General features: G+C 63.6%; 50 protein-coding genes and 1 pseudogene (2 of these 51 cut by a window edge). 13 read left to right on the plus strand and 38 right to left on the minus strand.

From position 1 onward, the window contains the following. The 4 genes from AC19YX_RS22870 to AC19YX_RS22885 all read right to left on the minus strand — a co-directional run. Window positions 1-57: the start of a FecR family protein gene (locus tag AC19YX_RS22870; RefSeq protein ID WP_500607094.1), read on the minus strand. Its footprint begins 894 nt before the window's first position; only the first 57 of its 951 coding nucleotides appear in the window; its start codon is at window positions 55-57; the stop codon falls past the left edge of the window. Next, window positions 54-569: a sigma-70 family RNA polymerase sigma factor gene (locus tag AC19YX_RS22875; protein ID WP_078468946.1), complete on the minus strand. Its 516-nt coding sequence runs from the start codon at window positions 567-569 to the stop codon at window positions 54-56. Before AC19YX_RS22875 ends, AC19YX_RS22870 begins: the two co-directional genes overlap by 4 nt. Before the next feature lie 116 nt (window positions 570-685). After that, window positions 686-2,812, minus strand: coding sequence for a TonB-dependent receptor family protein (locus AC19YX_RS22880; RefSeq protein WP_500607095.1), 2,127 nt, complete (start codon window positions 2,810-2,812; stop codon window positions 686-688). Window positions 2,813-2,995: 183 nt separating this feature from the next. Next, window positions 2,996-3,946, minus strand: a complete 951-nt coding sequence (locus tag AC19YX_RS22885) for a LysR family transcriptional regulator (RefSeq protein WP_500607096.1) — start codon at window positions 3,944-3,946, stop codon at window positions 2,996-2,998. A gap of 137 nt (window positions 3,947-4,083) precedes the next feature. Between AC19YX_RS22885 and AC19YX_RS22890 the strand changes: the two genes are divergently transcribed. Next, on the plus strand, window positions 4,084-5,142 hold the full coding sequence (locus tag AC19YX_RS22890) for an SDR family oxidoreductase (protein WP_500607097.1): 1,059 nt from the start codon (window positions 4,084-4,086) through the stop codon (window positions 5,140-5,142). A 57-nt stretch (window positions 5,143-5,199) separates the two neighbouring features. On the opposite strand, the gene AC19YX_RS22895 is transcribed toward AC19YX_RS22890, so the two are convergent. After that, complete coding sequence (locus tag AC19YX_RS22895) at window positions 5,200-5,751, minus strand: hypothetical protein (protein ID WP_421546538.1); 552 nt, start codon at window positions 5,749-5,751, stop codon at window positions 5,200-5,202. Between the two features lie 141 nt (window positions 5,752-5,892). Here AC19YX_RS22895 and AC19YX_RS22900 point away from each other — a divergent pair, with 141 nt between their 5' ends. Then, entirely contained in the window at window positions 5,893-6,393 is a 501-nt protein-coding gene (locus tag AC19YX_RS22900; RefSeq protein WP_500607098.1) for a GNAT family N-acetyltransferase, read from the plus strand. Between the two features lie 34 nt (window positions 6,394-6,427). Here the strand turns inward: AC19YX_RS22900 and AC19YX_RS22905 are convergent, their stop codons facing one another. From AC19YX_RS22905 to AC19YX_RS22945, 9 genes are all read right to left on the minus strand, one after another. Then, window positions 6,428-7,354: an alpha/beta hydrolase gene (locus AC19YX_RS22905; protein WP_500607099.1), complete on the minus strand. Its 927-nt coding sequence runs from the start codon at window positions 7,352-7,354 to the stop codon at window positions 6,428-6,430. Between the two features lie 62 nt (window positions 7,355-7,416). Continuing rightward, complete coding sequence (tspO, locus tag AC19YX_RS22910) at window positions 7,417-7,857, minus strand: tryptophan-rich sensory protein TspO (RefSeq protein WP_500607100.1); 441 nt, start codon at window positions 7,855-7,857, stop codon at window positions 7,417-7,419. Window positions 7,858-8,070: 213 nt separating this feature from the next. After that, window positions 8,071-8,199, minus strand: a complete 129-nt coding sequence (locus tag AC19YX_RS22915) for a hypothetical protein (protein WP_500607101.1) — start codon at window positions 8,197-8,199, stop codon at window positions 8,071-8,073. A gap of 141 nt (window positions 8,200-8,340) precedes the next feature. Then, a complete protein-coding gene (locus AC19YX_RS22920; protein ID WP_500607175.1) occupies window positions 8,341-10,074 on the minus strand; it encodes an amidase in 1,734 nt (577 codons plus the stop codon). 419 nt (window positions 10,075-10,493) lie between these two features. Then, window positions 10,494-11,819: an amidohydrolase gene (locus AC19YX_RS22925; protein WP_500607102.1), complete on the minus strand. Its 1,326-nt coding sequence runs from the start codon at window positions 11,817-11,819 to the stop codon at window positions 10,494-10,496. A 9-nt stretch (window positions 11,820-11,828) separates the two neighbouring features. After that, the gene (locus tag AC19YX_RS22930; protein ID WP_500607103.1) at window positions 11,829-13,013 is read right to left on the minus strand and encodes an acyl-CoA dehydrogenase family protein; all 1,185 of its coding nucleotides are present in this window, start codon (window positions 13,011-13,013) and stop codon (window positions 11,829-11,831) included. Window positions 13,014-13,034: 21 nt separating this feature from the next. Next, window positions 13,035-14,381, minus strand: coding sequence for an MFS transporter (locus AC19YX_RS22935; RefSeq protein WP_078468956.1), 1,347 nt, complete (start codon window positions 14,379-14,381; stop codon window positions 13,035-13,037). Beyond that, the gene (locus AC19YX_RS22940; protein WP_078468957.1) at window positions 14,382-16,907 is read right to left on the minus strand and encodes a TonB-dependent receptor plug domain-containing protein; all 2,526 of its coding nucleotides are present in this window, start codon (window positions 16,905-16,907) and stop codon (window positions 14,382-14,384) included. Window positions 16,908-17,037: 130 nt separating this feature from the next. Further along, a complete protein-coding gene (locus tag AC19YX_RS22945; protein ID WP_500607104.1) occupies window positions 17,038-17,739 on the minus strand; it encodes an enoyl-CoA hydratase/isomerase family protein in 702 nt (233 codons plus the stop codon). A gap of 147 nt (window positions 17,740-17,886) precedes the next feature. On the opposite strand from AC19YX_RS22945, the gene AC19YX_RS22950 reads away from it, so the two are divergent. After that, window positions 17,887-18,909, plus strand: coding sequence for an alcohol dehydrogenase catalytic domain-containing protein (locus AC19YX_RS22950; RefSeq protein ID WP_500607105.1), 1,023 nt, complete (start codon window positions 17,887-17,889; stop codon window positions 18,907-18,909). 2 nt (window positions 18,910-18,911) lie between these two features. Continuing rightward, entirely contained in the window at window positions 18,912-20,405 is a 1,494-nt protein-coding gene (locus AC19YX_RS22955) for a class I adenylate-forming enzyme family protein (protein ID WP_500607106.1), read from the plus strand. Between the two features lie 9 nt (window positions 20,406-20,414). On the opposite strand, the gene AC19YX_RS22960 is transcribed toward AC19YX_RS22955, so the two are convergent. The 9 genes from AC19YX_RS22960 to AC19YX_RS23000 all read right to left on the minus strand — a co-directional run bounded on the left by AC19YX_RS22960 (window position 20,415) and on the right by AC19YX_RS23000 (window position 31,022). Then, window positions 20,415-21,197: an IclR family transcriptional regulator gene (locus AC19YX_RS22960; protein WP_043230036.1), complete on the minus strand. Its 783-nt coding sequence runs from the start codon at window positions 21,195-21,197 to the stop codon at window positions 20,415-20,417. A 199-nt stretch (window positions 21,198-21,396) separates the two neighbouring features. After that, window positions 21,397-21,747 (minus strand): hypothetical protein, encoded by a 351-nt coding sequence (locus tag AC19YX_RS22965; protein ID WP_500607107.1) that lies wholly within the window; start codon window positions 21,745-21,747, stop codon window positions 21,397-21,399. Window positions 21,748-22,067: 320 nt separating this feature from the next. Next, the gene (locus AC19YX_RS22970; protein WP_078468962.1) at window positions 22,068-22,325 is read right to left on the minus strand and encodes a PAAR domain-containing protein; all 258 of its coding nucleotides are present in this window, start codon (window positions 22,323-22,325) and stop codon (window positions 22,068-22,070) included. A gap of 202 nt (window positions 22,326-22,527) precedes the next feature. Then, window positions 22,528-23,505 carry a hypothetical protein gene (locus AC19YX_RS22975; RefSeq protein ID WP_421546542.1) on the minus strand — a complete coding sequence of 326 codons (978 nt, stop codon included), beginning with the start codon at window positions 23,503-23,505 and terminating at the stop codon, window positions 22,528-22,530. Next, a complete protein-coding gene (locus AC19YX_RS22980) occupies window positions 23,505-24,440 on the minus strand; it encodes a DUF6708 domain-containing protein (protein ID WP_500607108.1) in 936 nt (311 codons plus the stop codon). The genes AC19YX_RS22975 and AC19YX_RS22980 overlap by 1 nt, the downstream gene beginning before the upstream one ends. 44 nt (window positions 24,441-24,484) lie before the next feature. Continuing rightward, window positions 24,485-27,385 (minus strand): toxin VasX, encoded by a 2,901-nt coding sequence (locus tag AC19YX_RS22985; RefSeq protein ID WP_500607109.1) that lies wholly within the window; start codon window positions 27,383-27,385, stop codon window positions 24,485-24,487. Between the two features lie 2 nt (window positions 27,386-27,387). After that, window positions 27,388-28,275: a DUF4123 domain-containing protein gene (locus AC19YX_RS22990; RefSeq protein ID WP_421546548.1), complete on the minus strand. Its 888-nt coding sequence runs from the start codon at window positions 28,273-28,275 to the stop codon at window positions 27,388-27,390. Window positions 28,276-28,277: 2 nt separating this feature from the next. Then, a complete protein-coding gene (locus AC19YX_RS22995) occupies window positions 28,278-30,404 on the minus strand; it encodes a type VI secretion system Vgr family protein (protein ID WP_500607110.1) in 2,127 nt (708 codons plus the stop codon). A gap of 99 nt (window positions 30,405-30,503) precedes the next feature. Then, the gene (locus AC19YX_RS23000) at window positions 30,504-31,022 is read right to left on the minus strand and encodes an Hcp family type VI secretion system effector (protein WP_078468984.1); all 519 of its coding nucleotides are present in this window, start codon (window positions 31,020-31,022) and stop codon (window positions 30,504-30,506) included. Window positions 31,023-31,554: 532 nt separating this feature from the next. On the opposite strand from AC19YX_RS23000, the gene AC19YX_RS23005 reads away from it, so the two are divergent. Together AC19YX_RS23005 and AC19YX_RS23010 are read left to right on the plus strand one after the other, a co-directional pair. Next, window positions 31,555-32,058, plus strand: coding sequence for a GNAT family N-acetyltransferase (locus AC19YX_RS23005; RefSeq protein WP_500607111.1), 504 nt, complete (start codon window positions 31,555-31,557; stop codon window positions 32,056-32,058). A 35-nt stretch (window positions 32,059-32,093) separates the two neighbouring features. Continuing rightward, window positions 32,094-32,714: a hypothetical protein gene (locus AC19YX_RS23010; RefSeq protein WP_500607112.1), complete on the plus strand. Its 621-nt coding sequence runs from the start codon at window positions 32,094-32,096 to the stop codon at window positions 32,712-32,714. Window positions 32,715-32,737: 23 nt separating this feature from the next. Here the strand turns inward: AC19YX_RS23010 and AC19YX_RS23015 are convergent, their stop codons facing one another. After that, window positions 32,738-33,736, minus strand: a complete 999-nt coding sequence (locus AC19YX_RS23015) for an NAD(P)H-quinone oxidoreductase (RefSeq protein WP_421547565.1) — start codon at window positions 33,734-33,736, stop codon at window positions 32,738-32,740. Window positions 33,737-33,792: 56 nt separating this feature from the next. After that, window positions 33,793-35,013, minus strand: a complete 1,221-nt coding sequence (locus AC19YX_RS23020) for a YbfB/YjiJ family MFS transporter (RefSeq protein WP_421546566.1) — start codon at window positions 35,011-35,013, stop codon at window positions 33,793-33,795. A 126-nt stretch (window positions 35,014-35,139) separates the two neighbouring features. Between AC19YX_RS23020 and AC19YX_RS23025 the strand changes: the two genes are divergently transcribed. From AC19YX_RS23025 to AC19YX_RS23050, 6 genes are all read left to right on the plus strand, one after another. After that, window positions 35,140-36,015, plus strand: coding sequence for a LysR family transcriptional regulator (locus AC19YX_RS23025; protein ID WP_078468990.1), 876 nt, complete (start codon window positions 35,140-35,142; stop codon window positions 36,013-36,015). Window positions 36,016-36,130: 115 nt separating this feature from the next. Then, window positions 36,131-37,114, plus strand: a complete 984-nt coding sequence (locus tag AC19YX_RS23030) for an MBL fold metallo-hydrolase (RefSeq protein WP_500607113.1) — start codon at window positions 36,131-36,133, stop codon at window positions 37,112-37,114. Window positions 37,115-37,346: 232 nt separating this feature from the next. Then, entirely contained in the window at window positions 37,347-38,351 is a 1,005-nt protein-coding gene (locus tag AC19YX_RS23035; RefSeq protein WP_078468992.1) for a sugar ABC transporter substrate-binding protein, read from the plus strand. Beyond that, a complete protein-coding gene (locus AC19YX_RS23040) occupies window positions 38,348-39,901 on the plus strand; it encodes a sugar ABC transporter ATP-binding protein (protein ID WP_500607114.1) in 1,554 nt (517 codons plus the stop codon). Before AC19YX_RS23035 ends, AC19YX_RS23040 begins: the two co-directional genes overlap by 4 nt. Beyond that, a complete protein-coding gene (locus AC19YX_RS23045; protein ID WP_500607115.1) occupies window positions 39,888-40,892 on the plus strand; it encodes an ABC transporter permease in 1,005 nt (334 codons plus the stop codon). Before AC19YX_RS23040 ends, AC19YX_RS23045 begins: the two co-directional genes overlap by 14 nt. Next, window positions 40,889-41,863, plus strand: coding sequence for an ABC transporter permease (locus tag AC19YX_RS23050; protein ID WP_500607116.1), 975 nt, complete (start codon window positions 40,889-40,891; stop codon window positions 41,861-41,863). Before AC19YX_RS23045 ends, AC19YX_RS23050 begins: the two co-directional genes overlap by 4 nt. A gap of 102 nt (window positions 41,864-41,965) precedes the next feature. On the opposite strand, the gene yghX is transcribed toward AC19YX_RS23050, so the two are convergent. From yghX to AC19YX_RS23075, 5 genes are all read right to left on the minus strand, one after another. Beyond that, window positions 41,966-42,853, minus strand: a complete 888-nt coding sequence (yghX, locus tag AC19YX_RS23055; protein WP_500607117.1) for a YghX family hydrolase — start codon at window positions 42,851-42,853, stop codon at window positions 41,966-41,968. Between the two features lie 312 nt (window positions 42,854-43,165). Next, window positions 43,166-43,612: a response regulator gene (locus AC19YX_RS23060; RefSeq protein WP_020298949.1), complete on the minus strand. Its 447-nt coding sequence runs from the start codon at window positions 43,610-43,612 to the stop codon at window positions 43,166-43,168. Further along, window positions 43,609-45,927 carry an ATP-binding protein gene (locus AC19YX_RS23065; protein WP_078468998.1) on the minus strand — a complete coding sequence of 773 codons (2,319 nt, stop codon included), beginning with the start codon at window positions 45,925-45,927 and terminating at the stop codon, window positions 43,609-43,611. The genes AC19YX_RS23060 and AC19YX_RS23065 overlap by 4 nt, the downstream gene beginning before the upstream one ends. Then, complete coding sequence (locus AC19YX_RS23070; protein WP_500607118.1) at window positions 45,924-46,586, minus strand: response regulator; 663 nt, start codon at window positions 46,584-46,586, stop codon at window positions 45,924-45,926. The genes AC19YX_RS23065 and AC19YX_RS23070 overlap by 4 nt, the downstream gene beginning before the upstream one ends. After that, window positions 46,583-47,767, minus strand: coding sequence for a sensor histidine kinase (locus tag AC19YX_RS23075; protein WP_500607119.1), 1,185 nt, complete (start codon window positions 47,765-47,767; stop codon window positions 46,583-46,585). The genes AC19YX_RS23070 and AC19YX_RS23075 overlap by 4 nt, the downstream gene beginning before the upstream one ends. A gap of 173 nt (window positions 47,768-47,940) precedes the next feature. Between AC19YX_RS23075 and AC19YX_RS23080 the strand changes: the two genes are divergently transcribed. Next, on the plus strand, window positions 47,941-48,459 hold the full coding sequence (locus AC19YX_RS23080) for an SgcJ/EcaC family oxidoreductase (RefSeq protein WP_421546571.1): 519 nt from the start codon (window positions 47,941-47,943) through the stop codon (window positions 48,457-48,459). A gap of 92 nt (window positions 48,460-48,551) precedes the next feature. Here AC19YX_RS23080 and AC19YX_RS23085 read toward each other — a convergent pair whose 3' ends face one another. The 8 genes and pseudogenes from AC19YX_RS23085 to mdeB form a co-directional block, all read right to left on the minus strand. Continuing rightward, on the minus strand, window positions 48,552-50,984 hold the full coding sequence (locus AC19YX_RS23085) for an autotransporter domain-containing protein (RefSeq protein ID WP_500607176.1): 2,433 nt from the start codon (window positions 50,982-50,984) through the stop codon (window positions 48,552-48,554). Between the two features lie 74 nt (window positions 50,985-51,058). Further along, window positions 51,059-53,242 (minus strand): annotated as a pseudogene (locus AC19YX_RS23090) (beta strand repeat-containing protein); the annotation flags it as partial. Between the two features lie 182 nt (window positions 53,243-53,424). Beyond that, a complete protein-coding gene (locus AC19YX_RS23095) occupies window positions 53,425-53,952 on the minus strand; it encodes a GNAT family N-acetyltransferase (protein WP_500607120.1) in 528 nt (175 codons plus the stop codon). Continuing rightward, window positions 53,952-54,503 (minus strand): phage tail protein, encoded by a 552-nt coding sequence (locus AC19YX_RS23100; protein WP_500607121.1) that lies wholly within the window; start codon window positions 54,501-54,503, stop codon window positions 53,952-53,954. The genes AC19YX_RS23095 and AC19YX_RS23100 overlap by 1 nt, the downstream gene beginning before the upstream one ends. A gap of 27 nt (window positions 54,504-54,530) precedes the next feature. After that, window positions 54,531-55,103, minus strand: coding sequence for a phage tail protein (locus AC19YX_RS23105; protein ID WP_500607122.1), 573 nt, complete (start codon window positions 55,101-55,103; stop codon window positions 54,531-54,533). A gap of 37 nt (window positions 55,104-55,140) precedes the next feature. Continuing rightward, on the minus strand, window positions 55,141-55,695 hold the full coding sequence (locus AC19YX_RS23110; RefSeq protein WP_500607123.1) for a phage tail protein: 555 nt from the start codon (window positions 55,693-55,695) through the stop codon (window positions 55,141-55,143). A 728-nt stretch (window positions 55,696-56,423) separates the two neighbouring features. Further along, window positions 56,424-57,557, minus strand: a complete 1,134-nt coding sequence (locus AC19YX_RS23115; protein ID WP_078469007.1) for a branched-chain amino acid ABC transporter substrate-binding protein — start codon at window positions 57,555-57,557, stop codon at window positions 56,424-56,426. A gap of 50 nt (window positions 57,558-57,607) precedes the next feature. Continuing rightward, window positions 57,608-57,671, minus strand: the 3' end of a protein-coding gene (gene mdeB, locus AC19YX_RS23120; protein ID WP_500607124.1) for an alpha-ketoglutarate dehydrogenase. It continues 2,624 nt past the right edge of the window; the window shows 64 of its 2,688 coding nt (coding positions 2,625-2,688); its start codon lies beyond the right edge, outside the window; its stop codon occupies window positions 57,608-57,610.

A 57,671-nucleotide genomic window follows, 5' to 3' on the forward strand; every position in this document is an offset into this window, starting at 1 on the left:
GCGCACCAGCCATTCGGCGGCCTGCCGCAATACCTCGGGTGGCAGCGATGACTTCATGCCTGGGCGCACCGGTCGCAGGCCAGCAGGGCCTCCACCAGATCGTGCTGCACGGTGCGCACCGAGACCCCCAGGCGCTGGGCGATCTGCGTCTGGTCCAGGCCTTCGAGGTGCCGCAGGATAAAACTCTCGCGCACCCGGGGCTTCATCTGGGCCAAGGCCCGGTCGATGGCCTCCAGCACTTGCACCGCTTGCAGGATCTGCTCCGGCGAAGGCGCGTGGTCCATGCAGGCGGCGCAGAGTTTGAGCTCTTCCAGGTAGGCCTGCTCCAGGCGCTGGCGCCGGCCCTTGTCCATCAACAGGCGACGCGCCACGGTTGCGAGGTAGGCCTGGGGTTCGCACGGGGCCACATAGGGGCCGGTGGCGAGCAGACGGATAAAGGTGTCCTGCGCCACGTCCGCCGCGTAGTGAGAACACTGCACGCGGCGGCGCAGCCAACTCAGCAACCAGCCGTGGTAGCCGCGATACAGGGCTTCGAGCGTTGCGGCCTCGGCGGGTGGAGTGGGCTTCATGAGAAAAAGTCGTAAGTGGGAATGAATCCTATTCTAGTGTGTGGCGGCTCGGGCCTGCAATGGGCGCAAGTTCGCAGGTTATTTGTCGGCGTCGAGAGGCGAGGGCGGGGCGGCCCTCAGCGCAGGCTCCACGACACACCGAAATACACCCCCAACCCCTCGCCCGGCGTCGAACGCGCCGCGTCCAGCCCTTTGTCGTCGTAGCCCGGTGTCACGGTGGCGGCGTAGTGCTGGTTGGTCAGGTTGCGCATGTCGACCCAGGCCTGCCAGTCGTCCTTGGGTGCGTTGTAGCCCAGGGTGGCGCCGAACAGTGCGTAAGGGTCGGCGTAATGGCTGTTGGCGTAATCCACCGTAGCCTTGGACACCAGTTGCGTATTGAGCGCCGCGAAGAAACCCAGGGGCCAGTCGTAGCGCAGCTCGCCCTGGTAATAGTGCATCGGCAGGCCCGGCAGGCGGTTGTCGCCAAAGCGCTGATCGTCGCGGTAGTGGAAGTCGCTCAAGGTGTAGGCCTGGCGCAGGCTCAGTCGGCCGACGCCGTCCCGCGACCACAAGGTGCTCTGCAGGCTGGCTTCCAGCCCCTGGTGCACCGTGGGGCTGGCGTTGAGTTCATAGGGCGTGGTGGCGTTGGCGTCGGGCAGCACCGACAGCAGTTCATGCCGCACCTGGGCGTAGTACCAGGCCAGGCTCCACTGGCCCAGGGCGCTGTCGCCACGCCCGCCGAGTTCCAGGGTAGTAGCGGTCTGATTGCGCAACTCGATCGGCTCGCGCTGGGCGCCGGTGGCGACCCCGCTGCCGGGCCCGAACACCCGGTTGGAGCTGTAGATCAGCGACCAGGGGTGCGGCCCTTCCACTGAACGGCTGAGGTTGCCGAACAGTTGCACGTCCTTGTTCAACTGGTAGCGCAGGCCCAGGCGCGGCGCGTAATCCCAGTCGTGCAGGCTGGTCTTGCCGCCGCTGTCGGGGTAGGTCACCGCGCTTTCACGGCGGGTGTAGATGGCCGCCAGGCCCGTGGTCAGCCACAGGTCGTCGGCGATCTCCAGGTCGTTGCCCAGGTGCAGCACGCTGTCTGAACCCTGGTAGGTGAAATCACGGATCCGCGTGCCCGGTGCATAGCCGGCGGTGTTGCCGGTGGGAATGCGCACAAACTCGCTGGCGCCGGCATTGGGCAGGTGCTTGGTCACGCGCAGGCCCAGGGTGCTGTGGCTTTCCAGGCCCCACAGGGTGTCGCGGCGCTTGTAGTCGAAGGTGCCGCTGACGTCGGTATAGGCCACCCGCAGGCGGTTGGGGCCTTCGCGCAGGTCCATGGGGTAGTCGTGATAGACCAGCCCGGTCTGGAGGCTCGAATCGTCGTCGATGTAGTAGGTGGTCTTGTTGCCGATAAAGGTGCTGCCCGGCTGGTCGCGGTTGTAGTCGCGGGCGACGTAGGTGGGGTTGACCGCCCGTGGATCATGATCGATGGAGCGCTTGGTCACGCGCCCGGCCAGTTCGTTTTCGGTCTCGCGGTGGCGCAGGTAGAAGCGCGTCTCCAGGTTCGGGTTGAAGCGATAGCCGAAGTTGGCCACCACTCCCTGGCTGCTGCTGGAGGTGTGGTCCTGGTAACCGTCGGAGCGCGCATCGGTCAGGGACAGGTAGTAATCGAAGTCGCCCAGCACCTGGCCCGAACTGACCTGGCGCTGGCGGTAGCCGTGGCTGCCCATGCCATAGCGCACCTGCAACAGCGGCGCGTCGTAGCCGGTGTGGCTGACGTAATCGATGGCCCCGCCCAGGGCCAGAGCGCCACGGTCGAAGCCGTTGGCGCCGCGCAGCACTTCCACGTGATCGAGCCACAGCGGCTCCAGCAACTCATAGGGCGTGCCACCGGGGCCGGTCAGGGGCAGGCCGTCGAGCATCGTGTACAGCCCCGACGCATGGGCGCCGGGGGCGCGGTTGATACCCGAGCCGCGAATCGAAATCTTCACCCCTTCATTGCCCGCCGACTGCGCGTACACCCCCGGCTGATACGCCAGCACATCCTGGTTGCTGGCCACCCGGCCCTGCAGCGGGCGCCGCATATCGACCACATTGGTCGCCCCCGGCACTTGGGACAGCCGGGTCTCGGCGTCTTCCAGCGTCTGTTCCTCGCCGCCCTGTTCCTGGGCCCGGATCAGCACCTGACCCAGCTCCACCTCCTGGGCCTCGGCTAGGGCCGGGCAGGCAAGGGCCAGGCCCAACAGCGCAGTGGGCAGGGATTTGGGCGAGGGCATCGAGAAACTCCAGGCAGGGGGAAACGGGCAATGAAAGGTGCGACGTAGGAAAGGACGAAGGAAACACATGGCAATTTGGGTTTTTTGCCGGGTTAGCGGCACCCGGCGCCACGGGCCTTATGGGCAACCACACGAAGCGGCAGGCGTAGGGGCTCGGTTCAACGAGCGGCCCAGACCAGTGCGTCAGGTAGAACGCGGTATATCGGGCGTTGCCTGTCCGGCTTCCAGGCGCTGGAGTCGAACATTCGCCACCAGGTAGTCGAGAAAAACCCGCACCCGTAGCGGCATCTGCGGGCCCTGTCCGAGAAACACGGCGTGCAGGGGATCGACGTCGCCCGGGTTGAAACCTTGCAGGACCGGCACCAGCCTTCCCGCGGTAATGTCGTCGACCACCTGGAACTCATCGAGGCGTGCCAGGCCCATGCCGGCCAGTGTCAGTTGGCGCAGGGCTTCACCGTCGCTGGCCGTCAGATTGCCCTCGGGCGAGACGATCCATTGCGTGCCGTCCACCACAAAAGGCCAGCCTTTGAGGGTGCGCGTGTAGCCGAAGTCCAGGCGGTTATGCCGGGTCAGGTCGTCGGGCACGCGCGGCAGGCCATGGAACTCCAGGTAGGCGGGCGCGGCGACGACGATCATCCGTGATTCACCGAGCTTCCTGGCCACCAGGCGCGAGCTTTCCAGTGCGCCGTGGCGTATCGCGACATCGGTTCGCTCTTCCAGCAGATTCACCACCTGGTCGGTCAGTACGATGTCGAGTTCGATGCCCGGGTAGCGCGAGAGAAACCCTGGAACCAGTGCGAACAAGACCCCTTGGGCAAAGGGCACACTGGCGCTGACCCTGAGACGACCCCGGGGTTCGCCCTGGCCGGAAGTACTGCGTTCTGCGTCCTCCACCTCGGCAATAATCCTCACGCATTGCTCGTAAAACGAGTGGCCTTCCGGCGTCGGCGTCAGGCGGCGCGTGGTGCGGTTCAACAGGCGTGCTTGGAGGCGGGTTTCCAGGCGTGAAATCAATTTGCTGACCGCCGAGGGGGTCATGCGGAAGTCCCGCGCGGCCAAGGAAAAATTGCCGAGCTCTATCACTCGGATGAACATTTCCATCTCTGCCAAACGGTTGATATCCCAGCGTGCCATTGTGAATTTATGTCATGGAAGTCAGTCGTGACGGCAGTCTATATCACAGATAGCGCGAGGGGCATCATGTGTCTCAAGCCGTGCATCCTGCATGGAAGGAGCAAGCAAATGGTCGAATTTGGTAATGGGGAGGCGCTATGAGCCTCACTCCGGCAAACCTTAAAACCGCGCTGGTGGTCGGCGCCAACGGCATCATCGGGAATGCCGTGGCCCAGGAACTCAAGCGTGAAGGCTGGCGGGTCAGGGCGCTGGATCGGCGCCCCGTAGCCGGCACCGAGACCTTGCAGGCGGACCTGGTCGACGCGCAGGCGGTGGCCCTCGCGTTGCAGGCAGCCCGAGACACGACCCATGTGTTTTACGCCGCTTTCAGCCCGGACCCTGACTTGGCGCTGGAAGCCCAGCGCAATGCGCGGATGCTGGGCAATGTGCTGGACGGGCTGGAGCAGGCTGATTCCGCCCTTGAACGGGTAGTCATCTATCAGGGCTTCAAGATCTACGGTTCGCACCTGGGCGCCAAGGTACCCACGCCGGCCCTGGAGAGCGACGCCGGGCATATGCCGCCGAACCTGTACAGGGCCCAGGAAGCCCAGCTCGGAACGCGCGCCGAACGCAGTCGTTGGGATTATGTGGCGCTGCGTCCTGATCTGGTTGTCGGTGATATCCACGGCAACCCGATGAATATTGCGCTGCTCATCGGCGTCTTTGCCGAATTGTCCCGTGCCCTTGATATCCCGATGCGATTCCCCGGAACCGACAAGGCCTATGGCCAACTGCTGCAGTTCACGGATGCCGGGTTACTGGCACGGGCCAGCGTCTGGGCAGCCCTCAGCGAGTCGGCGGGCGGCGAGGCGTTCAATGTGGCCAACGGCGATATTTTCCGCTGGGAACGCATGTGGCCGGACATCGCCCGGCACCTGGCAATGAACATCGCTTCGCCGGTGCCGCTGACACTGACCCGGCACATGCCGGACAAGGCCGGGTTATGGCGGGAGATCGCCAAGCGCCACAATCTGATTCAAGACGACCTGGAGAAACTGGTGGGCTGGGCCTTCGGGGATTTTATCTTCCACACCGAGAACGACATCATTTCCGATACCAACAAAATCTACCGCTATGGCTTCACTGAAAGGGTCGACTCAACCGCGTCGCTGCTCAATGCGCTGGACAGCCTCAAGCGCCAGCGCGTGCTGCCCTAGTCGGCGGCCCGGCCTGGGCATTGCCGTTGGCCTGGGTGTCGCCAACGGCGAGCGGGGCTAGGCGTCACTGTTCAAGGCCTTGGCCAACCGAGGATCCGCCTTCCACAGCGCATCGGTGACGGCGAAGGCTTCGGCTCCGCGACCGGAACTCATCGCCTCGTGCCGAGACAGCATCCGGCCCAGAATCGGCTTGCCGGCCCATGAGGTGTCGTCTGCATCGAGGACCCGGCAACCGGGTTCGCGGTCGGTGATTCTCCACTCCAGCGCCACGCATTCCTTGGCCGTTGTGTCCGAGCCCGCGCCCCAGCCCCGAAGGCTGACGGCCATCGACAGGCCCCGCTCGGGATGGGCGGCCGTATAGGTGCCCAGGTACACGGCATAAGCGCCGTCAGCATTGAATACAAAACCGCGAAACATCCTGGTTTCGTGCCCACAGGTTTCGCAATGTCCTACGACCGTCTCTTCGCCGGGTTCTATTTGCAACGCATTGTCCATACCCAGATTTCCTTGGCGGGGGTGGCGGCTGAGGTCCATCAGCGCATTCGATCCGGCGCGCATCTTACCTGAGCACCGGCTGTTGCAGCGCAAGCCGGGCAGGGTGTCGTCCATTGGGCCGGTCATGGAGTCGGAGCGCAGGTGCTGTAAGCTTGCGCTCGCTGTGACCGGGCCGCAAAAACCAGCCCGCCTTTTATTCAGCTGTGCTGGCCGCTCGCCCTTTATCTTTAGCGAGCAGGGCAGCCGAGGTGATGAATGAACACCTATAGAGTTCGCGAACTGAGAAGTACCGACGCCCAAGCCTTGCTGGCATTCGAAACCGACAACCGCCAGTGGTTCGAGTCCCATATCGATGCCCGTGACCCGGCTTTCTACTCCTTGCAGGGCGTCACCGAACATATTCAAGGTTACTTGTCCGACTTTGCCGATGGCCGCTGGCACCCGTTCGTGGTCGAAGAGACCGGGGGAAAAATAGTCGGTCGGGCCAACTTGAAAAGCATCGACCCGGTGCAGCGTTCTGCGCAGATCGGCTATCGCATCGCGCAAGACGCATGCGGGCAGGGGCTGGCCACCCTGGCCGTGCGGCACCTGATCCAGGAGGCGCGCAGGCGCTGGCAGCTTTCGCAGCTGGTGGCGTATGTCTACGAGGCCAATCTCGGTTCGAAGAAAGTCCTGGCGCGCTGCGGGTTCCTGCTTGAACACCCCGCTGCCGGCGCGCAGGCGGGGGGCGAGAGCCGTTTTGTGCTGGCGATCTAGATAAGCCTGCTGACGGGTTTGAGTCGATGGTTTTTCAGCAATTGGGCCCATCGATTCTTGCCGTTATCCACTTTCGGCTGTAAGCCAGGACAGCAGCGCCCAGTGCGGTCGGAAAATGAATGAAGCCATGGGCCGCAGCGGGAACCACGTGCACCTCCACCGCCGCCGACTGCACCCAGCGCTCGGCGATCTGCAGGGTGTCGTCTATCAGCGGATCCAGCTCGGCGGCCAGCAGAAGGGCTGGCGGCAAGTCGTTAAAATCGCCATACAGCGGTGACAGCGGCGGCTGCCGGCGCTGCTCGTCGCTCAACCCCGGCGTCAGCATGCGCAGCGCCTGCACCATGCCGGGCCCGTCCAGCACCAGGGTTTGCGCGGGCGCGGCGTGCACGCTGGGGGTTCCGCCGAGGTCGTAGACGCCGTAGTACAGCAGCGCACCGCGCACCCGCTGCAGCAGGTCGGGCCACTGTTTCAGGGCCAGCAAGGTGGCCACAGCCAGATGGCCCCCGGCCGACTCACCCACGACAATCACCGGCAGGCCGGCAAACTCCTCGCATTCGGCACTCAGCAACCAGCGCGCGGCACTCAGGCAGTCCTGCATCAGGCCTTCAACCGGGGTCGATACGGCAAGCCGGTAGTCCACTGAAACCACCGCGACCTGGCACTCATTGACCATGGCCAGGTTGAGGGGGTCGTTCATCTTCGCGTTGCCGATCACCCAGCCGCCGCCATGGAAATCCAGCACCACACCCTTGGCTTTTCCGGCGGGCCTGAGGATGCGCACGGGCACCGCAAGGCCGTCGACACCGATGACCCGTGTTTCAGCCTTGAGCCCGTGCTGCAGTAATTTGCCGGCGCCGCCGATCTGGCCGGCCCGCAGCAGGGCCTGGATCACCCGGGGCGTGAGCCGATTGCGGATTCGAAAGCGTGGCAACCAGGCGAGCTTTTTATTGAAGTCGCGCATCTGCCGCAACTCCTCCTCGCTGGCAGGCCACAGCCGGCTTGTCCCGGGTTGGCGAGGGGTCATCAGCGGTTATTGCGCAGGATGGAAAAATTCAACGCCGCCGCCACACACAGCCACGCCAGGTACGGGAACAGGATCAGCCCGGTTATCAGGTCCAACTGCAATGCCAGGACCACCATGGCCGCCACCACCAGCCACAACAGGGTGATGATCAGCATGCCGGCCAGTATTCGGTGGGCGCCGAAGAACACCGGCGTCCACAACGTATTCAGCGCAATCTGCGCGGCCCATAACGCCAGCACCTGCTGGCTGCCGGGGATCAGGCTCAAGCGGTAGCCGGCCCAGGCGAGCAGCAGGTAGATCAGCGTCCAGGCAACCGGGAACAACCCATTGGGTGGGGTGAAGCCGGGTTTGACCAGGGCGTCGTACCACGGGCCCGGCTTGAACAGGAGGCCGGTGCTTGCCGCGGCCGCACAGGCCAGTAGAAAAATAAAGAAGGTCATCATCCGTCCTTAGCTGAAGTCAGCTGTCTGGGGCCACAAGAGGTGTCGGCAGCGTTAAATAAAGGACGTCCGGCGCGGCAAAAAGTTTGAATTGAACGCTGACAATTTTCTGCTCGTCCGAGGCAGCCGACCTGGCGCCGGCTGCATTCGAGCCACCGGGCGTTTAGGGAAAGTGCGGATCAGCCACTGCGCGGACCTGGCTGATCCGGCGGCTCAGTACTGATCACGCAAGGTCAGTGCAACGTGCGCGGGTCGCCATAGAACAATCCGCCGAAGTTGTTCGAGGTCGGCAGCGACCCCGCTCAGGCGCGTGCCGAGGATCAGGCTCAGGTCGTCGCTCAAGCTGAGCCGCGTCGCGTCATACAGGCCTCGTTCCTTGCGGATGTAGTGGTAGTCGGACTGCGCGTTGCCTGACGCGGTGACGGCGGCTTGCGCGCCGGGGTGGTCGGGAGTGGCGCCTGCTGCGCGCCACTCCCTTGGTGGTCAGCCTTTGTTGCCCGTCAGGGCCGGAGTCCGCGGTGGGATCACCCGCTTGTCGGCGGTGGATTCAAAGGCCGAGGCCAGGCGCAGCAGGGCCGAGTCGTCGTAGGCGCGGCCGGCGAAGGTCAGGCCCACGGGCATGCCGATGTCGGCCATCAGGCCCATGGGCACGGTGACTGTGGGCACGCCCAGGTGGCGGATGGCGAGGTTGCCGTTGGCCACCCAGACCCCGTTGCTCCAGGCGATGTCCGCCGCCGCCGGGTCGACATCGGCATTGGCCGGGGCCACGTCGGCCACGGTCGGGAACAGCACCGCATCCAGGCCCAGGCGATCCATCCACTCTTCGAGGTCGATGCGCCGGGTCTGCTCCAGGCCGCGCAGGCCGTCGGGCACGCTGTCGATCTGGTCCCAGGGGGTGATGCCGCGCTCGGCCATCTTCACGTATTCATCCATGCCGGCGGCGAGGTCGCCTTCGCGGTTGGGCAGGGTGCCCGGGTCGTGGGGGAAGATTTTCGGCCCGTCGACGTCCACCAGGCGCTTGAGCTTGGGGTCGCCGTTGGCTTGCAGGAAGTCATCGAACGCCCAGGCCGTCAGGTCCCACAATTCGTGGTGCAGGAACTCCTTGGACACCAGGCCGCGGTTGTACACGGTCGGCGCACCCGGGCGGTCGCCCTCGCAGTTGGAGACCAGCGGGAAGTCCACTTCCAGCACTTCGGCGCCGGCCGCTTCCAGGGCCTGTCGCGCCTGTTGCCAGAGCTCGATCACCGAGGGCCGGGTGTGGATGCGCTGGCCGGTCGGACCACCGATCCCCGGCGCTTCGCTGGTGCCGGCCTCGGGGTCGGCGTTGATGTACATGCGCGGCACGCCCAGGCGCTTGCCCTTGAGGGCCTTGGCGTCGGCCGCCAGTTGCGGGTAGGACGCCGGGCGCACCGAGGCCACGCTGGGGATCGGCACCCAGGGTTGCAGGCGCCACAGGTCGCCGCGGGTGTCCGGGTCTTCGGCCACCACCACGTCCAGCACTTCCAGCAGGTCGGCCATGGTCCGGGCGAAGGGCACTACCACGTCCATGGTCGGGGTCAGCGGCCAGTTGCCACGCACCGAGATCACCCCGCGGGAAGGGGTGTAGGCGCACAGGCCGTTGTTCGAGGCCGGGCCGCGACCGCTGGACCAGGTTTCCTCGGCCAGACCGAAGGCGGCGAAGCTGGCCGCCGTGGCCGTACCGGCGCCATTCGACGAGCCGGAGGCGAAGGGCGCCGTGAGGTAGTCGGCGTTGTACGGGCTCTCGGCGCGGCCATAGACCCCACGCTGCATGCCGCCGTTGGCCATGGGCGGCATATTGGTCTTGCCCAGGCAGATGGCCCCGGCGCCGCGCAGGCGTTCGATGGTGAAGGCGTCGCGATAGGCCACCAGTTCGGCAAAGGCCGGGCTGCCGGAGGCGGCGGTCAGGCCCTTGACCAGGTAGCTGTCCTTGGCGGTGTAGGGAATGCCATCCAGTGGCCCCAGGGCCTGGCCCCGGGCGCGACGGGCGTCGCTGGCCTCGGCCTCCTTCAAGGCTTCGGGGTTGCGCACCACCACCGCATTGAGGGCGGTCGGCGTGGCGGGGCCGTCATAGGCGTCTATCCGCGCCAGGTACGCCTGGACCAGCGCCACAGACGTGACCTGACCGGATTCGAGGGCGGCGCGCAGTTGGGCAATGGAGACCTCGGTGACGTCGAACGGGGTCTTGGGCTCAGGCACATCACGTTTCAAAATGGATTCTCCTCTCGATTCTTAGGGCACGGCGTGGCGCGGCAGGGGGCTGGGCTCACCCTTGAGGGGGGCTATTTTGCACCAAGTCGGCGTTCAAGAAATCGCTATAAGCGTCGTTCTCGGTTATCCGCCCGCGACACGTCCTTCGGCAGCCAGCAGGCCAGCAGCCCGAGCAAGGGCAAGGGCAAGCCGCTGGCGCCGCTGAAGGTGGCGACCACCCCCTATCGATCCGTCAGTAGCCCCAGGCCAGCGGCGCCGTCGGCTGCATGGGGTCTCGCCGCCGGACTACCTGTACGCCTTGTAGGAGCCGGACCTGGTGTCGGTCATGGATGAGCACTCCGGCACTTCCAGCGCGGCCAATCTTTCGACCAATGCCGTGGCCCAATGGGGCCAGACCGCCATTGCCCTTACGGGTTCTTGCTATTGCCCATGTAGCTCAGGGTCATTCGGCTCAGGGCACGGATGCCCACCGCCAGGCTGGGGTCGTCGACCTGGAAGCCGGGAGAGTGGGTTGGCCACACCGGGCCGCCTTCCAGGCTCTTGGGGGTGACGCCCATGCGCATGAATAACCCGGGGATCTGCCGCGCGTATTCGGCGAAGTCGTCGGCGCCGTAGGTGCCGTTGTCGATCCGCACCGGGGTGGTTGACACCTGTTGCAGCACCGGCAGCATCCGGTCGACCAGGGCCGTGTCATTGTAGCCGGCGCGATATCCCCCCGGCAGGTACTCGACCTGGGCCTTGGCCCCGGAGGCTTCGGCGATTTTTTCGGCGGTGCGGGTCATGCGCTGCAGCACGTCCTCGCGCTGTTCGTCGCTGACGGTGCGGATCGAACCCTCCAGGCGCACCTCGGCGGGGATGATGTTGTGCCGCTCGCCGCCTTCGATCCGCCCTACGGAAATCACCGGCGCCGGCAGCAGGCTGAGGTTCGACTGGCGGCTGGGAATGGTCTGCCAGGCGAGGATCACCTGGGCCGCCACTGGCACCGGGTCGATGCCGGTCCAGGGGAAGGCGGCATGGGTCTGGCGCCCGCTGATGCGCGCGACAAAGGTGCCGGCGGCCGCGGTGGTGCGCTGGCGGCTGAGGGTAAAGGTCCCGGCCGTGCCGGCGGTGACGTGGATACCGAAGATCACCTGCGGCGCCGGATTCTGCAGCACCCCTTGCTCGATCATCAGCCGCGCGCCGCCGGCTTCGCCCAGGGGCGGGCCTTCCTCGGCCGGCTGGAAGATCAGCTTGAGGGTCCCCGGCAATTGCTCGCGATGGGCCGCCAGCACTTCGGCCACGCCCAGGGCCATGGCCATGTGCGCGTCGTGGCCACAGGCGTGCATCACGCCGATGTCCTTGCCTCGGCTGCGCAGGTCGTTGCCTTCATCCTTGCTGCGCACCGTGGAGGCATAGGGCAGGCCAGTCTGCTCGGTGAGGGGCAGGGCGTCGAGTTCGGCGCGGATCGCCACCACCGGCCCTGGCCGCCCACCCCGCAGAATGCCCACCACCCCGGTGTGGGCGATGCCGGTCTGCACTTCCAGGCCCAGCTCGCGCAGGCGCTGGGCGATGCGCTGGCTGGTGAGGACCTCGCGGTTGCCCAGCTCCGGCTGCTGGTGAATGGCGTGGCGCAGGGCGATGACCCCGGGCAGGGCGCGCTGGATTTGCGCGTCCAGGTCATTCCAGGGTTCGGCCGCCGACAGCGAGCCGGACAGCAACAGGAGCAAGATCCCGCCGGTTTTGACATAGGGCATGGTCCGGTCTCAGTAGGTGAAGGCAATGGGCGGTGAATGGGCATTGAGCAGGTAGTCACCGATCGCCTTGTACTTGTAGGCCAGGGCGTCGTGGGTGGTGTGGGTGCGGGCGTTGCGCCAGTGGCGGTCGAAGTTGTAGCGCGATTGGGTGGTGGCCGCACCGCCCACCTCGTACAGGCGTTCGCAGACATGCAGGGCGGCGCGGGTCGAGGCGATCTTGGCCTCGGCCACGGCGATGGATGAACGCACCAGGATCGCTTCCAGTTCTTCACCCTCGGCCAGGCCCAGCAATTGACTGCGGGTCGCCAGTTCGACGGCGCCGGCGGCTTTTTCCACCAGGGCCTCGGCGCCATGGATGCGGGCCGCCAGGTCACCCACGGTGTGCAGGATGTAAGGGTCGTTGCGCGCCTGGTCGACGCCGCTTTCGCGCACCGGACGCGAGCCGGTCCGCGCCCACTGCACCGCATCGTCCAGGGCCGCGAGGCCAATGCCGATGTCGATCGCGCAATGGATCAACTGCGCGCTGGCGCCGATGTAATTGCGCCGCTGGTACCACTGTGCCAGGGGAATGACCTGCTCCGGGCGCACCACCACGTCCTCCAGCAGGGTGCTGCCGCTGGCGGTCACGCGCTGGCCCATGCCGTCCCAGTCGTCGAGCAGGGTGATGCCCGGAGTCGCCGCCGGCAGCATCACGTACAGCGCGTTGCCGGCTTCATCCACGGCCTGGATTTTCAGCAGGTCGGCGAACAGGCAACCGGTGCTGTAGAACTTGCTGCCATTGAGTACCAGGTGTTCGCCACGGCGCTCCAGGCGGGTGTGGATTTCTCCGCGGAAGGTGCCGCTGCGCTCGGCGATCGCCCCCGAAGACAGTTGGCGCTCGGCGAAGGCACCGAGGTACTGGCGTTGTTGCTCGGGGTTGGCGATCAGGCGCAGGTGCTCGACCGTGGCGAAGTGCGGAAACAGCGCCTGGGCCACGCTGGGGTCGGCCTTGGCCAGGGCGATAAAGATCTGCGCCACCTGCAACTGGCTGACGTCGCCGCCGCCCAGCTCCCGAGGGACCCGGGCGGCGCCGAGGCCGGAGTCGCGGATCAGGTCCAGTTGGGCATGGGGCAGGATCCGCCCGGCGTCGCGCTCGGCGGCGCCGGGTTGAATCTGGGTGGCCAACTGCTGGGCCAGGGCGAGGTAATCGGTCATGGAAGTGTCCATCAAAAAAAGTCAGGAAGCGTCGCGCAGGGCGTGTCGCGGCACGCCGAGCAAGAGGATCAGCGTGCCGCAGGCCACCAGGCCGGCGACGATGTACAGCGCCAGGCTGATGCTGCCGGTGGAGGTCTTGATCGCGCCGATCATGATCGGCGTCAGCAGGCTGCTGATTTGTCCGCAGCAATTGACCAGGGCCAGGCCGGCGGCCTTGGCGTGGTCCGACAGGTAGTAGGTGGGGATGGTCCAGAAAATCGCCGTGGCCACCAGGTAGCCGCTGGTCATCAGGGTCAGCACGGCAATCGCCGAATACGGGCTGAACAGGAAGTTGGGCAGAATCAGCATCGCCAGAGCCGCTGCCAGACCGCCGAGAGCGAAGTGCCAGCGCCGCTCCTGGTGCAGGTCCGAATGGCGGCAGGCCCAGAGCATCAGGCTGACGCCGACCACATAGGGCAGGGCCGAGAGCAGACCCAGTTGCCCGAGGTTGCTGACCCCGGAGTCGCGGATGATCGACGGCGCCCAGATATTGGTGACGTTGCCGGTGCACATGATGGTCAGGCAGTAGGCCAGGGTGATGAACCACACCTTGCGGTCTTTCAAGGCCTCGACAAAGCGCGTGTGGCCGCCGGGTTTGCGCTGTTGCCGCTCGCGGACCAGGGCCTGTTCGATGGCGTGCTTTTCAGCGGCGCTCAACCATTTGGCCGAAGCCGGTCTGTCGTCCAGCCAGTACCAGGCGAACAGCCCGGCGAGCACCGGTGGAATGCCGGTGATCACGAACAGCCATTGCCAGCCGGTGAACCCGGCGATGCCGGCGAAGTGGCTCATGATCGAGGTCGACAAGGGCCCGCCGATAATCCCGCACACGGCAATCGCCATGATAAAACGCGAGGTGATCCGCGCTCGGTGGCTGGCCGGGAACCAGTAGGTCAGGTACAGGATCACCCCGGGGAAGAACCCGGCTTCGGCCGCCCCCAGCAGCACCCGCAGCACGTAAAACTGCGCCGGGGTCTGGGCGAAGGCGGTGGCGATGGTCACCAGGCCCCAGAGGATCATGATCCGGGTCATGGTTTTCTTGGCGCCGATTTTTTCCAGCAACAGGTTGCTGGGGATCTCGAACAGCAGGTAACCGATGGAGAACACGCCGACGATGATGCCGAAGGTGGCGTCGCTGATGTTGAGGTCGGTCTTGAACTGCAAATGGGCGAAACCGATATTGACCCGGTCCAGCCAATTGAGCACGAAGCACAGGAACAGGAACGGCATGATGCGCCACGCCAGTTTGCGGTACAGGCGCTGGTCGAACTCGGGCACCGAGGTCCCGGCGCTGGGCCGGGCATCAACGGGCAGGGTGCTGGAAATGCTCATTTACCAGCTCACGTCGACTTTGGCGAAGTAGTACGCGCCTTCCAGGCCGTAGGGCGAGTACCAGCTGTAGGTCGGGTTGTCGGTGGGGAAGAAGTAGAAGCGCTTGGCCTCGTCATTCAACTGCTGCGGCCGACGGTCGAAGATGTTTTCGCCACCCACCGTGACCTTCACCGCATCGCTGAGCCAGTAGCCCAGGCTCAGGTCGGTGATCAGCGCCGGACGGATTTCCTCGTCACGGCTGGCGCTGATCTGGTTGCGCCCGGTGACTTTCGAGTAGCGGGTGCCCTTGAGCGTGACGTCGAAGTCGCCCAGCTGCCAGGCGGCGGTCAGCGAGGTCACGTTTTTCGGATAGGCCGAGGTCAGGTTGCCCTGGCGGTCGCGGCCCACCGCGCTGACCCCGGTGCCGGCGAGGGCCTCGGGCTCCTTGATTTTCTCGATGGTCTGCAGGCTCTGGTTGCTGAGCAGGGTCCACTTGGTCTTGCCGTAGCGGCCCAGGTCATAGCGGTAGTCGGCCACCAGGTCGATGCCCCGGGTGCGGGTGTCGGCCAGGTTGCCGAAGTAGGACACGATCTGGTTCGGGTCCAGACCGTTGCTCGCCAGCAGGTTGGACACGGCGGTGCCTTGCAGGTTGCTGGTCTGCAGCACGCGGTCCTTGATGTCGATCTGGTACAGGTCGAGGGTGACGTCGAGGTTCTCGGTCGGTGTGAGCACAAAACCCAGGCTGTAGTTGGTCGAGCGCTCGGGCTTCAAGGCCTTGGCGCCCAGGGCCTTGCCGGCGGCGTCGTCGACGGTCACATAGCGGGTGGTGGCCTGCTCCAGCTGGCCGGTGAGCGGGCTGGTGCGCCAGGCGGTCAGCGACGAGGAGTAGTACTGCTGTTGCAGGGACGGCGCGCGAAAGCCGTTGCTGAGGGTGCCGCGCACCGCGAACTGTGGGTTGAAGGCATAGCGGGTCGAGAGCTTGCCGCTGCCGGTGTCGCCAAAATCGCTGTAGTGCTCGAAACGGCCGGCCAGGCTCATGTCCCACTGCTCGGTCAGGCTCTGGCTGAAGTCGATATAGGCGGCGGTATTGGTCCGCGAATAGTTATGCGCATCGGCAGGGGTAAAACCCACCAGCCCTGGCGCGCCGGGGTTCGGGCGCTGGCCGGCGAGGGGGCTGCCGGCGGGGAACACATAACCGCCGTCGGCATAAGACGCGTATTCGCCGGCCTGGATCTCGAAGCCGTCGCGGCGGAACTCAAGGCCGGTGGAGACGTTCAGCGGCTTGGCGAACAGCCCGGTGTCGAAGGCCCGGGTCAGGTCCAGGTTGTTGGTCCACTGGCTGGCGATCAGGTTGCCGCCGTCCATGTCACGCGGGCTGTCCGGTCCCAGGGACGGGTTCAGCGAGCGCTCGTTGCGGGTGTTGGCATTGTTGTAGCCATAGCTGGTGCTCAGGTCCCAATGCCAGCCCAGCAGGTCGTCGTTGCGCACGCCGAACACGCTCTGGAAGTCGTCTTCCTCGACCACGAAGCGCGGCGAAAATCCGTCCGGGTATACCGAAACGATGTTCTGTGGCGAGTTGGCGGTGCGGTAGGTGCCCCAGCTGGTGGAATTGCGGTGGCTCAGGGTCGAGAACGAGTACAGGGTGTAGGCCTCGTTCAGCGGCAGTTCGGCGTTGTAGCCGAAGTTGTAGGTCTGGGAGCGCGGCTGGCCCAGTTGCTGGCGGTAGCGGCTTTCGCTGGTTTCCCGTGGGTCGGGCTGGCCGTTCTGGCGGAAATAGATACTGGTGCGATCCGGTACCGCGCCGGCGACGTTGGAGCTTTCCTGCACGCCGATGTCGGCGCTGAGGCTGAAGAAGCCCTCATTGGGCAGCTCGAAGCCCTGGTTGATCTGACCCTGGCCCCGGGCGCCGAAATTGCCCTTGCCGCCAACCCGATTCGCGTACTGCCCGTACAGGGCGCTGGCGCTGCCGCCGGAGTGGTTGCTCTTGAGGATGATGTTGATCACCCCGGCAATTGCGTCCGAACCGTATTGTGCGGCGGCGCCGTCGCGCAGGACTTCGATGTGGTCCACGGCGCTGACCGGGATCAGGTCGAGGTCGGCCGGCGACTGGCCACTGGCGGTGGCGGCGGTCTGGACGAAGATCAGCGACGTGTTGTGCCGGCGCTTGCCATTGACCAGCACCAGCACGTGGTTGCCGCCCAGGCCGCGCAGGGTCGCGGACTTGACCGACAGGCCGGTGCCACCGGTGAAGCCGGCGGCATTGGTGTAGGACGGCACGGCGGCGGCCAGGGCGTCGCGCAGGTTCTGCTTGCCGGAACGGGCCAGGTCGTCGGCGCTGATCACATCGATCGGCGCCAGGCTCTTGGCCACGGTGCGGCCGCTGTCCCGGGCGCCGGTGACGATGACAGTCTGCAACGCAGTGTCGCCAGTGGCCGAAGTGCGGGCGCCACTCTCGTCGGCCAGGGCCGCCGGGCTGGCGCACAGGCCGAGGATGCCGGCGGTCAGCAGGCTGAGCCTGGGGTGAAAGCGGGTGTACGGGCGAGACATGGTGAGGCTCCAATGTTTAGGTGCCGCTTTCCATTCCTGGTGGTGGGAGTTCCTGACAGTACTGGCGAGGCTGAAGTGTTGGTGTTTCTCGTTATGGGCAGAGGGTGCGGGCGGCCTTCGTGGGCCGCGCTCAACGGTCGAGCATGACGTCCTTTCGGGCCTGGTCGACCAGTGCCAGATGCCGCTGCAGGCGGCTGTTGCGCTCGGCCAGCAGCAGGCGCTTGGTCCATTCCACGGCCTTGGCGGAATGGGCCGCGAGCTGCGCCGCCAGTTCCAGGGCGCGGGCATAGGCGTCGTCCACCACTTCATTCACCAGGCCCATGGCCAGGGCCTCGCGGGCCTCGAACCGGCGGGCACTGAGCATGATGTCCAGGGCCGCAGCTTCGCCAATCAGGCTCGGCAAGGTGATGGCGCTGAAGCCGGACAACATGCCGTGCTGCACTTCCGGGAAATGGAAGCGGGTGTCGTGGCGGGCGATGCGGAAATCGCAATGAATGGCCAGGCTGATGCCCAGGCCCAGGGTGTGGCCGTGCAACGCGGCGATCACCGGTTTGCTCAGCTCATGGCCGACGCCGGGCAGGGCGCGGGCCAGCACCTGGCTGCTGACGGTCTCGCCGGTTTCGCGGATTTCCTTGAGGTCGGAGCCGGCGCAGAACGCCCGCTCGCCGGTGCCACGCAGCACGATGGCGCGCACGGCGCGGTCATCCTGGGCGCGCTGCCAGGCGTCGGCCAGTTCGTGCTTGGCCTGGCTGTCCAGGGCGTTGAGGCGCTCGGGGCGGTTGAGGCTGACCACCAGGATCCCTTCGCCAACGTGTTGGTACTCGACTGTCATGGTTTGGATTTCATCGATTGTGAAAGAAAGACGCTTTGCCCCTTGAGGTCGGCGTCAAAGTGGGGAAAACTTAATTGATGTGCACAATGCAAACAACATGTTTGTTATATGAACATATTCTTATCAGGTCACAAACGGTTATAAAAAATGAAAGCGATAGTTCTAAAAGCCTTCGGCGGGCCGGAGCAACTGCAGGTCGAGGAGGTGCCGACACCGCAACCCGGGGCCGGTGAAGTGCTGGTCAAAGTGCATGCGGCAGGGGTTTGCCACCACGATCTGCTGCACCGCGCCGGGCAGCTGCCAGGGGCCCACACCGGGGTGGTACTGGGCCATGAAGTGGCGGGCGAGGTGGTGCAAGTCGGCGCCGGAGTCCTGCAACTGCGGGTGGGAGCCCGGGTGGTGATCTACCAGCGACGCTTCTGCGGGCAATGCCGCGACTGCCTGCGCGGCCGCCAGGACCTGTGCCGCGCCCTGGGCCTGCCATCGGTGGACACCGAGGGCGCCTACGCCGAGTACCTGCGGGTGCCGGCGATCTCCGCCGTGGAGTTGCCCGACGGCCTGGACTACACCCTGGCCGCCCTGGCCTCATGCCCGATCGCCACCAGCGTGCGCGCGCTGTACGGCGAGGCGGCGCTCAAGCCCGGGGAAACAGTATTGATCAACGGCGCCAGCGGCGGCCTGGGCGCGCACCAGATCCAGCTGGCCCGGGCACTGGGCGCGCGGGTGATCGCCGTCACCGGCAGCGCGCAAAAGAGTGAATTCCTCAAGAGCCTTGGAGCCCATGAAGTGATTGTCAGCCACCAGGGCTACAGCGCCGAGGTCTGGCGCCTGACGGGCAAGCGCGGGGTCGACGTGGCCATGGACAACCTCGGCCACACCCTGGAAGACACCCTGCGCAGCATGACCCTCGGCGGACGAGTGGTGGTGCTGGGCAATGTGCAGCCGGGCAATGTGGCAGTGTCTCCCGGCTTGCTGATCGGTCGCCGGCTCAAGGTCCAGGGCTCGGGCAGCGCCACCCTGGAAGAACTGCGGGTGGCCCTGGCGTTGATCCACAGTGGCCAGGTGCGGCCGCTGATCGACCGTATCCTGCTGTTCCCGCAGGTGGCCGAGGCCCACGCACTACTGGAGTCGCGCCAGGTCAGCGGGCGCATCGTCCTGAGTGGGTGGTGAGCATGGATATCAGTACGCTGCTGGCCCAGGCGGCCGGCAAATGGCCCGAGCAACCGGCACTGAGCGAGCCTGCCAGCGCCCGCAGCCTGACCTTCGCCGAGCTGGACCGGGCGCTCAGCGGGTTCGGCCAGGCCCTGGAGCGGCTGCAGGTGGCGCCCGGGGCGCGGGTGGCCCTGCTGGCCGAGGCCAGCCTCGACTATTTGATCGCCGACTACGGCTGCATGGCCAACGGTCGGGTGCGGGTGCCGCTGGACCCGGCCCTGGCCGCCGATGAACTGCTGGCCCAGGTGCGTGATGCCGGGGCTGTCCTGCTGCTGTTCTCCCCCCAGCACCTGGCCCTGGTTGAACGTCTGCGCCAGGCGGGCATCGACTGCCGGCCCCTGGAGACCCTGACCACCCCGGCCGCTGGCGACCTCAGGTCACGCCCGGCCCAGTCGCCACAGGCCCTGGCCTCGCTGAACTACACCGGCGGCACCACTGGCACCCCCAAGGCAGTGATGCATCGCCATGCCAGCCTGTGCGCGGTGTTGCAGAACATCGTCATGGCTCGCGGCGCGGTGGTCGGCGATGTGCTGCTCAATGTGCGGCCGCTATGGCCGATTGCCGCGGTGGCGGTGTTGGCGCACCTGCTCAGTGGCGGCCAGGTGGTACTCGGCGGGCGCTTTGATGGCAAGACCATTGTCGCTCAACTGCTTGAGTATCGGGTGGCCTTCAGCTCCCTGGTGCCGACCCAACTGCTGCGCCTGTTGCGTGAAGCCGGCACCGCGCCGCTGCCGTTGCCAGCGTTCAAGAGCCTCGATGTGGGCGCCGCCGCGTTGAGCGGGGAGGTGCTGGAAGGCTCGTGCAGCCTGTTCAGCGAGCGCATCAGCGTGCTCTACGGCATGACCGAGGCGCCCTGGAGTTGCTACTTGTCGGCGCCGCAGATGGCGGCAGCCCGGCGTAGTGCAAACGGGGCCGAGGGCCTGGTGGGGCGCCCGGTGTTCGCGGCGGCGGTGCGCATCGACCAGCCCGATGCCCAGGGCGTGGGCGAGATTCTGCTGGGCGGCCCGCAATTGATGAGCGGTTACTGGCAACAGGACGCCCTCAGCGCGCGGGTCCTGGAGCACGGCTGGCTGCGCAGCGGTGATCTCGGACGGCTCGATGCCGATGGCCAGTTGCGGGTACTCGGGCGCTGCAAGGACATCATTCGCAGCGGCGGCAAGTCGGTGCAGCCGGGGGAAGTCGAGCAGAGCCTGCTGAGCCATCCCGGGGTGCAGGATGCCCATGTCTTCGGCCTGGCGGATGTCGAATGGGGAGAGCAGGTGTGCGCCGCTGTGGTGCTCAATGGCGCCGGCAAGCCCAGTGCGCAGGAGCTGATGGAACACTGCCGCGCCTTGCTGTCGCGCTACAAGGTGCCGCGCCGGGTGTTCGTGGTCGATGAACTGCCACGCTCCCACTACGGCAAGGTGCAAAAGAACCGGCTGCTCGCCGTGCTGGGGCCGGAACTGGCGTACTGACTCTGCGGGCTAGAGGTTGCCCAACTGCGCCGCGATGCCTTCACAGGCGCGGCGTACATGGCTGGCCAGGGAGGAGGCGGGGTGGGTTTCCTGCTCCATCTCCAGCCCGGCCACCACCACGGCACCGATCGCCGGCCCGGCCTCCAGGCGAATGGGGAAGGCCACCGACGAAAGCCCCGGCTTGAACTCGCCATGGCCGAAGGCAAAGTCCTGCTGGCCACGGATCTGCTCCAGGGCCGGCAAGGCCTTGGCATAACGCGCCTCGCCGAGAATCCCCAGGGCCGTGGCCGCGTCATAAGTGGCCAGCACCGCGCGGCCACTGGGGCTGCCGTCGATGGGGAACTGGTCGGCCAGGTCGACAATCACGTTGAGCGGGGTGGTCGGGGTCCACATGCGCTCGATCAACACCACCTGATCGCCCACCGGCACCGACAGCGACACAATGGCCTGGCGCTCGCCGATCACCCGCTGCAACTCGATGGCGTAGGGCAGGGCGATCTTGCGCAGGTTGAGGCGGTTCAGATACGCCGCCGAATAAATCAGGCACTCCGGCCCGATGCGATAGGTGCCGCCCTGGGATTCGATCAGGCTCCAGTAGGTCAGGGTCTTGAGCAGGCGATGGATAGTGGTGCGGTCGATCCCGGTCAGCCGCGCCAGGTCCAGCGCACTGGCCCCGTGCTTGAGGCCCGACAGCGTGCGCAACAGCACAATCGACCGGTCGATGACCTGAACGCGCCCGCCCGCACTGTCCTTGCTGCTGGTGAGGGGGGGATGAATCGAAGAAATATCCATTGTGGCAGCGGCTTCCGAAATCATTTTGGTCGGCCAGCGCAGATCGCAGGCTTGGTCGGTGGCCAAGGTTAGCCGTGATCGGGTGCGGGGTGAAGAGCAATCTGAATTCGCTGAGCGACTGCCCGGGTGAGGCAGTACCGCTGTCGGTGACTGCGGCACGCCGTTCATGGGGACTGCCGAAACGCGGCATCCCTGGTCACTAGGCGTTTCGGCGTCTTATGGCCCGCGCGATGGCTATCACGACGATCAGCAACAGCGGCGAGTATCGGAGGAGGTACGTCTTGACCGTGTCCCACGAGCGTTGTCGCTGCAATTCTGCGCCGTAGTCGAAATACCGCAGGTGCGGTCCGCCGATGACATCGGTCATGGATGACGCACTACCTGGGGTGCCAACGCCCGCATCCCCGTAGTCTTCACCTGGCTCGAACTCGATGGTGGCGGCGAGCTTGCGTACGGCCTCGATAGGCGTTTCGCACTGGGAAATACTTGGGGCAAGTACTTGCATCTCCACCGCCCAGGTCTTGCCGAGGCGCACCGCGGCCATATTCATCGAGATAGGCTTGCTCCACCACACGCTGCTTTCGCCACACCTCCAGCCGCTCGGCGACCGCCTCCGGCAGCTTTCCGGCCTTGCCTGCACGCTGAGTACGGTCTAACACCTCGAGAAATTTCCCGTCACCGATGCTCCCACTGTTGTCGAGCATTCTCCTGGCCATGGCGTTGCGCAGGATCTCCTCTTAGGCACTCAGCGCCTGCTTGTAGGTCAGCGGCTTTGCTGCCTTGGTTTTTGCCGAATCGCCCGGCGGGGCTGCAGAAGAAATTGAACTGCTGCGAGCCTTTACGATGGCAAGGCCGACGCGATGTTCGCGGTCACTCGACCAACCAACCGCTTTCACCTTCGACCAGCGTGCCGCCATGGCTCGTGGTATCCCCCTGACGAGCAGCGGCCTGGCCCTCGATGATGGTTCCGGGTGAACCGCTCTGGATAACCGCGCCACAACTGGTCTGGTCACCTACCCGGGCCACCGCTTTGCCATTGACGGTGGCAGAGCTCGCACCACTGACCACGGTTCCACCTCCATGAATAGGGCAACTGTGCGCGTGGCCGACGAGAACGATGGGTTTCATGTTTGGTTTCCTTTGCTTAAACGTAGGAGGGTGCCCCCTGCAACTGGCTGCACCATTGGTTCTGAGTGGCAAGCGCAGTGCCAGGCTGTACGTGGGCATGTTGTTGTCGGGATTGGCCCATTCCAGTGTTTAACTTCTTCAGTAATGCCTGCGTACGGCGGTAGTGTTTTTGTGCATCAAAATTCAATTCAACGAATTTTCATCATTCCTCTCCATTCCAGACACCGTCACAAGCGTCAATGAGTTCTTGGGGCCATTTCTTTCGTGGGAGTATACGATCAAGCGCCATGTAGAGCAGATCTCCTAAGGTTATTAACCAAAGTGTTGGCGCTACGAGTGGGAATAAAAATGGTGCTATAAGACGCTTCCACCAAACTTTGCTTTGGAAGATTTTGAATGGCGACCACATAGAGAAGCACTCTCGAATGCTTGTGGCTTTATAGTTGCTTATGGCAGAAGAGGGCGGAAGAGCTCCTGCGCCTTGATGCATGAAAAGTCGAATATATTCCAAAATCATTGCGGCTCCGTATATACCTCGATTGAAGTAAGCTTCGTCTGCATCCTTTGTTGCGCTGATGCTAATACGTAACTGGTCATTAGAAAATGTTTTGTCTTGTTCTGCATAAGGAAAGGCCAGTATCAATACCCCTTCGTTAATAGGTGCGCCTCCTGAGGCGATGGTTGTTATATCTTTTATATAAACTTCCAGATGCTCGTATCTCTGGCTGATCCATTTTCCTTTGATAATGCATGTGACTTTGCGCGTCTCACGGTTGAATATGATCGGGAGCTGAGTGCGCCATGGGATAAATATCCAAATGCAACAGAGGAAAAATACAAAGGTTATGCCGGCTGGGTAATGCCAGTTTTCCATGTAGTGACTTATAGCTCCGGCGTTATATCCGTTTGTAGCTGTGTCGTGACGGTAGCTGAAAAACTCTACTATAGAAAAAAACACGAATATAAAGGGCAGTACTACTGTTGCCCACCAGCTCATACTGGACCGTCCACCATAAATACTCCCGGATACGGGACGTATAAAGAGGCATTTTTCAGTGATTTTCATCACGTTGTTGTCGGCGGCAGGTTCTATGCCTAAAGACGGGCTTGCTGCAGACAACACATCAACACGGGCGTGGAGAGTGCCGTATTTGGGTTGCCATTTAGGATGAGTACACATCAGCTCTCTTTCCCATCCCAGATACCATCGCAGGCATTAACTAGCTCTTGAGGCCACTTGCGGCGGGGAAGAATACGGTCAAACCACATGTATAGGATGTCCCCAATCATTATCAGAGGCGCCAAAGGCAGCGCTAAAAATATGAAAAATGGTACAGCTAGCAGTAGCCACGCAGGATGACTGACGTTCAATATCTTCAGCGGATTGAATTGCTGGATAGCTTCGCGGGCATGAGCAATCCGGTAGGGTGTGATAGCACAAGACGGAGGCAGGGCAGCGGCTCCTTCACCCATGTACAGTCGGATGTACTCCCATAGTTGGGCAGCGCCGTAAATTTTACGACTGCCTGCAGGTCTAATCGAATCTTGTGTGGCATAGATACCTATATATTTCCGTTTGCAACGTGAGGTTGTAGCTGTATCGGTAAGTCCTAAAGTTAAAACGCCTTCATTAACAGCAGCGCCGCTAACTGAAAAGGATGTAATGTCTTTGATATATGCTTCCAGGTGCTGCCATTCTTCGCTCACGATATTTCCATTAATAAAAGCTGTGACGTGGCCTGATTGACGATTGAAAATAATGGGCAGCTGTCGGCGCCAAGGAATAAATAGCCACGAACAAGCCATAAAAAATGCGATTGTAACTCCGATAGTCAGTCCCCAGTTATTGGTATAGTGCTCTAAGAACGTGCCTTTGAAATCTTCGTGCGTTATGTCGTATAGATACCCACCGTACTCGCCAGCGGAAAAGAAGAAGAAGACGAATACCGTTATTACAGTTGTCCACCAACTCATTCCACGACGACCACCGTAAATACTTCCCTCGGCGGTTCTGACAAATAAACAGTGCTCCGTTATTTTCATAATATTAGCGTCAGCCGCTGCCTCAACTCCCAGGCACGGCGTTGCGGAATCTAAGGCATCGATATGATTCACTCCTAGGCCGTATTGGTTCTTATGGGGTGGTGTTCCGGATATCATTAGTTTTTTCCCTCAGCCTGATGTTGGGTCGAACTGCCTGAGCCTGGACGGACTCTTGACATCAGAGTTGTGCTGGGAAGATTTTCCGGCGTATAGGAAAATTTAATCTCGAAAGTTCCTTTGTCACTTTTATTGACTCCCCTGATGGTGTATTTATATCGTTCGCCATCGCTTGTGAGATTAAGATTCTTTGCTTCTATTTTCGTGGTTTTTAGTTCGTTTTTATCAAGATTTATTGAGGGTTCGGCAATTTTTCCAGGGAGTGGGTAGTGGATCTCAATCTCTAATTTTGGGTCGTACTCTAATGGTATGACTGCGGTATCGGTGTAGGCGTAATAAGTTGAGGGCTCGTGGTTGATTGATACACTGCTCCAGTCCAGTTCAATCAGTTTTGGTGAATAGCAGGCGACCATGTAACTATAATTTTCCTCGTCAAGTGACGTGAATTTATCTACGTTTTTTCGGCCAAGTAACTGTCGCTTTCCAAAGGTTCCATCATTTAGCCAATAGTCCAATGGTTCATATTTTGCGGCGTTCCCTCGCATCATAAGATATGCTCCGATAGTTAAGAATATTGCACCTGCGAGCAGCCAGCCCCACAAAGGAACTCCCATTGAAACAGTTGCCAGCGTTGCTCCTTCGGCAACTAAGGTGCTAGATCCAAATGTCAAAGCGGCACCTCCTGCACCCATATAAATGCTGGCGCCGCCGTAGTGTGTCGCCGCCTCGTTATTTCCAATTTCAAGCTGTGTGTGAGCTTTAAAGGCATTAGTAAACGCATCAAATATCGCCCCTCCATATCCAAATGAGCGTACTCCTGCTTGTCCAGATATCCAGTTCGCTATACGGATTGAACTTGAAATACGAGCATATGCTACTGGCATTGCAGTTTCCGTAGATGCGAGCATCCCAGACATTGCGCTACCCAGGCCCATAATTGCTCCACCCAGGCTAGATAATGAGGCGCCGCGCTCACCTGATTGCCAGTTAAAATCCATAATGGCCGATTTGAGGTTCATTAGGCTAAAGACGCCAGCAACGCTTGCAGTGCCCATTTCAAAAGTGTTTATGAATGGATTGGCATAACGAGTAAATCTCGACATTCGCTCCCAGTCCAGCACCTGAATAGTATTGCCTGCTCCACGAGCGATTGAACCTTCGGTTGTAAAGCTAGGAACGCGTGCTGCCTGCCTAAGAAGCCTATCTGCTTCAGCGTGAGTCAGTTGTCTTACTTGTATATGGTCTTGATATCGCTCTTCAAGGAGGCGCCGCAGCCTTGTTGCGTCCTCAACAGTTCCCGTTGCTGCTAAACGGTGAAGCAAATCATCAACGGTATCTCGAACTGCTCCTCGCCATGAGTTAGGACGTGTGAGAGCAAACACTCCAACCTGCCTAATTAGTGCGTTGGTTGCGTAGTACCTTCCTATGCGTGAAAACTCTTTGGTAGTCGAAAGAAGGGTGTCACGCTTGTTGTTCCAGAGTACTTCTGCGAGACCTTTGTCGAGCTCTAGATTTACCAGTATTGGATTGTTTTCTCCTGAAGACTGCCACCAGTGAGAGAAGATATCTCGCTCTTCATCTTTAAAGTCCTGAGGAGTCTCCTCTGTTCCCCATATCATGCCCTCTATGCAAGAGCAAAAGGCATTTGCATGGCTGCTGGAAGAAGTGCTGTTGAGTTTGTCATAGCGGAGAAAAGTGCTCCCGAGTTCGGTAGGGTCGTTACCAAAATATGTATTCAACCATGCGCGTCGATCATTTTTGTATTTTAATACGTCTATGTGTAATCGTTGGAGGTTGTTCTCGTATGTGTTTAAGAAGACGAGGCGCTCTTGTTCTTTGATGTGTCTAGAGTTGAGTCTTGCTGCTTTAGTAAGCACAATTGAGCGTATCTCTCGCTTATTTGGAAAGGGAGGCGTTGGCTGGTGAAGTCGGGGCCTACCGCCTAATTGTTCAAGTTGTTTCATTTGCTCATCTTGTTCTCGTATTCTTTTTATGAGCGTGGTGTGAGAGGTGATGTCACGATTCATCGCTCTTTCGAATTCATCCTTGCTGTAGAGATCATTGTTTTCCCTGTATGAGTATTCATAGATTTTTTCTATAAGATCAGCAATTATTTTTTTACGGTGGCGCTCGATTGGTTCCTTATCGTCATCTTGATCAGGCGCAGAGCTATACCTCTCCATTGCTTTACACGCCAGTTGTACTAATCCCGTTAACTCTTGAGTTAGCCCGATGTGGTCGTACATGACTACAGCAATTTGAGCCTTGGACGATACACTTTTCATACCGTTTTCGATTGCGCGAGCGCTGCGCGAGGGTCTCATCTTCCAAGGGGAAAATTCCAGAGAGGTTCCTTTGAACTCTTCAACTTGCTTTTCAAGATTGTTAGCCGATAAGGTATTGTCTTGAGGGTTGCTGTCCGTCCAGCTCTTTATATTGATGGTCGTAGCTATTTTTTCTCGAAGTTTGTTTTTATTAGATTTAATTTCTTGGATGGTTCGTGCTGTAAGTAAGGTGTCGGTCAACAATAAATGTACAACTGAGCCGCATCGCGCCCAAATGTGAGACGCAGCGTGCCCGGTCTTATAACCTTTTAGGTTGGACTCCAACGTACGGTACTTTGATCTCAACTCTGAAAATAGACCATCATCTTCTCTGATGCTCCAGATAAATACATCACCTTCTGTTTCGTCGAACAGATAGATGAACCCACCGCCTATACAGCGCAAACCATACTGCGCGTACTTCAACTTTGGAAATCCCTTCTCCAGGGTAGGCAAGTCATACCCATAGTCATCCCCACCCTTCGGACGCGGATGCGCGGAGTAACGCAAGGGAAACAACGGAATTCGGGCTTGGCAGCTTTCGTTGGTGCTGCTGTATTGGGTGCTTCCTGCCATGGTCAGTGTCCTTCTGTCATCAGGTGGTTCAGTGCCTGGGTAGCGCGGGCGCCGGGCGTCAGGCTGGGGTCTTGCAGCAGGGTGATCACCCCGTCTGCGCGCTTGGAGTAGGCCGGGTGTCGGAAGGCTTCCAGTGCGCTATCCAGGTGCTGGATCTCCTCGAAGCCCCAGCGTTTAAGCTGGTCCAGCCAGATCAGGGTTTGCCGGCGTGCGCTGTCGTAAAAGCTGTGTGGGGCTTGCTGGGTGAGCGCGATGTTTTTGCGCAGGTGATGCTCGCCAAGCCCGGTATCGATAGCCGTCATTTCTCCATGACTGAATTGGAAGCCCCCCTGGACCGGGAGCGGGCCGTGGGCGTGTTGATAGCGCCACCACTGGTGCTCCGGGCCGAAGTTTTCACGCCATATCAGTTCTTGCACAGGGCCGAGCAGGGCTGCGGCGCGGTGGGGTTCGAGCGTGCCGAGAATGCTCGCGAGCGCCGCAGTCTCCTGGAGTCGCCAGCGTGCCTTATTGCCATTGGGCATCAGTACGAACAGGACTTCCCGTAGCTGGGCAAGCACATCGTCGATTGGTCGGGCTGATGCCATGAACACTGCACCGCCGATGGCTGCCCATTGGTCGAGAAAGAGTGCGGGCAAATCAGAGCCTGGGTGGTACTGCACCAGCAGCGGCCCGTCGCTGCGGTATTGGTCATACTCGGTTTCGCTCCAGACCCAGTGTTGCGAGGTGGCGTAGTCGACCGTGCGCACGAAATCGGCAATGGATGGTTGTTCCGGCGCGTCCGGTTGTTGCATCAGCCACTCTTCCAGTACTTCGCTTTCGAGTAGCAGATAGGTAGTGAGCGATGACGATTGCACGTCGGGCAGATGGGGCTGTTTCAAGGCTTGTAGCATGCTCAGCTTCCTTGAAAGTTGCCGCAAGGGCAGTCTGGGCGTGGGCAACTGCCATCGCTGCGTTTCATGCACAACACATCGAACGGCACACCAGGGGCAGGCACTCCCAGGGGGGCGGGGATAGGACTCGCTCCGCCACCCTGCTTGTTCATCGGCCCCTTCAACACGATGTTGATGCCATTGAGCGTGATGCCGGAGCCGTCGATACGGATGATCCCACCGGGCCCCTTGAGGGTCAGTTGGGTGGTTGCCTGGATCTCGTAGACCTTGGTTCGATAGCGAATCGCCTGGCCTGCCTGTAGCTCGGATCGGCCTTCCACGCTGTGTTCCTGGTGACCGCCGATGCTGACCCAGTGGTTGGCCGTGGTCTTGTCCCGGCGGTGGTTGCCGACTTCTTCGGTGCGGTCTTTGCCGGTGCGGATTGTGTGGTTGCGGCCGATGGTCAGGTAGTCGTCCTGGCCGATATCGTGGCGCCGGTCTTGGCCGATGTTCACTTGTTCGTCGTTGCCGACTGTTTCCTTGCGGTCGTGACCGACAGAAACGGTTTCGTCGTGCTCGACCTGTTCGCTGCGGTCGTGGCCGACGAAAGTCGTCTCGTCGTGGTTGATGTGGATGTTCTGGTCTTTCTGCGCATGGACGTAGATTTCCTCCTGATCCTTTTCGTCCTCGAAGCGCAGTTCGTTGAAGCCTTCGCCCTTGTGGGTCTTGCTCTTGATCGTCATCCGGGTCTTGTGCCGGGGTAATTCGTAGGGCGGCAGTTGCAGGCGGTTATAAGTGCGGCCGGTGATGATCGGTTGATCTGGATCGCCGTCGTAGTGGGAGACGATGACTTCCTGACCGATACGCGGAATGGCCATATGGCCCCAGGTGGCGCCGGAGATGTTTTGCGAAACGCGGATCCAGCAGGAGCTGTATTCGTCCTCTTTCCCTTCTCGATCCCAGGGGAATTGAACCTTCACCCGGGCGTATTCCTCGGTATAGATTTCTTCCCCTGGTGGCCCGACCACCACCGCATTCTGCGGGCCGTCGATCAGTGGTTTGGGCAGCGGCTCGGCGCGCCATTCGGCATCGTCTGGCACCAGTTCGGCCTGGTAGCTGTAGTGAGTACCGAGTTGCGCCTCAGCACTTTCTTCAGCCTGGCTGGTGTGCTGCTTGCCATGGTGAACGATGTTCACCGGACGCCAGCTACGGTTCATATCTTCACGTGGGTGGCCCGCGAGAGTGAAGGAAATGCCGGGTTGCAGGCGCGGATCATCGCCCTCCACCAGGGCCATGCGCGCATCACGGCGGTGACCACGCAGGCGGTTCTCGGCGAAGGGTTTTCCGGCCTCGTCAAACTTGGCTCGGGCGGGATAATCGTAGCGTTCGTATTGGCGACCTTGATGGTCGAGATCGACGCCATCACGGCTGTGATGGTGGCTGTAGCGCGGATGGTGGAAGGTGTAATCGCGCTGAGTCTGGCGCGCGGTACGCACGTTTTCGCTGTAGGCGAAGCGGCGCAACGCAGGTTGCGGCTGGTCGCCGCCCGGTGCGGGGTTGTATTGCACCGGTTCATCGCCCACCCGACCGTGGATAAACAGGCGATCGCTGTGGACCAGTTGATGGCCTTCGGCGCTTTGTCGAAAGGAATAAAAGAACCCTTCCTCGCGCATGATGCGTTCGACGAAGTGGTAGTCCGTATCGCCCGCCTGCACGCAGTACTCACGGGACAAATGTTCGTTGGTGACCCGTTGCTCGTAGTCGTGAGTCAGGCCATGAGCCTTGAGCACTGCCTCGGTAATCTGCGGAACGGTAAGAGTCTGGAAGATGCGCCAGTCGGAGCTGAGCTTGAGCCGTGCCAAGCGCGGTTCGATCACTGCCGAATAACGGGTGCGCCTGAAGCCGCTGTCTTGTTGCACGAAAGAGGAAACGGCGCCATGCACATAGCGCACGGGAGCTTCACCGTGCCAGAGCGTCAGCAACGCCGGTCGATCCAGCACCTGCCCAAATTCGATGGCGGAATTGGCGCTGCTCAGTTCGACGCAAAGATGAAAGGTCTCGGACAGCGCTTCATGGAGCGTGAACTCAACAACCTCAAAAGACTCGTTACCAATACTGAAAGTAAAGCGCAGGTCGGATTGGGTAGGCATGACAGGCTCCGTTGCAACCGGGGTCAATGCCCGGATCATCGATCAGCGCACAGTCGGCACGGCCGGCGCACTGGGCGTCGGTCGTGCCTTTGGCTGGGGTCAGGATTCCTGCGGTTTGCGCCAGTCGTCCGAGGCTTCGGTGCCGGCGATGGCGTGGGTCCAGGTGATCTTGCGGTAGGCCATGGCAACCTTGATCAACTGGGTGTAGCCGGCCTTGCTCGGGTCCTGGGCGTGGGGCAGGGCGGCGTTGATGTTGACGATGGTGGCGTCTTCCAGCTTGGTGGTGAAGAAGTGCTCCTGCTTGCCCTCGGTGGAGGTGCGGTACCACTTCACTTCCACTTCCGGGAGCATCTCGCCGGAGGCCAGGGCCTGGTACAGCAGCGGGGTGGCCTTGTTCAGCGGCGCAGTGAAGATAAACGGCTTGTGTACACGCTGGCCGGAGGGCTGGCCGCTTTGTGGGTCGGTCGGAGTGGCGATCAGGTGTTCGATTTCCTGGACCAGGATCTGGTCTTCGTGGCCTTCCTGGTAAACGTTGCCGACGGAGTCGGCGGTGAAGGCGCCCTGGGTGATGTTGCCCTGGGTCTTGCCCTGGATACTGATGTAGGCGGGAGTAGACATTGGCTGCTTCCTTGTAGGTTTGACGAATAAGGCTTGATGGGCCGTGATGCCATCGGTGATGACCTGGGCCTTATCGCAAACCCTGTGCCAGTCTTTCTTTGTTCTTGTATTTATCATTTAAAAACAACGGCTTATGAGTTTTATTCGGCGACTGTTGACGGTCTTTAAACTCGTCCAATTGCGCCAGGTGTTTTTATCGCCGGCTTTTCGGGCCTGTTCTGGCTCGAATATCGATAACCTGTTGAAAATAAAGGGATAAAAATCAGGCCAAGAGTGGCCTTGCGGGCCAGATGTGGCCCGCAGCCAGATTTATGCTCAGTGGACCAGGGCTATGGCCGCTGGCTCATGGAGAAATACCGGCGCCAGCTTTCCCATTGTTTGCGATGGCGTTGGCGGCGGGTTTTGTAAACAATGGCGGCCCATTCAAGGGGCAGCCCGCCAGCGCCTCTGTCATTTGTCCAGTTAACGAGATATGCATGCCGTCGATTGCCGATACCTGTTTGCCTCGTCCATGCACACGCGAGGCCACGTCATGAGCGATACCACTGTCGAGTTGATCCAGACCGGCCCTGAGCACGCCGAGCTGATTCGCAACCTCTATCAGTTCTATGCCTACGAGTCTTCGGACTGGGAACAGGAAGACGTGGAGCCGGACGGGCGTTTTTACATCCACGAAGAGCACTTGGTCCGCTACTGGCAAGAGCCGCAGTGGAGCGCCAACCTGTTGCTGGTCGACGGCTATATCGCCGGCTTCCTGCTGATCGAGGGCAGTGAGCTGCCGGGATTGAACGCCCTGGAGCTGGCGGACCTGTTCATTCTCAAACGCTACCGGCGCAAGGGCATCGGCCGCGCCTTGGCGACTCAGGTGCTGACCAGCGGCGAGAGTAATTGGCTGGTGCGTTTCTATGACCAGGACGAAGCCTCCCAGGCGTTCTGGCGCGCGGTGCTCGACGACCTGCCGCGTCCGGTGCAAGCCATCGAGCTGGATGACGACCCGCAGTTGCTGAGTTTTCTGGTGACGCGGGCGGTGCATTGAGTGGCCACCACAGCACCCCAGGCGCACGCCTGCCCATGAGCTCGTTGCTGGATGACTGGCTCGCCTACCGTCAGGGCCGGGCTGACTTCGACAAGTCGCATTTTCTCGGGCTGTTCAAGGCGCACCCGGGGGATTCGCAACTGAGCCGGATCCTGTCCGGCTTTCCCCAGGCCCTGGCCATCCAGGAGCGGACGCGCCAGGTGCTGGCGTCCGGATCCCTGGAGCACAGCCTGTATCTGCTGCCGACCTCGGGCACCGATCAGGCGCGGCTCAAGAGTGCGGCGCTGGAGTGGTGGCACGAGCAGGCGCGTTTCTGCGAGGCCACTGGCGGCCCCTGGCCAGAGCAGCCCGGCTGGCAGCCACAGGTGCAGTGCGTCAGTCGTGATGAGCTGTACCCGTTATTGCAGCGCGATGTGCCCAATGCCTGGGTGTTCGAGCATATCGCCGATGCGCTGATCGACGACCTGAAGGACGCGGACGCCCAGGTGCATGCCTTGCTCGAAGCGCTGTATGGCATCGCGGCCGACTATTACCTGGCCTGGTACATCGCCACGCCGCTGATTGCCCTGGACATCGATTTTTCCCGCTACTTCGAGTTGTGGCGCCAGGGCGGCATCAGCGTGGTCCTCGAGGACCGGCTGCTGGTGGCCGGCTGACCGGCACCCGCACCGGCGACCCCTCAAGCCACCTGCAACACAATCTTGCCGATATGCTCGCTGCCCTCCATGCGTTCGTGGGCCTGGGCAGCCTCGGTGTAGGGGTAGACCTTGTCGATCATCGGCAGGCAGCGGCCGGCCGCCAGCGCCGGCCATACGTGCTGCTGCAGGTGCGCGGCGATGGCGGCTTTTTCGGCGCCGGTGCGCGAGCGCAGCAGCGAGCCGGTGACCACCGCGCGCTTGCCCATGATCGCCATCAGGTCGATGTCCTTGGCCCGGGCGCCGCCGAGAAAGCCCAGCATCACCAGGCGCCCTTCGAGGGCCAGGGCCGAGACGTTACTGTTGAGGTAGGAGCCGCCCATGATGTCGAGAATCACATTCACCCCCTGGCCGGCGGTTTTTTCCGCGATGACCTGGGCAAAATCCTGCTCGCGGTAGTTGATCGGCTCGGCGCCCAACTGGCGGATCACCGTGCATTTGTCGGCGCTGCCGGCGGTAGCGAAGGCCTCGATGCCCAGCTCCCGGCACAGCATCAGGGCGGTGGTGCCGATGCCGCTGGTACCGCCGTGGATCAGCACCCGCTGGCCCTTGTGGGCGCCGCCGATACTGAACAGATTGGCCCACACGGTAAAGAAGGTCTCCGGGATCGCGGCCGCCTGGATCCACGACAGGTCACCCGGGATCGGCAAGGTCTGTCCGGCCGGCACCGCGCAATACTGGGCGTAGCCGCCGCCGTTGGTCAGGGCGCAGACCCGGTCGCCGAGGGCGAACTGGCTGACGCCGGTGCCCAGGGCCACCACTTCACCCGCTACCTCGAGTCCGGGGTTCGGATTCATTCCGGGCTTCATCGGGTAATGGCCGCTGCGCTGGAGCACATCCGGGCGGTTGACCCCGGCGGCGTGCACGCGAATCAGCACTTCACCCGGGCCCGGCGCCGGCAGCGGGACCTCGCGCGGTTGCAGCACGTCGGGGCCGCCGGGTTCGGTGATTTCAATCAGGGTCATGGTCTGGGGCAGGTGCATGTCGATCTCCTGTGGCAAAGGGTTCATGGGTGGGACCGCAGCCGGGGGCCGGTGATTCAGTTCAATACCGGCTCAAGCCGCTCGCGGCGTTGCACCAGGCGCAGCGCCGGTTCCAGCAACAGAGCGATGACCAGGGCGCCGGCGGCGATGAGAAACAGCAGGGCGTGCTGGCCGCCGCTGGCGTTGAAGAGGCTCGAGTAGGCGAAACCGGCGATGGCCTGGAAGGTGGCGAACGACACCGTGGCGCGGCTCCAGGCGATCTGTTGCAGGTGATGCCGGGGGATCAGCTCATGCACCCGGGCCAGGGCCAACGGCACGATGCCCGGCGGGAACGAGCCGAGAATCACCGCCAGCACCGCCAGCAGGGTGAAGGCGCTGGACACCGCCAGCAGGCCCATGGCAATCGCCTGCACCACCAGCACCAGGCGCATGCTCAGCCGGGCGCCCAGATGGTCGGCCAGAAAGCCATAACTCACCGGGCCGATGATCGCGCCCAGGCCGTACAGGACCCAGATCAGCGCGCCAATGTGCGGCCCGGCACCCAGGCCGCGCGCCACGTAATCCACCAGGAACACCATGGCCGGCACCAGCCCGGCAGCCATAAAGGCGTATTGAGCGAACAGCAGGTAGACGCTCGGGTCGTGGGTGGCCGCGGGCGCCGGGGTTGCGACAGGCGCTGCATGCAGCGGGTCGGTTGTCGGCCAGGCGAACCAGGTGGCCGCGCTCAATAGCAGCGACACCAGGCCCAGGCCCCACCAGGTTTGTTGCAGGCCCAGGCTCAGCAGCGGTGGCACCAGGGTCCCGGAGCCGGCAATGCCGAGGCCGATGCCGAGGAAAATCGCACCGCTGGCCAGGCCCCGACGCGCCGCCGGCACATGGGGCAGTACGGTCGAGGCCACCAGCACCATGATCGCGCCACCGGCAATCCCCGACAGCAGGCGCCAGCCGAAGAACCAGGCCACCGACAGCGGAAAACCACAGGCAAAAAACGCCAGGGTCACCGCCAGCATCATCAGGCGCAGGGCGTGGGTGTTGGAGGTGCGCCGGGCCAGGGGCCGCCCGAGCAAGGCGCCGAGCAGGTAGCCCACCAGGTTGGCGGCACCCAGGTACACCACATCGCCTGCGCTAAACCATTGAGCCTGGATCAATGCCGGAATCAGCGGGGTGTAGGCGAACCGCGCCAGGCCGATGCCGACCAGGCTGGCGCAGAGGCCGGCGAAGATCGGCAGCCAGATGGCCTGGCGCCGGGCGTCCGGGGCAACAGAGGGGCTGAGCATGACAAAGGTCCTGTGGGTTGATTCAGGCGCCCAGCATAACGACCCTGATCGATGCAATAATGCTGCGATTTCGCGCCTTCGTGATGCGTATGTGCATCACGATTGAGTGCGCATAGGAGCAAATCAATGAATTGGGATGACGCTCGGGTGTTTCTGGCGGTGTGCCGCGAGTCGACGCTGCGCGGTGCTGCAAGGGTGCTGGGAGTGGATCAGGCCACGGTCGGACGGCGGGTCACGGCCCTGGAAAAGTCCCTGAGCGCGACCCTGTTTCTGCGCACCTCCGACGGCTACGCACTGACCGCGGTGGGGGAAGCAGCGTTACAGGCGGTGGAGAAAATGGAGCATTCGGCCCTGGAGCTGGAGCGGCAGATCCAGGGGCTGGACGATCGCCTGACCGGCAGTGTGCGGGTCAGCACCACCGACTCCTTGGCCATCGATTTCCTGATCCCGGCAATTGCCCGCCTGCATCAGCGGCACCCCGATGTGCGGGTGCAACTGGACGCCTCGACGCAGATCCTCAGCCTGGCCAAGCGCGAAGCCGACATCGCGGTGCGCAACACCCGGCCGGATAACCCGGACCTGATCGCCCGGCGCATCGCGCGCTGGCCGGTGGGGCTGTTTGCCTCCCAGGCTTATGTCGAGGCCCACGGCGTGCCGGAGCCGGGTTCGGCGTTCGCCGGGCATGACCTGGTGGTGTATCAACCCTATCTGCAGGGCAACAAGGACCTGACCCTGGTCGCGGAGCCCATGACCGGTGGGCGCATTGTCGCCAGCCTCAGCTCCAGCCTGCTGGTGCGGCGCTCGATTGGTGCCGGGATCGGCCTGGGGGAGATCCCGGTGCCCATGGGCCAGCGCGACGGCCTGGTACGGCTGTGGCCCGAGCGCAACCGCGCCACGCCCTATGACGTATGGCTGGTGACCCACGCCGACTTGCGCCACACCGCACGGGTGCGGGCAGTGATCGAGGAGATCGTCGCGGTGTTTGGCGACGCCGGCGGGTAGGGCGGCAACAAGTCAGCACATCGCTGCAATTAACCCATTGCCCCAGGGCGCAAGATCGAGGCATGGGGCGGTCCGATGGCGGGCTGCCTGTTTCCACTCGATCAAGGGTAACGGCATGAAAAAATCTCTGGTGGGCACGCTCGGCCTGACGCTGGCATTGGCGTCCGGTATCTCCCTGGCCGAGGCCCCGGCCCAGGTCGGCACCCAAGTGCCGGGTTACTTTCGCCTGGCGGTGGGGGATTACGAGGTGACTGCGCTGTTCGACGGCTATAACGACCTGTCGCCGACCTTGCTCAAGGGCCTGAGCCAGAGCAAGATCCGCGCGCTGCTGGCCCGGCGCTCGATAGAAACCCCGGGGGTGCAGACCGCGTTCAATGCGTTCCTGATCAACACCGGCAAGCAGTTGATCCTGGTGGACACCGGCGCCGGCCAGTGCATCGGCGCCACCGCCGGCATGCTCTCGGCCAATATCAAGGCCGCCGGCTACGACCCATCCCAGGTCGACACCATCCTGCTGACCCACCTGCACCTGGACCACGTGTGCGGCCTGGTCGACGCCGGGCAGCAGCCGGTATTCGCCCATGCAACGGTGTTCGCGGCCCAGGCCGAGGCCGCCTACTGGCTCGATCCGAAGGCCCTGGCCAAGGCCCCCGAAGGCGCCAAGGCCTACTTCAAGATCGCCAAGGACTCCACCGCGCCCTATGTGGCCGCCGGCCGCTTCAAGACCTTCGCCCCCGGCCAGTCGCCGGTGCCCGGTGTCGAAGCCGTGCTGGAACCCGGGCACACCCCGGGCAGCACCACTTACCGCTTCACTTCCCAGGGCCAGAGCATCCTGTTCATGGGCGACCTGGTGCATAACCTGGCGGTGCAGTTCGAGCATCCCGAGGTCTCCATCGGCTTCGACGTCGACGGCCAGCAGGCAATCAAGAGCCGGGCCAAGGTGTTCAGCGCCGCCGCCGCCAGCAAGACCTGGGTCACCGCGGCGCACCTGCCGTTCCCCGGCATCGGCCACATCACTACCCAGGGCAAGCAGTTCCAGTGGGTGCCGGTGGAGTACGGTCCTTACCGGCGTGCAGCCAAGGTGCCTTTGATCGAGTAGGGCGCGCAGTTCCCCAGGGCAACTGTTGGCCTGGCAACAGCGATTCGGCAATTTGCCCGTCCACGCCCCGTGCCCGCCGCCACGGGGTGTTGACCATCGGTAGCGGGAGCCCGGCGCAGAGCGGCGGCTGCCGTGGCTTGGGGGCGCAGAGACAACGACTGCCAGGGTTTGGGCATGGCCTGTGCAATGGCTTGCCGAGGACCATTCCCACGCAATCATTGGAGCTACCTGGATGCCTGATGCCGTTTCTGTTTTTTCGCGGTCGCGCCTGACTGCCTCATGGCGCCTGCTGGCGTGTGCCCTGGTGGCCGCCAGCCTGGCCACGACCGCCCATGCCGACGACAGCGATGTCCCTTCGCTGGCGGGCAAGCGCATCGCGATCAGCATGACCGGCACCAGTCACTACTTCGACATCAAGGCCTTCCAGGCCCAGGTTGACGAGGTCAAGCGCCTGGGCGGAACGCCGATCACCCTGGACGCCGGGCGCAACGATAAAAACCTGGTCAATCAGTTGCAGACCGTGGTCACGCAAAAGCCCGATGCGGTGATCCAGACCCTCGGCACCCTGAGCGTGATCGACCCCTGGCTCAAGCGCATCAGCAAGGCCGGTATCCCGCTGTTCACCATTGACGCGCCCTCGCAATACAGCCTGAACAACACCACGTCCGACAACGTCGCCACGGGCAAGGCCCTGGCCGAGCAGTTGATCAAGGACGCCTCGGGCCAGGGCAATATCCTGGTGTTCAACGGCTTCTACGGGGTGCCGGTGTGCGCCATCCGCTACGACCAGTTGAAGCTGGCACTCAAGGATCAGCCGAACCTGAAAATCATCGAGCCCGAGCTGCGGGACGTGATCCCCAACACCGTGCAGGACGCCTACTCGCAAGTCTCGGCGCTGCTCAACAAATACCCCAAGGGCAGCGTGACCGCGATCTGGTCAGCCTGGGATATTCCGCAGCTGGGCGCGAGCAAGGCCCTGGTGGATGCCGGCCGCACCGAGATCAAGACCTACGGTGTGGACGGCACGCCGGAGGTGCTCGACCTGCTCAAGCGCGAGCATTCGCCGATCGGCGCGGTGGTCGCGCAACAGCCGGCGCTGATCGGCAAGACGGCGGTGCAAAACGTGGCCCGCTACCTGGCCGGGCAGCGCGACCTGCCGAAGGAAACCCAGGTTGCGACCTTGCTCACCACTGCCGCCAACCTGCCTGAGGTGCTGCAACTGAGGGGCGATCAGTGACCCCAGCCCTGCACCTGAAGGACCTGTACAAGCGCTTCGGGGCCACTCAGGCCCTGGACGGCGCGAGCCTGCGCGTGGAGCGCGGCACGGTGCATGGGCTGGTAGGGGAAAACGGGGCCGGCAAGTCAACCCTGATCAAGGTCCTGGCCGGCATCCACCGCGCGGACGCCGGCAGCCTGAGCATCGACGGCCACCGGTTGCAGGCACCGACGCCGCGCCAGGTCGAGGCCCTGGGCGTGCACTTTATTCATCAGGAGCGGCTGCTGCCCGCCAGCTTCAGCGTCGGCGAAGCGCTGTTTTTCGGGCATGAAATCCGCCGTGGACCCTTTGTCGATCGCCGCGCCCAGGAGCGCGAGGCGGCGCGTTTGCTGCGCGATTATTTTGATCTGCAGTTCCCGGTCGGGGCCCTGGTCCGCGACCTCGACAGCGCCCAGCGCCAGGTGCTGCAAATCACCCGGGCCTTGCTCGCCAAGCCGAAAATACTGGTGTTCGACGAGCCCAGTGTGTCCCTGGTCAAGCGTGAGGTGGACCAGTTGCTGGGCATCATTCGTCGCCTGCGCAGCCAGGGCCTGTCGATCCTCTACATCTCCCATTACTTGCAGGAAATCGAGGCGCTGTGCGATCAGGTCACGGTGCTGCGCAACGGCCGCGATGTGGCCGTGGTGGACCCGGCCAGCACCAGCACCGCACAAATCGCGCGGCTGATGGTCAACCGCGACGTTGCAGACATGTACCCGCGCACCCGGGCCGTGCCGGGCGCGCCGGTGTTGCAGCTCAACCAGCTCGGGGCAGGGCACGCCTATGACGCCATCGACCTCAGCGTGCACCGGGGCGAAGTGCTGGGCTTGACCGGCCTGGTGGGCTCCGGGGCCAAGGAGCTGTTGAAAAGCCTGTTCGGCCTGGGCGTCCCCGAGCGCGGCGAAATGCACCTGCACGGCCAGCCCCTGCGCTTGAAGTCGCCGGCAGATGCGGTGCGCCACGGTATCGCCCTGGTGCCCGAAGAGCGCCGCAGCCATGGGGTGGCGCCGCTGTTGTCAGTTCTGGAAAACATCACCCTGGCCAGCCTCGGCACCTTCAGCCGCTGGGGTCTGCTGGACCGAGGGGCGCAGGCCCGGGAAAGCCGGCGCCTGATCGATGAGTTGGCAATCAAGACCACCGGCCCCGATGCGCCGGTGCAGCAACTCAGCGGTGGCAATCAGCAGAAGGTCGCACTGGCCAAGTGGCTTAGCCGGCACTCGTCGTTGTACCTGCTGGACGAGCCGAGCGTGGGCATCGATATCGGGGCCAAGGTGGAAATCTACCGCCTGATCGCACGCCTGGCCGAGAGCGGTGCGGCGGTGCTGGTGCTGTCTTCGGACTTGCCGGAGTTGATTGGCATCAGTCACCGGATCCTGGTGATGCACCGTGGCCGCATCGCCGGCGAATTCGACGCGCGCGCCACCGACAGCGAGCAATTGCTCAGATGTGCCACCGGTTCCGGCGAGCGGCCGACCTCGGCCCCGGCGCACCTGCCTCTGGCGAAAAAGGAAACTGCCGATGTCCAGTCTTGAAGCCTTAGCCCGACCTGCTGCGGAACCTGCGAACCACCTGTTGCCACGGCTGGCGCAGCGCGGTTCGTTGCTGGTGTTCGCCCTGATCCTGCTGGTGTTTGCCTTGACCGCGCCGAACTTTATCAGCGCCGGCAACATCGCCAATGTCTTCGCCCAGTCGGCGATCCTCGGAATTCTCGCTTTTGGCCTGACCTGCGTAGTGATCGGCGGCGGCAACCATGTGGTCTCCGGTGGCCTCGACCTGTCGCTGGCAGCCAATCTGGGGCTGTGTGCGGCGGTCTACAGCAGCCTGAACAATCAAGGCTGCGAGGCCTGGCAGGCGCTGTCCCTGACCCTGGCCTGCGGGGTAGTGGTGGGGGCCTTCAATGGCCTGGCGGTACTGCTGCTCGGCCTGCCACCGCTGCTCGCGACCCTGGCCAGCATGAACCTGGTGGCCGGCCTGGAGCTGGTGCTGACCCAGAACAGCGTGCTGCCCACCGAGTCCGCGTTGCTGGAGTGGCTGGCCTTTGGTGACTGGCTGGGGGTGCCAGCCCTGGCCTGGGTGCTGTTGGCGGTGGCGGCGCTGCTGACCCTGTTGATTCAGCACAGCACCTACGGCCTGCGCCTGTACGCGGTCGGCGAATACCCCGAGGCGGCGCGGGCGGCGGGTCTGGGGCTCAAGCGCTACGTGTTTTCCAGCTACCTGATCGCTGGCGCCTGCGCGGCGGTCGCGGCCCTGTGCTCGGCGGCGTTTTTCAGCGGCAGCACCACCGGCTCGGGAGAGATGCTGCTGTCGGTGGTGGCCATCACCTTTCTGGGCGTGGTGTTCTCCCGGCGCCTGACGGCAAATATTCCCGGGACCCTGCTCGCAACTTTGCTCCTGGGCTTTTTAATCAACGGCTTTCAGCTGCTGAACATCTCCAGCTTCTGGGTCAATGGTGTGCAGGGGGTGCTTATTTTGCTGGTGGTGGCGTTTTCCGCCGCCGTGGCCAAGCAGGAGGGCTACCCATGAGCGGCCTGACCTTGAACCCCCGCGCGCGCGCCGTGGCCCTGCTCGAGCGCCTGCTGCCGGCGATCCTGCCGTTGCTGGTGCTGGGCATTGTGCTGTTTTTCTCGTTGAGCGCCCCGGGCTTTCTCAGCGTGGGCAATCTGTCGAGCCTGGTGCTCAACAACTTTGTGCTGCTGGCGGTGGTCGCCATCGGCATGACCTGGGCCGTGGCCGCCGGTGGCATCGACCTGTCGGTGGGCACCGCCCTGGACTTTGCCAGCCTGGGTTTTGTCGTCAGCCTGAATGCCGGACTTGGCCTGGGACTGGCGATTCTGGTGGCCCTGGCGGCAGGAGCCGGCGCCGGGCTGTTCAATGCGCTGCTGATTGCCGGGCTACGGATCACGCCGTTCCTGGCGACCCTGGGTACGCTGTTTATCGGCACCAGCGTCCAGCAGTTGCTGTCGGACGGTGGCCAGCCGATCTACATCGCCAAGGACGTGTTGCCCGGCATCAGCAGCCTGTTGCTGCTGGGCATCCCGCTGCCGCTGTACCTGGTGGCGGCGCTGGCCGGCGGTTATGGGCTGGTGCTGGCACGGGGCAGGCTGGGTCGCGAGATCCAGGCGGTGGGCGCGCAGCCGCAGCTGGCGTATTACTCGGGCCTGTCGCCACGGCGGATCCTGGCCCGGGTGTTTGTCGGCAGCGCGCTGGTCTGCGCGGTGGCGGGGATTCTGCTCAGCTCTACGGTCAATGCTTACGTGCCGATGTCGGGCAATGCCTTTTTGATCAACGCCATCGGTGCGGTATTCATGGGCACCACCCTCAGTCGCCAGGGCCGGCCAAATGTACTGGGCACCTTGTTGGGGGTGCTGTTTATCAATGTGATTGCCAATGGCTTGCTGCTGATCGGCTGGAACTTCTACTGGCAGCAGGTCGCCACCGGCAGCCTGATATTCCTGGTATTGGCCGCCAGCTTCTACCGCCGCCGCAGCCCGTGATGACCCGCGCAGGCTGCGACAACCCCGCGTATCTACCTGACCCAACACGGCGTCGATGACGGCCAGTGCAACCTCGTGCCTCGGCAGCGACTACAGGCGGGATCAGGTGAGATAGCGCTTGAACCAGGCCAGGGTGCGTTCCCATGCCAGGTTGGCGGCGGCTTCGTCGTAGCGCGGCGTGGAGTCGTTGTGAAAGCCATGGTTGACCCCCGGGTAGACGAAGGCCTCGTAGGTCTTGCCGCCGGCTTTCAGGGCTTTTTCGTAGGCGGGCCAGCCTTCGTTGATCCCGCTGTCGAGTTCGGCGTAGTGGAGCAACAGCGGTGCCTTGATCCGTGCCACGTCTTCTGTCTTGGGCTGGCGTCCGTAAAACGGCACGGCGGCCGCCAGCTCGGGGTAGGCCACCGCGGCGGCATTGGCCACGCCACCGCCATAGCAGAAGCCGGTGATCCCGACCTTGCCGGTGCCGGCCGGGTCCTTCATCAGCCACTCGACGGCGGCGAAAAAATCATTCATCAGCTTTTGCGGGTCGATCTTGGCTTGCAGCTCGCGGCCCTGATCGTCATTGCCCGGGTAACCGCCTACCGAACTCAGGCCGTCCGGGGCCAGGGCGATGTAACCGGCCTTGGCCAGCCGTCGTGCCACATCCTCGATATAAGGGTTGAGGCCACGGTTTTCGTGCACCACCACCACCGTCGGCACCTGGCCGCTGGCCTTGGCCGGGTGCACCCGGTAGGCCCGCACCTGGCCATGGCCCTTGGGCGAGGGGTAGGTGATGTAGTGGGCAACGATGTCCGGGTCGGTAAAGGCCACTTGCTCGGCCAGCGCATAGTTGGGGCTCAAGGCGGCCAGGGTCGCGCTGGCAGTCATGCCCATCAGGGTAAAGGCCGCGGCCCGGTCGAGAAACTGGCGGCGATTGATCCGGCCGTGGGCGTAGTAGTCGTAGAGTTCCAGCAATTCGGGGCTGAAGTCTTGCGCAGTCAGGCGTTCCATCGGGGCTTCCTCATGAATCGCCCGCCGGCCCCTGGCAGCACTCACGCATCAGGGACGACGGGCACAGCGTCGGGTTGACTGAGTAAAGCAGCCTTTGCGCAGACGGCAACGCGACCGCACCCGCCGCGGCTGGCGCGGTGCTGCCGGCATCACCCATGGCGTTTGGTCCGAGGCCCTACCAGTTGTAACTGATGGCCCCCACCAGGTTGCGCTCGTCGCCGTAACGGCAGGCGTTGGCGCAATACAGGTAGCGTTCGTTGCTGAGGTTTTGCGGGCCCCGTGGTGCAAGGTCGCAGGCCGGTTCCCGGGGGCTTAGCGGCGGCGCAGCAAGTCGATGCGGTCCGCCGGCACCAGGGTGCGCAGGGTGTTGTAGAGGGCGCGGGTTTCCAGCAGGTTCCAGACCCGAAGCATGGTTTCCAGGGCATCCAGGGGCTTGCTGATGAAATCATTGGCACCTAGCGCCAGGGCGCGCAGGCGGGTGTCGCGGGTAGCGTCGGCGGTCAGCACCAGGATTGGCAGGTACTCGCCCTGGGGGATGCGCCGGCTGAGCTGTTCGAGCACGGCAAAACCGTCGAACTCCGGCATGTGCAGGTCGAGGATCACCAGGTCCGGCTCGAAGCTGTTGAACAGGTCCAGGGTGCGCAGCGGCTCGGTGCTGCTGAGCACATTGCTCAGGCCTTCGCGGGCCAGCAGTTGCTCCATCAGCTCCAGGTTGGGCCGCTGGTCGTCGATGATCAGGATGCGCAAGTCAGTGGTCACAGGGGCTCCGGCAGGTGTCGGTCGAGGTGGGACAGGAACGCCGGAATATGCAGTGGCTTGGTCAGCACTGCCGTGGCCCCGGCATCGAGTAGCGCCTGCTGGGTGCGCTCGCTGGCATCGGCGGTAATCATCAGCACCGGCGTGGCGCAGGTGATGGGCGAGCGACGCAAGCGTTGCAGCAGGGTCAGGCCGTCCATGTCCGGCAGGGCCACGTCCAGCAGGATCAACTGCGGCGCGTGCTGGTCGGCCAGGTCCAGGCCCATCTGGCCCTGCATGCTCGACAGCAGTTTGAGGCCGGGGCGGCGTTGCAGCAGGGTTTCGATCAGGGCCAGGCTCGACAGGTTGTCCTCGATGCACAGCACCTTGGCGCGGTAGCCGACCACGCTGGCCGGGACTGGAGTCGGCGCGATCGCCCGGGGCGGCGGCGGGTGGTGGGGCAGGCGAGCGAAGGGCAGCTCCAGGGTGAAGCTCGAGCCCACGCCGGGTTGGCTGAGCACGCTGAGGTTGCCGTCCATCATCTCCAGCAGGCTTTTGCTCAGGGCCAGGCCCAGGCCGGTGCCTTCGACGTTGGGGTCGGTTTCCAGGCGCTCGAAGGGCTTGAACAACTGCGGCATGCGTTCGGCGGCGATGCCCTTGCCGCTGTCGACCACGGCCACGGCGATGCGCGGTGGCTCGACCCTGACCTCAATCTGCACCCGGCCGCCGGCGCGGTTGTATTTGATGGCATTGGACAGCAGGTTCAGCAGCACCTGCACCAGCCGTTGGCGGTCGGCGACGATGCCGCTGTCGTCGGCCAGCGCCGGCAACTCCAGGACCTGGATCCCGGCCGCTGCGGCCATCGGCGAAACCAGCGCCAGGGCCTCTTGCAGCACCTGGGCCAGGGGCACGGCTTCGATATTCAGGGGCAGGCGCCCGGCCTCGATCTTGGCGATGTCCAGCACTTCGTTGATCAGGGTCAGCAGGTGTTGGCCGGCCCGCAGTATGTGCCCGACCTGGGCTTTCTGCGCGTGGGAGGCGTCCATGTCGAGCAGTTGGGCGAAGCCCAGGATCGAGTTCAGCGGGGTGCGCAGTTCATGGCTCATGCGCGACAGGAATTCGCTTTTGGCGCGGCTCGCGCGCTCGGCTTCTTCACGGGCGGTGCGCAGGGCAATTTCCGCCAGCCGCCGGTCGCTGATGTCGCGGGTGATCTTGGAAAACCCGCGCAAGGCGCCGCTGGCGTCGTACTGCGCGGTAATCACCACACTGGCCCAGAACCGGCTGCCGTCCTTGCGGCAGCGCCAGGCCTCTTCCATGAAATCACCGTCGCGGGTGGCTTCGCGCAGTGCCAGTTCGGGATGCTGCGGGCACTCCTCGGGCAGGTAGAACAGGGAGAAATGCCGGCCGATGATTTCCTGTTCGGTGTAGCCCTTGATCCGTTCGGCCCCGGCGTTCCAACTGGTGACGTAGCCGTCGGTATCGAGGGCGAAAATACCGTAGTCCTTGACCCCGTCGATGATCAGCCGCAGGCGTTCCTCGTTGTCGCGCAGGGCGCGTTCACGCTCGGCCAGCAGGTGCCCGGCTTCCACCAGGCGGGTGCCCAACTGGCCTATTTCATCCTGCTCCGGCGGTTGCGGCCACAAGGGTTGGCCCAGGGCCAGGCGCTGGGCATTGCGTTGCACCTGCTGCACCCGGGCGACAATGCCCTTGGACAGAAACAGCACCGCGACAATCGCCCCGAACAGCCCACACACCGCCGCCAGCCAGGTCGACAGCAGCAGGCGTTCGCGGGTGGCGGCGGCCGCGATGGTGCGCTCGGCCAGCAGCCGATCTTCCAGGGTGCGCATGGTGGCGATGCGTTCGCGCAGCTCGTCGAGGATGTGCTTGTTGCTGATCAGGATGCTGGTGATCAGCTCCGGGGTGGCCCTGCGGTCTTCAAGCATCTCCGCCAGGCCATCGACTTTGCTGTCGATCAGCGGCGCGATGGCGTCCAGCTGTTCACGCACCCGGGGGTCGCGCACGTTGCTGTCCAGGCGTTGCAGCGCGGCGTCGATCAGTGGCCTGGCCTGGCGATAGGCCGGCAGGAAGTCTTCGCGTCGGGTCAGCAGGTAGCCACGCACGCTGGCCGCCGCTTCGGCGAGCAGGGTGTGCACGGCCTGGATATCGCCCTGCACCAGCAGCACCCGGCGCACGTCCTCTTCAGCGCGGGCGGTCTGGCGCTCGGTGGTGTAGATCAGCACCAGGGACAGCAGCAGAATCACCAGCGGCAGGGAAATCACCACCAGCGCCTTGCCCCGCAGCGGCAGGTCGGCCCAGTAGCGGGCGCGCCACAGCCTCACGGTTGCGCCACCAGGCCCAGGGCGATGCCGCGCACGGCGGCCTGGGTCCGGTCGGCGGCGCCGAGTTTGCCGATCACCCGTTCGACATGGGCCTTGGCGGTGCCGGTGGTGATGCCGAGCTGCTCGCCGATCTGGCGATTGCTCCTGCCATCGGCCACCAGCCCCAGGACTTGCCGTTCGCGCGGGGTCAGTTGCTCGCTGGCAGCACCGTTGCCGCCGCGCTCGGTCAGGCGCCGCAGCAGGCGCGCACTGACGGCGCTGTTCAGCGCCGCTTCGCCAGCGGCAACCCGTTGCAGGGCGTCGATCACTTCGTCGCGGCTGGCGTCCTTGAGCAGATAGCCCACGGCCCCGGCGTTCATGGCCGCCTCCAGGTGGTCCGGGCTGTCGTCCATGGTGAAGATCACCACTTTCAACTCCGGCAAACGTTGTTGCAGGAGCCGCGCCGCGCCCAGGCCGTTGAGCAGCGGCATGCGGATATCGAGGATCACGATGTCCGGCAGCACGCGCTCGCACAGCGCCACGGCCTCCTGGCCATCGCGGGCCTGGCCGACCACCTCGAACTGGGGATGACCGGCCAGCAGAGCGACAAAGCCGGTGCGGGTCACTTCGTGGTCGTCGGCCAGGACCAGGCGCAGCACGGGGTTGCTGGCAGTGCTCATCCCAGGGCTCCTTGCGCGGTACAGGGCACGCAGGCCAGCAGTCGGGTGCCGGCAGTGGGGCGGCTGGTGCAGGTCAGGCGCCCGCCCAGCAGGCTGGCCCGCTCCTGCATTGCCGCCAGCCCCAGGTGCTGGGTGTCGGCATGGTCCAGGGCCTGCTCCCGGGCAAAGCCCAGGCCGTTGTCCTCGACCCGCAGCCAGGCCTGGCCGGCGTGCAGCTCCAGGGCCAGTTGCACCTGGCTGGCCTGGGCGTGCTTGAGGATGTTGTTGATGGCTTCCTGGGCGATGCGAAACAGGCCGATCTCGGTCTGGCTCGGCAGGCGCGCCGCGCAACGCTCGTGCCACAGCACCTGGATCCCGGCGTCGCGCAGGCGATCGGCCTCTTTGTCGACCGCCTTGAGCAGGCCGAAATCATCCAGCACCGTCGGCCGCAGCCCACCGATCAATTGCCGGCCTTCGCCCACGCAATGCTGGGCCAGGGCCAGGATGTCCTGCAGGTCGCCGTCCAGTGCCCCGGTCAGGGGTGGGCAGCGACCGGCAAAACCTTGCAGGCGCTGATGCAGGCCGGCGAGGGTTTGTGCCAGGCCGTCATGCAGGTCGTAGGCCACGCGTTTGCGTTCGTCTTCCTGGGCGCGGAACAGGCGGTCCACCAGCTCGGACAAGGTGCGATCGCGGGCCACCAGGGTATCGAGCAACTGTTGGTTCTCCAGGTGTGCGGCGAGCAGGGTGGCCAGCAGTTGCAGGGATTCGAGGTCTTCGTTGTCCGGCGCGCTGATGCTGACGCTGTTGGCCAGGACCAGGGCGCCAAAGCTGGTGCCATCGCCGCCACGCAAGGGCACCCGCAGCTCGCTGGGCAACGGCGCCCCGGGGTTTTCCTGCCAGTGCGGCGCACGCAAAGTGCGGTCGGCGCTGCGGGCCAGGCTCTGCAGGCGTTCGCTGTTGCCCAGGCTGGCGCGGCTGTGGACCTCACCGGCGGCGTCCCATTCCAGCAGCACGGCGTGGTCCATCGCCAGGAACCCACAGGCGCGGGTCAGCACCCGCTGGCGCTTGGCGTGGGGGCTGAGCTGAGTCAGTTCCTGGCCGGTGTCCACCAGCAGGCGCAGGCGTGCGGCGCGGCTTTGCGCCTGGCGATACTGGGTGCGAATCGCCAGGGCGCTGGCGGGATCATGGGGCGGGGTGGGCAAGGGGCGGCTCCGGCGCTCAGGCACGCTCGTTCGGGCAGGGGCGCTATTAAACCGTGTTAACGGGGGCGGCGACCATCTGCCAAATGGCATAGGCAAATGCCTCCGGTTGGCCGATGGCGGCGCGTGCGCCGGACCACAGACTGTGGCCATTGCCCCCCCACTGGAGAATCGCCATGAAATTGAAAACCTCGGCCCTGATCATGTTGCTGGCCCTGGGCGCGCCCCTGGCCCATGCCTTGGAGAGCGTGCCCTACGTCTACAGCAGCGTGGCGCAACAGCCGAGCAGCCAGCAGGATCGTGAAATCGCCGGCCTGTTCGACCGCTGGAACGGCGCCTTGCAGACCGGCGACGCCCAGGCGGTGGTCGACCTCTATGCCTCGGATGCGGTGTTGCAGCCCACAGTGTCGAACCAGGTGCGCACCACCCCGGCGCAGATCAAGGACTACTTCGAGCACTTCCTGGCACTCAAGCCCGTGGGCCAGATCAACTACCGGGAAATCCGCCAGCTGGGCAGCAATGTGGCCATGGACAGCGGCGTCTACACCTTCACCCTGACCGGCACCGACGGTCGCAGTCGCCAGGTCCAGGCGCGCTACACCTTTGTCTACGAGCAGGAAGGCGGGCAGTGGAAAATCCTCAACCACCATTCCTCGGCCATGCCGGAACCGCAGGTGCTGCACGCCGGCAAGTAAAGGCAGGGAGTTGACGACCCTGCGCCACGGGATGGGCGCAGGGTGCGGGAGAGGCGGATGGCGCCGGGGCCGGCGTCATCCGTTGCTGCGGGCTAGAACTTGCCGTTGACGCCGATGCGGAATGTGTCGCTACGCTCGTCGCTGCCCAGGGCGGTCTTGTAGGAGAAGCCCATCTGCCAGGCCCGACCCAGGTTGAAGTCCAGACCCAGGTCGAGGTTGGCAAAATCGCTGTCCAGCGGGTCGGGCTTGAAGCGGTAGAGAATGCTGTCGTCACCCTGGTCGGTGTAGCGCATCTTGTAATCGCTGCTGCCGCTGAAGTTGTGGCCCCAGGCCAGCCCGACTTTGGGCGTCATCACCCCGAGTCGGGTCGGCACGTCATACCCTGTGCGCAGGCCGATAAACGAGGTGAAGTTCTGTTGCCGCTGCTCGTCATAGGACAGCCCGTAGATGCCGCCGCCGCTCTCACGGAAGGCGTCCATGCGTGTGGTGCTGGCGTTCAAGCGCCCGTAAGGGGTGAGCGACAGCGGGCCCTGGCGGTACTCGTAGCTGGTGGTCAGCGAGGCGAACAACTGGTCGGCATCACGGGAACCCTTGGCGTAGTCATCGTTGCTGCCGGTGATGTAGCGCCGCGAATCGAAGCTGATGCGGTTGTAGCCCAGCAGGCCGTCGACGAACACCTGGGGTGCCACGTTCAGGCTCAGGTAAGTGGCGATACCGATGGCGTCGGCGTCACTGCGGGTCTTGTTGTCCCCGATGTCACTGCGGTCGTTGCCGTAGCCGATACCGACACCGGCAATCGCGGTCGGTGACAGGCGATAGTCGATGCCGGCACTCAGGCCCAGGGTGGTGAAGCTGTTGTCCCGCGCCCCACGAGTGTGGGTCGAACCGTTGTTGATGAAGCCGTCGCTCCAGTAGGCGATGGCGTCTTGCTTGCAGCCGTCTTCGACTTCGGCTGCGGTCTTTCTCTTCTCTTCGTCGGTGGTGTTGGCCGAGCCGCCCAGTTGTTTCTGCACGGCGCTGGATATTTCCTGCATGGGCACCTCGTGCCCGTCTTTTCTCACGCTGGCATTGAACGAGTTGCGGTTGCAGGACACTTGATGCAACTGCTCCAGACGGCGGTTGAAGTTGTCCATCTGGGTGCTGGCAAAGCGTTCTGCGGCCCGGGTCTGGGCGTTGAGCAGGCCGATCACCTCGGCATCCCTGCTCGGGTCCGGGCGCGCCTCGATGATAAAGCTCACGGAACTGGCAGCACTGGAGCCGCTGCTGTTCTGCAGGCTGAAGGTGACGACCGCGGTGCCAACAAAGGCCGCCGACGGCACGAAGCGCATCGAGAACGGGCCCATCATCATCGCCCGGCCGGCGGAGGCGGGGGTCACGGTGCCCAGCGTCGCCAGGGTAAAGGGGCCGCCGGTGGCGCCCTGGGTCAGGTCGACGGTGGCGGTCTGCCCCGAGGCCAGGATCTGGCTCGACGCCGGCACGGTGATGGGCACGGCGGCGATGGTCAAGGTGTAGGCCTTGGAGGTGTTGGCAGCGTTGGCGTCGGTAGCGGTGATGGTCAGGTTGTAGCTGCCGCTGGCCGTCGGTGTGCCGCTGAGCACGCCGCTGCTGGTGTTCAGGGTCATGCCGGCCGGCAGGCTGCCGGTGACGCTGTACGTGTAAGGCGCGGTGCCGCCGGAGGTGCTGAAGGTGGCGCTATAGGGACTGCCTGTGGTGCCGGCGCCCAGGGAGGCCGGGGTCAGCACCAGGGTGGGCGCGCTGATGGTCAGGCTGACGGTGGCCGGGCTGGACGTACCACTGCTATTGGTGGCGGTGTAGGTGAAGCTGTCCGCACCGGAGTAACCGGCGGTCGGGGTGTAAGTGATGCTGGTGCCGCTGGCGGTGGCGGTGCCATGGCTGGGGGCGCTGGCCACGGCGACGCTGGTGGCGGTGCCGCCGCCGAGGTTGAGGGCGATCGGGTTGGCGCTGCTGTTGGCGGCGACGGTGGCGCTGACGGCACCGGTCATGGGCAGTGCATCGGCAATCACCAGCGTGTAGGTCTGCGATCCGATGGCGCCGAAGGCATCGGTGGAGCGCAGGGTCAGGGTGTAGCTGCCGGCGGCGCTCGGGACGCCGCTGAAGATCCCGGTGGAGCTCAGCGCCATGCCGGGCGGGATGGCGCCGCTGAAAAGGCTGTAGCTGTAGGGCGCAGTACCGCCAGAGGTGCTGAAGATGAGGCTATAGGCACCTCCTGCCGTGGCGCCAGGGGCTGTTGCTGGGCTGACGATCAGGGTCGGAGCACTGACAGTGACAGTCACGGTAGCCGGGCTTGAGGTGCCACCGCTGTTGGTGGCGGTGTAGGTGAAGCTGTCGGAACCGGAGTAGCCGGCGGTCGGGGTGTAAGTGATGCTGGTGCCGCTGGCAGTGGCGGTGCCATGGCTGGCCGCGCTGGCCACGGCGACGCTGGTGGCGGTGCCGCCGCTGAGGTTGAGGGTGATCGGGTTGGCGCTGCTGTTGGCGGCGACCGTGGCGCTGAGCGCACCGGCGATGGCGGGGCAACGCTGACGATCACGGAGTAGGCACGCGCTCCGGTCGCGCTGTTGGCGTCGGTGGCGGTCACGGTGAAGTTGTAGCTTCCGGTGGCGGTGGGAGTGCCGCTGATGAGGCCGGCTGAACTCAAAGTCAAGCCTGTCGGCAGGCTGCCGCTAGTGATGGCGAAGGTGTAGGGGGCGGTGCCGCCAGTGGCACTCAGGCTGCTGCTGAAGGCCGTGTTTATCGTCATCGGGCCCAGGGTGCTCGGGGACACATTGATGGTCGGCGCCGTGACGGTGATCAAGACGTTAGCTGCGCTGGAGGTACCGCTGCCATTGGTGGCGGTGTAGGTGAAGCTGTCCGCGCCGGAGTAACCGGCCGTGGGGGTGTAGGTGATCGAGGTGCCGCTGGCGGTGGCGGAACCATGGCTGGGGGCGCTCGCCACGGCCACGCTGCTGGCGGCGCCGCCGCTGATGCTCAGGGTGATCGGGTTGGCGCTGCTGTTGGCGGCGACCGTGGCACTGACGGTACTGGTAACCGGCGGTCCGCTGCCGACCGTCCCGGAATAGGAGCGAGAGCCCGTCGCACTGTTGGCGTCGGTGGCGGTCACGGTGAAGTTGTAAGCCCCGCTGGCAGTGGGAGTGCCACTAATGACGCCGGTCGAAGTGTTCAGGGTCAGCCCATTAGGCAGGCTGCCGCCGGTGATGGCGAAGGTGTAGGGGGCGGTGCCGCTGCTGGCGCTGAAGGTGGTGCTGTAGGCGCTGTTCGCCGTCATCGCGTTCAGGATGGACGGGCCGACGGCGAGGGTTGGAGCACTGACAGTGATTGTCACGGTGGCCGGGCTGGACGTACCGCCGGCGTTGGTGGCGGTGTAGGTGAAGCTGTCGGAACCGGAGTAGCCGGCGGTCGGGGTGTAAGTGATGCTGGTGCCGCTGGCAGTGGCGGTGCCATGGCTGGCCGCGCTGGCCACGGCGACGCTGGTGGCGGTGCCGCCGCTGAGGTTCAGGGTGATCGGGTTGTTGCTGCTGTTGGCGGCGACGATGGCGCTGACGGCACCTGCCACGGGCGGCGCCAGAGCGTTGATCAGCAAGCTGTAGGCGCGGGAACCGGTGGCGCTGTTGGCGTCCGTGGCGGTAACGGTCAGGTTGAAGGTGCCACTGGCGCTCGGTGTGCCACTGAGTACGCCGGTGCCGGTGTTCAGGCTGAGACCGGCCGGCAGGCTGCCGGCGCTGATGGCATAGGTGTAGGGCGCGGTACCGCCGGAGGCGCTGACGGTCTGGCTATAGGCCGTGCCCTGAGTGCCGTTGGGCAGAGTGGTCGGCGTTATCGTCAGGGTGGGCGGGCTCACGGTGATGGTCACCGTGGCTGGGCTGGAGGTGCCGCTGGCGTTGGTGGCGGTGTAGGTAAAGCTGTCGGAACCAGAGAATCCGGCGGTCGGGGTGTAGGTGATGCTGGTGCCGCTGGCGGTGGCGCTGCCATGGCTGGCCGCGCTGGCCACGGCGACGCTGGTGGCGGCGCCGCCGCTGAGGGCCAGGGTGATCGGGTTGGCGCTGCTGTTGGCGGCGACCGTGGCACTGACCGGGCCGACAGTGGGGGCCGGCACGTAGGTATAGCCATTGGTCAGGGTCGCGCTGCCGCTTGCGGTGGTGACCGTCACACTCACTGCGCCTGCGGCGTGGGCCGGGGTGGTGGCGGTGATGGTGGTGGCGTTGTTGAAGGTGAAACCAGTGGCCGCTGCTCCGCCAAAGGTCACCGCCGTGACGCCGGTAAAGTTGGTGCCGGTAAGGGTGACGGAGGTGGCGCCGGCGGTGCTGCCGCTGCTTGGGGCGACCGAGGTCAGGGTCGGGGTCGCGGAACCGGTGACCACCAGGGTATAGGTGGCGACCCCGGCCTGGTTGAGGCCGTCATTCAGAGAAATGCTGAAGGTATAGGTGCCAGCAGTGGTCGGTGCACCATGCAGGGTGGTCGATGAACTGTGGGGCGAGGCGTCGAGGACCAGCCCCGGCGGTAGGCAGGGGGTAATGCCATCGTAGTCCGGGTCGTCGATGTCGCATTCCACCCACAGGTCCAGCGGCATTGCGCCCCCGGAGGAGGTGATGGTGATACTCATGGGCTGACCCACGGCTACCGAAGGCAGGGTGGAACCCGATGCCGGGCTGGTGATGGTCGGTGCGGCCTGGGCCTGGAGGGCCAGGGGCAAGGTCAGGAGCAGCAGGAAGACTGATGCCAGTCGGCGTGCCAGCCGGGCACCGCGGGTGGTGAGCATTGTTATCATGTTGAGGCTTCCTGCCGTACGACCCGTGTGAGGTTCGTGTCCAGCTCAAGTGTCATTAGTTGTCAGATGGGCACAGATATCGCCGGCCAGCAGCACGGCTGCTAGCCGGGAAAAATCATGTTGCTGTCACTGCCGGTAAAGCTGTGTGTTCGAGTATTCGTATCGCTGGCGATCCTGGTCGGCTACTCCTGGTGTGCCCGTGCTGGGCGGCGCATCTGGGTGTGGATGCCGGTTTCGCCGCAGGACTCGAAGCCGAGTCGCTCGTACAGCCGGCGGGCCCGACTGCCTTGCTCGACACTCAGGCTGCAGACTTGACGCTGGGCATCGGCCTGGCTCAAAAGCGACTGCAACAGCTCGCTGCCTATGCCCTGGCCGTGCCATGCCGGCAGCAGGGCAATATCGACGACGCGCAACTCGCTCGCGCTTCGGTCCACGCACAGGCGGCCAATGGGCGCACCGGCATATTCGACGATCAGAAAATCCGCCCTGGGGTAGTGCTTTTCATAGTGCTGGCGCTGCAACTGCGCCTGGGAGTGCAGGAACGCCCGGCGTTGCGCGTCGCTCCAGCCCGGCACCGCGCTGACTTCGGACCAGCGACGGGTCACGAAAAGATCCTGGAGAAAGTCCAGGTCAGCGGTGGTCTGCGCACGCAGAACGAGGTCGCTGCGCCAGGGCCGCAGCGACTTTGATGGGGCACTGGGGACGCTCATTACGGCCTCACGGGGTATTCGCCGTTGAGGCAGATGCAGTAGGCCAATGTCTGGAACGGCTGCAAGGTGCTGCGCGTCGTACTGCTACCGGGCGTCATTTGCCCGGCCGAACCGATGGTGCCGGCCGCCAGGGTCGGATCGCCTGAGGCGGGTACAACGTTGTTGTAGACGCGCACGTTGCGCGGTTGCGACAGATAGGAAGACCCATCGGGTGTATCCACGGCGGCCGCGCTATCGGTGCCGTCCTTGGCGTTTACCGCATGGGTGTGGCTGGGGATATTGGCCGACAGCAGCGTAACCTCATCGGCGCCTACCGCGGTGCCAATCGGCCGGGGCAGCAGCCCGGGGCCATTGCCCGCGCCCATCGCCGCGCGGCCATTGAGGTTGGGCAGCTTGAAGTTCTGCCCCACGCTGCCGCCGTAGGCATAGCCGATGACCGAAAACAGCGCGGGGTATTGCTGGATCGTTAGAACCGAACCGTCGCAGTAAGCCCAGTCCAGCGGTGCGAAGTTAAAAGGCAACAGGCGGATTTCACCGGTGAAAGCATCCATGAGCGGTCGTTCCTTGAAAAAAGAGGCTTACGGCCGAGTCGGGTAGATGCCCGCCAGGCAGATGATGTAGTTGATCGCCAGCGAGCCCATCATGTTGCTGTGGGGCGTGCTCACTGCCACGCCGCCAGCCGGGTCGAGAAAGTTTGGATCGAGGTTGACCGAGGGGGCAGTGTTGGTGCCTGCGCTATACAGACCCTTGATCACCCCGGCCCCGGGAAACTGGCCGAAGGTCTGGCTGGACGGTGCCGCAGGTGCCGGGGGCACCGGGGTCGTGGAGGTGGCGAGGGTGCTGCTGACCACGAATGCGTGGCTGTGGGCGGGGGTATTTGCTGATGTCAGGGTCACCGTTTCGACGCCTGTAGCCTGGCCCAGCACCCTTGGGGTCAGTCCGGGGCCTATGCCTTGCCCGATCGGCAGGCGACCGCGGTAGTCCGGCAGGCCGAAGTTGGTCACGCCGTTGCCGCCATACACGGTGCCCAAAATTGAAAACAGGGCTTGATAGGCGCTGACGGACAAGAGCGAACCATCGCACAGCGCCCAATCTTCTGGCGCATAGTTGCCGGCAAACATGCGGATTTCTCCGAGGTAAGCTTCAGACATTTCAGTTTCCTTGCTTGAGGGTCTGTAAACAGTGCTGCTACGGGCGCGGCGGATAGACGCCGTTCGTGGCGATGCAGAAGCACCCGACAATCGAGGGCTGCATATTCGCCACCGGGGTCCCTGGGGTGGGTGCGACGGTGGCGCTGTTCAAGGTGATCAAGGTCGACCCGACGGCGGTGATGTAGGTCGGTTTCGACAGGGCGCCGGTGGAGGTCGAGCTGACAGCCGGAATACCGCTGGCAGGGGTGGTCAAGGTGCCGGCGGTGCCGGAAACGTGAGTGCCATGGGTGTGAGTGGCCAGGCTGCTGGCGCCAAGGGCGACTGTTTCGGTGCCGCCGGAACTGCCCAGGGCATGCACGGCAATGACCGGATTCGGGGCGATGGATGGCACCAGGTTCTGACCCAGGGCCGCACGGCCACGCAGGTCCGGCAAACCGAAGGTGGTCTTGCCATCGCCGCCATAGCGATTGCCGAGCAAGGAGGCCAAGGCGACATTGCTGTTGAAGGGCAGAATCTGACCCTCGCAGGCGAGCCAGCCGGAAGGTGCCCAGCCCCAGGGGAACAAGCGAATCTCACCGAGAAAGGGGTCCATTCTTTTCCTCCTTGAAAATATTATTGGCGCCAGAAAATTGTTCTTATTTGCAGCAGTAAAGGCGCGTTTCGCACAATAAACAAATTTTAATTTACTTCGCAAACATTATTTATTGGCGCAATCGAACTCTCGCGCCAAAGTGTTGTCGCGGCTTGCCGCTGGACACTCTCGTTCGCAGTAACAGTAAGTATTCGTCGCCTATAGCGTGGGGTTAAGAGACGGGCTTCTTGAAGGCTGCAAGAGTTCAGGGCCACAGGCCGGATCAACTCTTCGCTTAATCGAATCAGCATGCAACAGTACCCGACAGACATACTGGGGCTTTGCCGTAGTGCCGGTCAGATAGGCTGAATCCCCCGTGAGGCGGGCATTAGGCAGTGGAGTCCAGTGGTTGTATGTGAGTTGTTACAAAGTCGGCCTCACTGTTATGGCTTTGTCGCGCAGCGCAATGCAAAGCACACTAACGAAGTTGACTGTTAAGGAGTTGTTCGCATCTTTAACAGGGAAGCGGTCTTTTCAAAGTGCTCGAATGGGGGGCTTCTGTGCGGGGAGTTGTTGTTCGAATGGGTAACTTATTCCCAACTGAAGTTGTCGGGTATTAGGCCATTGTCAAGTTAGCCATTGGGTTGTTGTTTAATCGCAGCCCGGAGTGAGGTGTTTATCCGTTCAGGCATTGCGCCCAAAGCGGGGAAAATGCTGCGCCACCAGGGCGCAGCATCCAGGGCGATGGATCAGAGCCCGGCGCTTTCCTGCGCCGCAGTCTTCGGCTTGCCGTAGTGCCATTCATAGACCACGAATTTGAAGTCCTTGAGGTCGCCTTTCTCGTCGAAGCTCAGGTCACCGGTCGGGGTCTTGAAGGTGCCTTTGTGGATCGCCTCGGCGACTTTCTCCGGGTCTTCGCTCTTGGCCGCGGCGATGCCCCCGGCAATCACTTCAACTGCCGAGTAGGAAGGCAGCACGAACGGACCGCTGGGGTTTTCCTTCTTGGCTTCGAAAGCTTCCACCAGGGCCTTGTTGGCCGGGTCCTGGTCGAAGGACTTGGGCAGGGTCACCAGCATGCCTTCGGAGGCGTCCTTGGCGATCTGCGAGATCGAGTCGTTGCCCACGCCTTCAGGGCCCATGAAGCGCGCGGTCAGGCCCTTTTCCTTGGCCTGACGCAGCAGCAGGCCCATTTCCGGGTGGTAGCCGCCGAAGTACACGAAGTCGACATTGGCTTGCTTGAGCTTGGCCAGGATCGACGAATAGTCACGCTCGCCGACGTTGATGCCTTCGAACATCGCGACCTTGATCCCTTCCTTGCCGAGGATCTCCTTGACCGAGCTGGCAATGCCTTCGCCGTACTGCTGCTTGTCGTGCAGCACCGCGACATTGGTCGGTTTGAGCTGGGCGATGTAGCGCGCTGCTGCCGGGCCCTGGGCGTTGTCCAGGCCGATGGTGCGGAACACCATCTTGTAGCCCCGGGAGGTCAGCTCAGGGCTGGTGGCGGCCGGGGTGATCATCACGATGCCTTCGTCTTCGTAGATGTCCGAAGCCGGTTGGGTGGAGCTGGAGCACAGGTGGCCGACCACGAACTTGACGCCGTCGTTGACCACTTTGTTGGCCACGGCCACCGCTTGTTTCGGGTCGCAGGCGTCGTCGTACTCGACCGCCACCAGTTGCTTGCCGTTGACGCCGCCCTTAGCGTTGATCTGCTCGATGGCCATGCGTGCGCCGCTGAATTGCATGTCACCGTATTGCGCCACCGGGCCGGTCTTGGCCCCGGCGATGCCGATCCGAATGCTGTCGGCGGCCATCGAATGGCAGGCCAGGCCAGCGAGGATCATGGCGCTGAGCAGTTGGGTGGCTTTCTTATTGATGCGACTCATTGGGGATTCCACTCCTGTGGGTTAACGATTCAAAAGGTGTTGCAGGTCATTCAACGATCCCAGGGCGCGGCGCGCACCGGGTCGGGGGTGTAGCGCTCGATTGCGGCGGCCAGT

The sequence above is a fragment of the Pseudomonas sp. MF09150 genome, assembly GCF_059862355.1.

Coding starts and splice junctions, on each gene's coding strand:
- AC19YX_RS22890 (WP_500607097.1), top strand. CDS start 4,084: ATGAGCCTCACTCCGGCAAACCTTAAAACCGCGCTGGTGGTCGGCGCC.
- AC19YX_RS23025 (WP_078468990.1), top strand. CDS start 35,140: ATGAATTGGGATGACGCTCGGGTGTTTCTGGCGGTGTGCCGCGAGTCG.
- AC19YX_RS22970 (WP_078468962.1), bottom strand. CDS start 22,325: ATGAAACCCATCGTTCTCGTCGGCCACGCGCACAGTTGCCCTATTCAT.
- AC19YX_RS22940 (WP_078468957.1), bottom strand. CDS start 16,907: ATGTCTCGCCCGTACACCCGCTTTCACCCCAGGCTCAGCCTGCTGACC.
- AC19YX_RS23000 (WP_078468984.1), bottom strand. CDS start 31,022: ATGTCTACTCCCGCCTACATCAGTATCCAGGGCAAGACCCAGGGCAAC.
- AC19YX_RS23045 (WP_500607115.1), top strand. CDS start 39,888: ATGTCCAGTCTTGAAGCCTTAGCCCGACCTGCTGCGGAACCTGCGAAC.
- AC19YX_RS22875 (WP_078468946.1), bottom strand. CDS start 569: ATGAAGCCCACTCCACCCGCCGAGGCCGCAACGCTCGAAGCCCTGTAT.
- AC19YX_RS23010 (WP_500607112.1), top strand. CDS start 32,094: ATGAGCTCGTTGCTGGATGACTGGCTCGCCTACCGTCAGGGCCGGGCT.
- AC19YX_RS23005 (WP_500607111.1), top strand. CDS start 31,555: ATGAGCGATACCACTGTCGAGTTGATCCAGACCGGCCCTGAGCACGCC.
- AC19YX_RS22925 (WP_500607102.1), bottom strand. CDS start 11,819: ATGCCCTATGTCAAAACCGGCGGGATCTTGCTCCTGTTGCTGTCCGGC.
- AC19YX_RS22950 (WP_500607105.1), top strand. CDS start 17,887: ATGAAAGCGATAGTTCTAAAAGCCTTCGGCGGGCCGGAGCAACTGCAG.
- AC19YX_RS23110 (WP_500607123.1), bottom strand. CDS start 55,695: ATGGACCCCTTTCTCGGTGAGATTCGCTTGTTCCCCTGGGGCTGGGCA.
- AC19YX_RS22960 (WP_043230036.1), bottom strand. CDS start 21,197: ATGGATATTTCTTCGATTCATCCCCCCCTCACCAGCAGCAAGGACAGT.
- yghX (WP_500607117.1), bottom strand. CDS start 42,853: ATGGAACGCCTGACTGCGCAAGACTTCAGCCCCGAATTGCTGGAACTC.
- AC19YX_RS22895 (WP_421546538.1), bottom strand. CDS start 5,751: ATGGACGACACCCTGCCCGGCTTGCGCTGCAACAGCCGGTGCTCAGGT.
- AC19YX_RS23105 (WP_500607122.1), bottom strand. CDS start 55,103: ATGTCTGAAGCTTACCTCGGAGAAATCCGCATGTTTGCCGGCAACTAT.
- AC19YX_RS23095 (WP_500607120.1), bottom strand. CDS start 53,952: ATGAGCGTCCCCAGTGCCCCATCAAAGTCGCTGCGGCCCTGGCGCAGC.
- AC19YX_RS23070 (WP_500607118.1), bottom strand. CDS start 46,586: ATGAGCACTGCCAGCAACCCCGTGCTGCGCCTGGTCCTGGCCGACGAC.
- tspO (WP_500607100.1), bottom strand. CDS start 7,857: ATGACCTTCTTTATTTTTCTACTGGCCTGTGCGGCCGCGGCAAGCACC.
- AC19YX_RS22990 (WP_421546548.1), bottom strand. CDS start 28,275: ATGCTACAAGCCTTGAAACAGCCCCATCTGCCCGACGTGCAATCGTCA.
- AC19YX_RS23050 (WP_500607116.1), top strand. CDS start 40,889: ATGAGCGGCCTGACCTTGAACCCCCGCGCGCGCGCCGTGGCCCTGCTC.
- AC19YX_RS23020 (WP_421546566.1), bottom strand. CDS start 35,013: ATGCTCAGCCCCTCTGTTGCCCCGGACGCCCGGCGCCAGGCCATCTGG.
- AC19YX_RS22900 (WP_500607098.1), top strand. CDS start 5,893: ATGAACACCTATAGAGTTCGCGAACTGAGAAGTACCGACGCCCAAGCC.
- AC19YX_RS22905 (WP_500607099.1), bottom strand. CDS start 7,354: ATGCGCGACTTCAATAAAAAGCTCGCCTGGTTGCCACGCTTTCGAATC.
- AC19YX_RS22985 (WP_500607109.1), bottom strand. CDS start 27,385: ATGGCAGGAAGCACCCAATACAGCAGCACCAACGAAAGCTGCCAAGCC.
- AC19YX_RS22995 (WP_500607110.1), bottom strand. CDS start 30,404: ATGCCTACCCAATCCGACCTGCGCTTTACTTTCAGTATTGGTAACGAG.
- AC19YX_RS22975 (WP_421546542.1), bottom strand. CDS start 23,505: ATGTGTACTCATCCTAAATGGCAACCCAAATACGGCACTCTCCACGCC.
- AC19YX_RS22935 (WP_078468956.1), bottom strand. CDS start 14,381: ATGAGCATTTCCAGCACCCTGCCCGTTGATGCCCGGCCCAGCGCCGGG.
- AC19YX_RS23115 (WP_078469007.1), bottom strand. CDS start 57,557: ATGAGTCGCATCAATAAGAAAGCCACCCAACTGCTCAGCGCCATGATC.
- AC19YX_RS22965 (WP_500607107.1), bottom strand. CDS start 21,747: ATGAATATGGCCGCGGTGCGCCTCGGCAAGACCTGGGCGGTGGAGATG.
- AC19YX_RS22885 (WP_500607096.1), bottom strand. CDS start 3,946: ATGGCACGCTGGGATATCAACCGTTTGGCAGAGATGGAAATGTTCATC.
- AC19YX_RS23035 (WP_078468992.1), top strand. CDS start 37,347: ATGCCTGATGCCGTTTCTGTTTTTTCGCGGTCGCGCCTGACTGCCTCA.
- AC19YX_RS22930 (WP_500607103.1), bottom strand. CDS start 13,013: ATGACCGATTACCTCGCCCTGGCCCAGCAGTTGGCCACCCAGATTCAA.
- AC19YX_RS23080 (WP_421546571.1), top strand. CDS start 47,941: ATGAAATTGAAAACCTCGGCCCTGATCATGTTGCTGGCCCTGGGCGCG.
- AC19YX_RS22945 (WP_500607104.1), bottom strand. CDS start 17,739: ATGACAGTCGAGTACCAACACGTTGGCGAAGGGATCCTGGTGGTCAGC.
- AC19YX_RS23100 (WP_500607121.1), bottom strand. CDS start 54,503: ATGGATGCTTTCACCGGTGAAATCCGCCTGTTGCCTTTTAACTTCGCA.
- AC19YX_RS22880 (WP_500607095.1), bottom strand. CDS start 2,812: ATGCCCTCGCCCAAATCCCTGCCCACTGCGCTGTTGGGCCTGGCCCTT.
- AC19YX_RS23030 (WP_500607113.1), top strand. CDS start 36,131: ATGAAAAAATCTCTGGTGGGCACGCTCGGCCTGACGCTGGCATTGGCG.
- AC19YX_RS23015 (WP_421547565.1), bottom strand. CDS start 33,736: ATGCACCTGCCCCAGACCATGACCCTGATTGAAATCACCGAACCCGGC.
- AC19YX_RS22955 (WP_500607106.1), top strand. CDS start 18,912: ATGGATATCAGTACGCTGCTGGCCCAGGCGGCCGGCAAATGGCCCGAG.